38 protein-coding genes and 1 riboswitch are annotated in these 42,824 nt (G+C 46.9%); all 38 genes read right to left on the reverse strand.

Going from position 1 to position 42,824, the window contains the following annotated elements:
• Window positions 1-2: 2 nt before the first annotated feature.
• Window positions 3-1,286: an adenylosuccinate synthase gene (locus VN379_RS24115; protein WP_325538649.1), complete on the reverse strand. Its 1,284-nt coding sequence runs from the start codon at window positions 1,284-1,286 to the stop codon at window positions 3-5.
• A gap of 183 nt (window positions 1,287-1,469) precedes the next feature.
• Entirely contained in the window at window positions 1,470-2,762 is a 1,293-nt protein-coding gene (gene purB / locus VN379_RS24120; protein ID WP_325538651.1) for an adenylosuccinate lyase, read from the reverse strand.
• Between the two features lie 293 nt (window positions 2,763-3,055).
• Entirely contained in the window at window positions 3,056-3,322 is a 267-nt protein-coding gene (locus VN379_RS24125; RefSeq protein ID WP_325538653.1) for an HPr family phosphocarrier protein, read from the reverse strand.
• 59 nt (window positions 3,323-3,381) lie between these two features.
• The gene (gene dhaM / locus VN379_RS24130) at window positions 3,382-3,774 is read right to left on the reverse strand and encodes a dihydroxyacetone kinase phosphoryl donor subunit DhaM (RefSeq protein WP_325538655.1); all 393 of its coding nucleotides are present in this window, start codon (window positions 3,772-3,774) and stop codon (window positions 3,382-3,384) included.
• Between the two features lie 3 nt (window positions 3,775-3,777).
• Window positions 3,778-4,413: a dihydroxyacetone kinase subunit DhaL gene (dhaL, locus tag VN379_RS24135; protein ID WP_325538657.1), complete on the reverse strand. Its 636-nt coding sequence runs from the start codon at window positions 4,411-4,413 to the stop codon at window positions 3,778-3,780.
• Window positions 4,414-4,432: 19 nt separating this feature from the next.
• Complete coding sequence (gene dhaK / locus VN379_RS24140; protein WP_325538659.1) at window positions 4,433-5,431, reverse strand: dihydroxyacetone kinase subunit DhaK; 999 nt, start codon at window positions 5,429-5,431, stop codon at window positions 4,433-4,435.
• 143 nt (window positions 5,432-5,574) lie between these two features.
• On the reverse strand, window positions 5,575-7,686 hold the full coding sequence (locus tag VN379_RS24145) for a sigma 54-interacting transcriptional regulator (protein ID WP_325538661.1): 2,112 nt from the start codon (window positions 7,684-7,686) through the stop codon (window positions 5,575-5,577).
• 705 nt (window positions 7,687-8,391) lie between these two features.
• Complete coding sequence (trhA, locus tag VN379_RS24150) at window positions 8,392-9,021, reverse strand: PAQR family membrane homeostasis protein TrhA (protein WP_325538663.1); 630 nt, start codon at window positions 9,019-9,021, stop codon at window positions 8,392-8,394.
• Window positions 9,022-9,302: 281 nt separating this feature from the next.
• Complete coding sequence (dnaB, locus tag VN379_RS24155; protein ID WP_325538664.1) at window positions 9,303-10,637, reverse strand: replicative DNA helicase; 1,335 nt, start codon at window positions 10,635-10,637, stop codon at window positions 9,303-9,305.
• An 87-nt stretch (window positions 10,638-10,724) separates the two neighbouring features.
• On the reverse strand, window positions 10,725-12,668 hold the full coding sequence (lonC, locus tag VN379_RS24160; protein WP_325538666.1) for a Lon family ATP-dependent protease: 1,944 nt from the start codon (window positions 12,666-12,668) through the stop codon (window positions 10,725-10,727).
• 69 nt (window positions 12,669-12,737) lie between these two features.
• Window positions 12,738-13,184 carry a 50S ribosomal protein L9 gene (gene rplI / locus VN379_RS24165; protein WP_325538668.1) on the reverse strand — a complete coding sequence of 149 codons (447 nt, stop codon included), beginning with the start codon at window positions 13,182-13,184 and terminating at the stop codon, window positions 12,738-12,740.
• On the reverse strand, window positions 13,144-15,147 hold the full coding sequence (locus VN379_RS24170; RefSeq protein ID WP_325538670.1) for a DHH family phosphoesterase: 2,004 nt from the start codon (window positions 15,145-15,147) through the stop codon (window positions 13,144-13,146). The genes rplI and VN379_RS24170 overlap by 41 nt, the downstream gene beginning before the upstream one ends.
• Before the next feature lie 14 nt (window positions 15,148-15,161).
• Window positions 15,162-16,121, reverse strand: coding sequence for a YybS family protein (locus tag VN379_RS24175; protein ID WP_325538672.1), 960 nt, complete (start codon window positions 16,119-16,121; stop codon window positions 15,162-15,164).
• 3 nt (window positions 16,122-16,124) lie between these two features.
• Entirely contained in the window at window positions 16,125-16,433 is a 309-nt protein-coding gene (locus tag VN379_RS24180; protein ID WP_325538674.1) for a MazG-like family protein, read from the reverse strand.
• Between the two features lie 162 nt (window positions 16,434-16,595).
• The gene (locus VN379_RS24185; protein ID WP_325538676.1) at window positions 16,596-18,935 is read right to left on the reverse strand and encodes a PAS domain-containing protein; all 2,340 of its coding nucleotides are present in this window, start codon (window positions 18,933-18,935) and stop codon (window positions 16,596-16,598) included.
• Between the two features lie 131 nt (window positions 18,936-19,066).
• On the reverse strand, window positions 19,067-19,297 hold the full coding sequence (gene rpsR / locus VN379_RS24190) for a 30S ribosomal protein S18 (RefSeq protein ID WP_325525862.1): 231 nt from the start codon (window positions 19,295-19,297) through the stop codon (window positions 19,067-19,069).
• A 21-nt stretch (window positions 19,298-19,318) separates the two neighbouring features.
• A complete protein-coding gene (locus tag VN379_RS24195; protein ID WP_325525836.1) occupies window positions 19,319-19,717 on the reverse strand; it encodes a single-stranded DNA-binding protein in 399 nt (132 codons plus the stop codon).
• 27 nt (window positions 19,718-19,744) lie between these two features.
• The gene (rpsF, locus tag VN379_RS24200) at window positions 19,745-20,029 is read right to left on the reverse strand and encodes a 30S ribosomal protein S6 (protein ID WP_144352373.1); all 285 of its coding nucleotides are present in this window, start codon (window positions 20,027-20,029) and stop codon (window positions 19,745-19,747) included.
• A 148-nt stretch (window positions 20,030-20,177) separates the two neighbouring features.
• Entirely contained in the window at window positions 20,178-21,386 is a 1,209-nt protein-coding gene (locus VN379_RS24205) for an MFS transporter (protein ID WP_325538680.1), read from the reverse strand.
• 45 nt (window positions 21,387-21,431) lie between these two features.
• On the reverse strand, window positions 21,432-22,541 hold the full coding sequence (ychF, locus tag VN379_RS24210) for a redox-regulated ATPase YchF (RefSeq protein WP_325538682.1): 1,110 nt from the start codon (window positions 22,539-22,541) through the stop codon (window positions 21,432-21,434).
• A 124-nt stretch (window positions 22,542-22,665) separates the two neighbouring features.
• On the reverse strand, window positions 22,666-22,875 hold the full coding sequence (locus tag VN379_RS24215) for a DUF951 domain-containing protein (protein WP_325538684.1): 210 nt from the start codon (window positions 22,873-22,875) through the stop codon (window positions 22,666-22,668).
• A 24-nt stretch (window positions 22,876-22,899) separates the two neighbouring features.
• Entirely contained in the window at window positions 22,900-23,727 is an 828-nt protein-coding gene (locus VN379_RS24220) for a mechanosensitive ion channel family protein (protein WP_325538686.1), read from the reverse strand.
• A 1-nt stretch (window position 23,728) separates the two neighbouring features.
• Window positions 23,729-24,013 (reverse strand): DUF3343 domain-containing protein, encoded by a 285-nt coding sequence (locus VN379_RS24225; RefSeq protein ID WP_325538715.1) that lies wholly within the window; start codon window positions 24,011-24,013, stop codon window positions 23,729-23,731.
• Between the two features lie 12 nt (window positions 24,014-24,025).
• On the reverse strand, window positions 24,026-24,634 hold the full coding sequence (gene yedF / locus VN379_RS24230) for a sulfurtransferase-like selenium metabolism protein YedF (protein WP_325538688.1): 609 nt from the start codon (window positions 24,632-24,634) through the stop codon (window positions 24,026-24,028).
• Window positions 24,624-25,652 carry a selenide, water dikinase SelD gene (selD, locus tag VN379_RS24235; protein ID WP_325538690.1) on the reverse strand — a complete coding sequence of 343 codons (1,029 nt, stop codon included), beginning with the start codon at window positions 25,650-25,652 and terminating at the stop codon, window positions 24,624-24,626. Before selD ends, yedF begins: the two co-directional genes overlap by 11 nt.
• A gap of 82 nt (window positions 25,653-25,734) precedes the next feature.
• Window positions 25,735-26,661: a cation diffusion facilitator family transporter gene (locus VN379_RS24240; RefSeq protein ID WP_325538692.1), complete on the reverse strand. Its 927-nt coding sequence runs from the start codon at window positions 26,659-26,661 to the stop codon at window positions 25,735-25,737.
• Window positions 26,662-26,714: 53 nt separating this feature from the next.
• A riboswitch (NiCo riboswitch) is annotated at window positions 26,715-26,794 on the reverse strand.
• A 52-nt stretch (window positions 26,795-26,846) separates the two neighbouring features.
• Window positions 26,847-27,491, reverse strand: coding sequence for a CBS and ACT domain-containing protein (locus tag VN379_RS24245; RefSeq protein ID WP_325538694.1), 645 nt, complete (start codon window positions 27,489-27,491; stop codon window positions 26,847-26,849).
• Window positions 27,492-27,567: 76 nt separating this feature from the next.
• Entirely contained in the window at window positions 27,568-28,272 is a 705-nt protein-coding gene (locus tag VN379_RS24250) for an ABC transporter ATP-binding protein (protein WP_325538716.1), read from the reverse strand.
• Window positions 28,273-28,281: 9 nt separating this feature from the next.
• Window positions 28,282-29,046 carry an ABC transporter ATP-binding protein gene (locus VN379_RS24255; protein ID WP_325538696.1) on the reverse strand — a complete coding sequence of 255 codons (765 nt, stop codon included), beginning with the start codon at window positions 29,044-29,046 and terminating at the stop codon, window positions 28,282-28,284.
• Window positions 29,024-29,992, reverse strand: a complete 969-nt coding sequence (locus VN379_RS24260) for a branched-chain amino acid ABC transporter permease (RefSeq protein ID WP_325538698.1) — start codon at window positions 29,990-29,992, stop codon at window positions 29,024-29,026. The genes VN379_RS24255 and VN379_RS24260 overlap by 23 nt, the downstream gene beginning before the upstream one ends.
• Window positions 29,993-30,002: 10 nt before the next feature.
• The gene (locus tag VN379_RS24265) at window positions 30,003-30,899 is read right to left on the reverse strand and encodes a branched-chain amino acid ABC transporter permease (RefSeq protein ID WP_325538700.1); all 897 of its coding nucleotides are present in this window, start codon (window positions 30,897-30,899) and stop codon (window positions 30,003-30,005) included.
• 108 nt (window positions 30,900-31,007) lie between these two features.
• Window positions 31,008-32,192, reverse strand: a complete 1,185-nt coding sequence (locus tag VN379_RS24270) for an ABC transporter substrate-binding protein (RefSeq protein ID WP_325538702.1) — start codon at window positions 32,190-32,192, stop codon at window positions 31,008-31,010.
• Window positions 32,193-32,539: 347 nt separating this feature from the next.
• Entirely contained in the window at window positions 32,540-33,670 is a 1,131-nt protein-coding gene (locus VN379_RS24275) for an ABC transporter substrate-binding protein (RefSeq protein ID WP_414715037.1), read from the reverse strand.
• A 394-nt stretch (window positions 33,671-34,064) separates the two neighbouring features.
• Window positions 34,065-36,374, reverse strand: coding sequence for an FAD-dependent oxidoreductase (locus VN379_RS24280; protein ID WP_325538706.1), 2,310 nt, complete (start codon window positions 36,372-36,374; stop codon window positions 34,065-34,067).
• A gap of 12 nt (window positions 36,375-36,386) precedes the next feature.
• Window positions 36,387-38,024 carry a glutamate synthase-related protein gene (locus VN379_RS24285; RefSeq protein ID WP_325538708.1) on the reverse strand — a complete coding sequence of 546 codons (1,638 nt, stop codon included), beginning with the start codon at window positions 38,022-38,024 and terminating at the stop codon, window positions 36,387-36,389.
• A complete protein-coding gene (locus VN379_RS24290; RefSeq protein ID WP_325538710.1) occupies window positions 38,012-39,118 on the reverse strand; it encodes a glutamate synthase in 1,107 nt (368 codons plus the stop codon). The genes VN379_RS24285 and VN379_RS24290 overlap by 13 nt, the downstream gene beginning before the upstream one ends.
• A gap of 329 nt (window positions 39,119-39,447) precedes the next feature.
• Window positions 39,448-41,328, reverse strand: a complete 1,881-nt coding sequence (selB, locus tag VN379_RS24295; protein ID WP_325538712.1) for a selenocysteine-specific translation elongation factor — start codon at window positions 41,326-41,328, stop codon at window positions 39,448-39,450.
• 18 nt (window positions 41,329-41,346) lie between these two features.
• On the reverse strand, window positions 41,347-42,732 hold the full coding sequence (gene selA, locus VN379_RS24300) for an L-seryl-tRNA(Sec) selenium transferase (protein WP_325538714.1): 1,386 nt from the start codon (window positions 42,730-42,732) through the stop codon (window positions 41,347-41,349).
• Window positions 42,733-42,824 lie beyond the last annotated feature (92 nt).

A 42,824-nucleotide genomic window follows, 5' to 3' on the forward strand; every position in this document is an offset into this window, starting at 1 on the left:
ATTTAAAACATATTCTCAAGAATGATGGTCTGCTCTCGTCCAGGCCCAACAGAAACAATACCAATGCCAATACCGCTAGTTTCACTTAAGCGTTCAATATAACGCCGGGCGTTAACCGGAAGATCGTCATATTTGCGGATACTACTTGTAGGCTCATCCCAACCTGGTAATTCCTCATAGACCGGTTCCACCTGAGCCAATACTTTGAGACTGGCAGGGAACTCGTTTAAGATCTCTCCCTGATACTTATAGCCAGTACAAATCTTAAGGGTTTTCAAACCGTCAAGAATATCCAGCCTGGTAATTGCCATATAATCAATACCGCTGACATAACCAGCATAACGGACGACACAAGCGTCCATCCAGCCGCAACGGCGTGGACGGCCGGTTGTTGTACCATATTCATGGCCCCGTTCACGGATTGTCTGGCCGACCTCATCATGAAGCTCAGTTGGAAATGGCCCCTCACCCACTCGAGTCGTATATGCCTTAACAACGCCGATTACTTTATTGATTTGCGTTGGCCCTACCCCGGCACCAATGCACGCCCCACCGGCGATAGGATGGGAAGAGGTTACATAGGGGTAAGTTCCATGATCTAAATCAAGCAGGGTAGCCTGCGCACCCTCAAATAGCACTTTTTCGCCTTTTTTGATAGCTGCATGCAGCACTGCCGCAGTATCTGTTACATACGGTTTAAGCTGACGGGCATATTCGAGATACTCTTGTTTCACTTGCTCATAATCAAAGCCCTCAACACCGTATACAGCCTTAAGCAAATGATTTTTAGCCTCTAAGTTATACTCAAGCTTTAAACAAAATTCTTCTTCATCCATCAAGTCTACCATCCGGATGCCTGCACGGGAGTTCTTATCCATATAGCAAGGGCCGATGCCCCGTTTTGTTGTGCCAATTTTACGGTCACCACGGGATTCTTCTTCCACTTCATCAAGCAAGCGGTGATAAGGCATAATTACATGGGCCCGGTTTGACACTTTAAGGCCTGAAGTATCAATCCCCTTATCTTTCATGCCTTGAAGCTCTTTGATCATAACAGCCGGATCAACAACTACGCCGTTGCCAACTACACATCTTTTACCGGAATACAGTATCCCTGAAGGTAATAAATGCAATTTAAACTCAGTGCCGTTAACAACAACCGTGTGCCCGGCATTATTACCACCTTGATAACGGACAACAACATCGGCTTGTTCAGCCAGAAAGTCAACAATTTTACCTTTACCTTCGTCACCCCATTGAGTGCCAATAACAACTACAGAAGACATCTAATCATCCTTTCATACACAACTGGCTATAAGCAGCCATTTATTTCGCTGCTCCCCGGAAATGTGCACATACAAACAGTTTGCGTATTTTCCGGTACACCTTGCATCTGGCCTTTGCTATCCAGTCGTGGCCGTGTTCACTTATATAACTATATTCTTCATTAAAGCTGGTGGAGGCTCTTTCTATAACCCGAAGCGGGCCATAATAGTATCTACATGCCGTAGATAATAGGTATATTCAAAGCACTCTTCGATATCTGCGGCTGTAAGGTATTGCTTAATGTCAGGATCGGCGATAACATTGGTTTTAAAGTCTGCGCCTTCCAGCCATCTAGCCATAGCGTTTCTCTGCACCCAGCGGTAAGCATCCTCACGCACAGCCCCTTTATCAACAAGCTTTAGTAATACACGCTGACTAAAAATCAAACCACCGGTTTTTTCGATATTGGCCTTCATTGCCTCAGGATAAACCAATAGGCGATCAACAACATCAGTAAAAATCCGGAGCATATAATCAACCAGAATGGTACTATCAGGCAAAATAACCCGCTCAACTGAAGAATGGGAAATATCCCGTTCATGCCATAATGGCATATCTTCAAGAGCAGCCATAGCATGACCGCGCACTACCCGGGCTAAGCCTGTCACGCGTTCACACGTGATTGGGTTGCGTTTATGCGGCATTGCCGATGAGCCCTTTTGCCCTGGATGGAAATATTCTTCAGCTTCCCGAATATCGGTGCGCTGCAGATTTCTGATCTCGGTTGCAAATTTGTCCAGCGAACCGGCTACAATAGCCAGCGTAGTCACAAACTCCGCATGACGGTCACGCTGAATAACCTGAGTGGCCAGTTTAGCGGCTTTAATACCCATTTGTTGACACACATGGGTTTCTATATACGGATCGATGTTGGCATAGGTGCCTACAGCCCCGGACAGTTTGCCAATGGCGACAGCATCTTTGGCCCGTTTAACACGTTCAATATTGCGTTCGGTTTCATCCATCCACAAAGCAAACTTTAACCCAAGCGTAAGTGGTTCGGCATGAATACCATGTGTACGGCCAATCATCGCCGTATACTTGTGCTCGGCCGCCCGGCGTTTTAGAATGTCGCGAAATTTAACAAGATCGTCAATGATAATATCGGCAGCCTGTTTCATCATCACGCCTAATGCCGTGTCTTTTACATCACTTGAGGTTAACCCCATGTGAATGTATTTAGCAGGCTCACCCACATTTTCAGCCACTGCGGTCAGAAACGCTAAAATATCGTGGCGGGTTTCCTTTTCAATTTCACGTATGCGCGCTACCGAAAACTTAGCCTTTTCTTTAATAACAGGTACAGCTTCAGCCGGAATTTGCCCCAGCTTAGCCATAGCCTCACACGCCGCGATTTCAATGTCAAGCATTGTTTGGAATTCATTTTCGTCAGTCCAAATACGTCCCATCTCGGGATACGTATAACGTTCAATCATGATACCACTTCGCTTTCCGAACTGTTCTGAGTGTTAACAGGCAGTCCTATATTTTTTTACATAATCAAAATGACAGCTTCTGATTTGCAAGAATAACTCTATCTAGTTTTTCCCCTTTTTTCCCTTGTTTATCATAGCACTAGCAGATAATGGCTGTCAATAAAAATCGAATGATTATATTAATAACAAAATTAATGTTCGGAAAATCAGACAAGCCGGCAGTCCCAATACTGCCGGCTTGTCTGGAAGATTATTGCCGGGAAATAAAATAATATGCTATTATCAGCCAGCTTCTATCTCTCGCCAAAGTTGCTTTCAACCAAGGCTTGTAATGCTGCTATACACTCGCCTTCATCCAGGCCATCAGCAGTCAGCAAAAATTCAGCTCCCGGCCCTAAACCCATACCCATTACAGCCAGAATACTTTTTGCATCAGCCCTTTTGCTGCCAGACTGAATAGTTATTTTGCTTTTAAAGGCTGCTGCTGCCTGGATAAACTGTGCAGCCGGCCTGGCATGCAACCCGGCTGCATTGGTTAACACCAGTTTAATTTCTATCATCTGATCCTCCAACCAATCTAGTATGGTATGCTACCACGTAAAAATCCTGCTACGATCGCTTATCGTTTCCTTAGATCGCGCGCACCTTCGGCAGTTGTTAGTACCGCCGCAAGCGGTTGACCAACAGAGGCTTCCACAGTAGCAGCAACTGCCCCTTCAAGGATAGGTGCATCGGCGATTTTCACTTGATCCTTTAGCTCTTCGCTCAGCATTTCCAGTGCCAATTCGGCACTAAGAACAGCACTGCCCAAATCGACCAGAACCAGAACGCCATCCCCCGTATTAGCTTCTTCGATCGCAGCCTGAATCCGGAATGCATCTGTGCCGATGCTCCCATCGGTCATACCGCCTGCGGCAACCAGCTTCTGTCCAGGCGCCGCCATTTGGCCGGCCAATTCGCAGATTCCCTCGGCGATCTTGGCACTGTGCGAAACCACAACAATACCTACCACCGCTTAATCCCCCTGCCTGTGTTGTTTGGCCAATGCCGTTAGTGCCGCCAGCATAAGATAGCAAGAGGTTGCGCCCGCATCCTGGTGTCCGATACTGCGTTCCCCCAGATAACTGGCCCGCCCTTTAGTGGCAATAATTGTCTTGGTATATTCAATACCGGCGCCAGCAGCCTGGGTCGCCAATTCCAGGCAGGTGCTGAGAGCAGCACCGTCAGCCATCCCCTGCATAAAAGCTTCATAGGCAGGCTCTAAGGCATCAAGCATAGTTTTTTCGCCGCGCACAGCCTTGCCCCGGTCTTTAATACCGCCGATAGCAGCCTTAAGCATTTCAGCAGCAGTATGAGTGTCGATGACTGCTTGACCCTGTACGACTGCTGCTGCCCGCATAAATGCCGTTCCATATAATGGACCTGAGGCACCGCCAACTGTCGATATCAGCGTCATACCCACCAATTTCAGCACCGCGCCGATGTCCATAGGATTAGCTGTCACCAGCTTAACACGCACAGCTTCAAAGCCACGCGCCATATTGATCCCATGGTCGCCATCGCCGATAGCAGCGTCAAGATCAGTTAGTTTCTGCTTATTGGCTATTATAATATCTGCCAGAGCTTCTATGGCCGCAATTACATTTACCATCCTGCTACTTCCCCTCTGCTTAGAATTGCACCAACGCCGGTGTATCTGCCGGAGCAAAGAGCAATTCCTTAAGCTCACTGTCTAATTTCAGAACCGACACTGAAAAACCAGCCATTTCGAGCGACGTCATATAATTGCCGACATACGTTTTGGCGATTTTGATATTCTTCTCAGCAAGCAAGGCTGCTACTTTACGGTTAACAACATATAGCTCCATAAGTGGTGTACCACCTAAACCATTCACCAGGACAGCCACTTCGTCACCAGCGGCCAAAGCCATATCAGCAAAAATTTTATTCAATAAATGCTCAGCTGTTTCGTCGGCAGTGCGAAGGGTTTCACGATGAGTTCCTGGCTCACCATGGATACCCATGCCAATCTCTACCTCATTCTCCGCCAGAGTAAAACTAGGCTTTCCTGCTGCCGGCACAGTGCACGGCGATAATGCCATCCCCATCGATCGCACGTTGGCGATTACTTTTTCGGCAGTTTTCTGTACTTCAGCTAAATCAGCTCCGGTTTCAGCCTTGGCGCCGGCAAGTTTATGTACAAATACAGTACCGGCAATGCCACGTCTCCCGGTAGTCCAGGTACTGTTTTCCACTGCTACATCGTCATTGATAACGACTTTGGACACTTTAATATCGTCGGCCTCAGCCATTTCCGCAGCCATTTCAAAATTCATGATATCGCCTGTATAGTTTTTGATAACCAAAAGAACACCTTTGCCGCCGTCAACAGCCTTAACAGCTTCATATACCTGGTCAGGAGTCGGCGAAGTAAACACCGCCCCGGCTACTGCACCATCAAGCATCCCTTGTCCAACATAACCCCCGTGCGAAGGTTCATGACCACTGCCACCGCCTGATACCAGTGCAACCTTACCTTGTACCGGAGCATTTGCCCGCACCAGGACATCAAATCCCTGCAGCCTCTTTACATATTGGGGATGCGCCAGTACTATCCCTTGCAGCATTTCCTCAACGACTTGCTCGGCATTATTAATGACCTTCTTCATTTAATTACAGCCTCCTCGCTATCAATCAATATACCGGTTATCCGGTAGCTACTCTCTTTCTAATGCAGGAAACGCGCCAGCACAGGAAAGCAGCCTTGATATGGCTCCCAGCTGCTTTCTTGTGTCGCCCTTGTACAAAAGTATCAACCGGGTTCGATCTGCTTGATATTTTTTACCATACTCCTACTATTTTCCCAAGTGACAGCTTTAACGATACCATATTTCTGAGCCTTTGCCGCCACGGTTTTATGTGTTAATCCAAGGGCTTTACCAGCCGCATTGAAACTACCATATTTGGCCAGGGCGAACGCTATGATTTTCTTTTCATATTCTATCCAGGGCAAGATAACCGGGGAACTAGTGCTTGCAGGCAAGACTAGCTCTTGCTGTACAGGGGCCTGATCAGCGCCCTTGCCACCTTCCCGGAGATAAAGCGGTAAGTCGGCAACTGTTAACAATACACTCTCTGCCAGGGTGACCATCCGTTCAATAACATTTTCCAGCTCGCGCACGTTGCCAGGCCAAGCATATCCCAGCAGTCCGGCAAGGGCCGTCTCGGTAATACCGGAAATACATTTTCCCTGTTCAGCAATGACCTTGTGTAAGAAGTAGTCAACAAGTAGTGGTATATCCTCTGCCCGTTCCCGTAGCGGCGGCAGCAGAATAGGGATGACATTCAGCCGGTAATAAAGGTCTTCCCGGAACTGTCCTGCTGCCACCATCTGGGCCAGGTTGCGGTTAGTAGCGGCAATAATCCGGACATCAACCTTAATAACGACCTCGCCGCCCACACGGGTAAATTCTTTCTGTTGTAATACCCGGAGCAGCTTGGCCTGCATGCTTTTATTTAGATCACCGATTTCATCAAGAAACAGCGTGCCCTTGTCAGCCAGACTAAACTTGCCGGGTTTCTGCCGTATAGCCCCGGTAAAAGCCCCTTTTTCATGACCGAACAGCTCACTCTCCAGTAAGCCTTCTGGTAAGGCTGCGCAATTAACCCGGATAAAAGGCCCAGCCGCACGGTGGCTGGCATAATGAATGCCTTCAGCCACAAGTTCTTTGCCTGTGCCACTTTCCCCGCTAATAAGTACAGTTGCCCCACTGCCGGCTGCTTTAATGGCAATGGCCAGTGATTCACGTGCCTTGCCACTATGGCCGATAAACCGGTTAAAGGCCGGCCCTGGCTTCTGGGCCCGCCGTAGTTCTTGCTCCAGGTATTCAGCTTTAGCGGAAACCTGGCTCAGCTTATCAGTTAATTTATGTACTTCGCTAACGTTTTTTACAACAGATACTGCCCCGGTTATTTCACCATCAACCATAATCGGGCTGACATTAGCCACCAGGGTTGCCCCACCCGGCTTGGAGGCGATACTGCCGGCCACAGGGCGCCCGGTTGTAAGTACCTGACTACGCGCACCGCCGGGGGATAACTTGCGTACATTCTGTCCAAGCAACTCAGTGCACGACTGGTTAACAAGCTCACTATAAGCAGGATTAACATAAGTAATTACACCATTTTTATCAACAACACAAATACCATCTTGCACTGATTCAAGCACAAGTTGCATGCGTTCTTTAAGTTCTTTAACCGCTTTAAGCTCACCTGTTACTGTTTCCAGCACTGATATATCTTCAAATATTGCCATAGCTCCACATACTTGCCCATCAGCAATTATCACTGTTCGGTTGGTCAGTATTGTCAACTGGCCGATGACCTGACGGCATCCTAATTCTGGCTGTCTGGTTTTGGCAACAATATGAAGTCGCGAACCTGGAATGATATGTTGGGCCTTGCGGCCAATAGCCTGGTTGGCCTGAATGCCCAGTATCCGCTCAGCGGCTGGATTGAATACTGTAATTATGTCATTTCCGTCAGTAACTATTAACCCGTTGGCCATGCTGGTAAATATCTGACCGGCAGTAAGGGCATTATCCTGCAGCAGTCCGTCAATCTGACTAATGATGGCAGCGTTATCCAGCAGAAAATCACTCTCCAGGAAAGCAGCCATCTCGCTGGCTGCCATCTCGGCCAGCAGACCTGTAGCCTCCACCCCGACTAGTTCACCCTGTTTTATCCGTAGTGACACCAATGGCATAAGACTGACTGCCGGAACAGCCGGGCCACTCTGACGCCGAAAATACAGTTTACTCTGCCATTTACGTTCAAGCTCGTAGGCTTTTTGCACAATCATTGCCGCCACCCGGGCATGCAATCCCTTGTCGTGATTTATAATGGCTTGTTTGCAGGTCTCCACTTGTCATCCCACCTTGACAGGACTTCTATCCTAACGATATCCTTCGAATTAAACTCAGTGCCCCTAAAGAGCACATTTATTGCTTCAAGCATACAATATAATAACTATACTTTTAAAAGGAGGAGTTTTTATGGATAATCAGCAGAGGTTTATCAGCCAGGACTTCTTTTGGGATGGTTGGATTTGGATTATTATTATTATTCTCTGCTTTGTCTTCTTGTGCTGCGGAAATCGATCCGCTCTCTAGCAGCTAAAATGACGTGCCTGCTACCCACCTTTCAAACAGGTACACTTACCTCCTTTTAATATAAGAGTTAGCGCACTATCGTTGCTAACTCTTATTTTTTTACCAGCTCAAATAAGATAACCAGCTATCTTATTTGAGCTACGACCTGACCCGCTTGAATTGTTATGCAGGGTTGTACCGGCTGTAACATGAGAATCAGCTATAGAATAGTATAGAGTAGATTTAACTAAGTTGAGCAAGAAGGAGGAGTTATTATGTTTTGGAATACTAATAGAGAACTTTGGTTTATTATTCTTGTTATCAGCCTATTTGTCTTATTATTCCCGGGATTTTTTGATGATGACACTTGTTCCTAATTCTGTTAGCTCAAACCTTCTAATAAAGGATTACTTAGCCCTCGCCAAGAGGATCCCACCATTGAAGAAACCGCGCTGAAATGAAATGCAGCGCGGCTTCTTTTACGAATTGATAGGAATAGGCAGTATATAGTAGAAAACCGCGATAAAATGGCAAATACTTCCTGACAGAACAAACATATGCCAAACTGCATGATTATAGGGCAATCTGCGCCAAAGATAGACACCTGCACCTAGTGTGTACAAAAGACCGCCCGCCAACAACCAGCCTACTCCCATTGTCGGCAGGATATGTATCAGCGGTTTAATGCAAAATAGCATAAGCCATCCCATAATAATGTAACATATCGTTGATAAAATCTTAAACCGCCCGGCAAAGAAGATTTTATAAAAGACTCCGATTAATGCGAGTCCCCAAATCACGCCAAATACAGTCCACCCCAATGTACCGTGAAGTACTACCAGTGTAAACGGGGTATACGTACCGGCAATGAACAAATAAATTGCAGCATGATCGATAATCTTGAAAATGTACTTGAGTTTTGCATCAGTAAAGCTATGATAAAGCGTTGATGCAAGATATAGCAAGACCAGCGAAGCACCATATATGCTAAAGCTGACCGTATGCCAGATACTCCCATATAACTGAGCGGCAACTACAAGCACAACAAGTCCGCCAACAGCCATCGCAGTTCCTACACCATGTGTTATTGCATTCAATCTCTCTTCCATTCAACCCTCTCCTATCCGAAATTTTTAGCTACAGACTCTTCCTTTATTATACGACCCTGCCGCCATATTGGAAATACATTAATTCTTCCCAGGGTCATTTCATCTTATCATTAGCATTAGCCATACACCGGAGAATATCCATCCGGTCCCATGAGTACTTGTCTGCGGGTTCGCTATATTGAGTGAACAAGCTGAAGCAAGAGCAGTTAACCTATTTTGCCTGGTCAGTAAAAAAGCAGCCATTTTAATGGCTGCTTTAATCTCACTTTAAATATGTTAGATTAACCAGGGATCTTAGACAAATCACTGAACTTAGTAAACTGCTTGTGGAAAAAGAGCTGGATACTATCAACAGGGCCGTTACGGTGCTTGGCCACGATAATATCGGTAATGTTTTTACGCTCGGTCTCAGGTTCATAGTAATCCTCGCGATATATAAAAGCCACAATGTCGGCATCCTGCTCAAGCGAGCCAGATTCCCTGAGGTCACTCAGCATTGGTTTCTTTACCTGACGGGATTCTACGCCCCGGCTGAGCTGGGATAAAGCGATAACCGGCACTTTTAGTTCACGGGCCAGGGCCTTCAGAGAACGGGAGATTTCGGAAATTTCCTGTTGGCGGTTTTCGCTGCGGGAACTGCCGGCGCTTCCCTGCATAAGCTGCAGGTAGTCGATGATAATGAGCTTTAAATCGTGCTCGATCTTAAGCCGCCTAGCCTTGGAGCGCATCTCCATGACTGTGATACCGGCAGTATCATCAATAAAAATAGGGGCCGCGGCCAAGCGGTCAGCAGCGCGGACCAGCTTATCCCAATCGTTGTTTTCCAGTTCACCGATCCTAAGACGCTGGGCATCAATCGGCGCTTCGGCACACAACATCCGCTGCACTAATTGCTCCTTAGACATTTCCAGACTAAAAAAGGCAACCGAATGCTTTTCCTTAATAGCAATATTTTGCGCAATATTGAGTACAAATGCTGTTTTACCCATACTGGGACGGGCTGCAATCAGAATTAGATCTGACGGCTGCAGGCCTGATGTCAACTTGTCCAGATCTTTAAAGCCTGTAGAAAGCCCGGTAATCCCTCCTTTTGAGGAATACAGCTCAGATACTTTGTCAAAAACATCAAAAATGATATTCTTAATTGAAGCAAACTCCTGCCCGGCCTTACGGCTGGATACTTCCAAAATCATTTTCTCAGCCTTATCCATAATTACAGCCACTTCTTCGTTGGCTTCATAGCCCATTCCGGCTACATGGGTGGCTGTATTGATCAGATTGCGCAGCAGCGCTTTCTCTTCTACTATCCGGGCATGGTACATAACATTGGCTGCTGTCGGAACACTGTTCGCCAAGGCAGAGACATAGGCTATGCCACCGGCCGGTTCCAGCTTCTCGTCCCGGCGCAATACCTCTACCACGGTAACCAGGTCAACAGCATCATTTTTATTGAATAACTCCAGCATGGCTTTATAAATGAGGCGATGGGCTTCCCGGTAGAAATCTTCCGGTCTTATAATCTCGGAAACCTTAGAGATAGCCTCGCGTTCAATCATCATGGCGCCAAGTACCGATTGCTCAGCTTCTACGTTTTGGGGGGGAACGCGGTCAATCATGTAATTTCTCCCTCACTTAAATGCCGCGCTCGCCCAGGATATTTTTTATTCTATCCTGACGGGCGAAACGCGGCAATCTATCTTGCTCTACGCGCTAGCTGCCTGACTCTCATCGAAAAGTATCGCCAACGCTTCTTCTACTGTAGTAACCGGACGGATATCCAGACCTAAATGCCCTTCCGGGATATCGCTTTTGTTCTCATGGGGAATAATCATGGTAATAATACCAGCCTGTTTGGCACCATATGCTTTTTCAAATACACCGCCCACGGCCTTTACCCGTCCCTGAATGGAGATTTCTCCAGTAATAGCAACATCCTGACGGATAGGCTTGCCTGTAATCGCTGAAATGATCGCCGATACTATTGCAGTACCCGCTGACGGACCATCAATACGGCCACCACCAATAATGTTGACATGCAAATCATAACTGGCCAAGTCCTGGCCTGTCAACTTCCGGACAACAGCCGCAGCGTTAAACACCGAGTCTTTTGCCATGCTTCCGGCCGTATCGTTAAACCGCATGCTGCCTTTTCCCTTTTCAGCCGGAAAGGCAACTGCCTCAATCTCCAGTACTGAACCAAGGTAACCACTTACGCCAAGACCAAATACCTTGCCGACTTCATGTGTAACCGATGCCTTACGATTAACATAAGGTGATAGGCGGCTGACTTGTGCCACCCGGTACACATCCGCACTGGTAATTATAACATGCTCTTGCTCATTACCAGCATGCAGCAGAGCCATACTATATGCATCAGATAAGATATTCACGGCTTTCCGGCCTTCAATAGTATACTCACTGATGAGATGCGGCACATCAGGCTCAATGGCCACATCCAGCTTGACAGCGGCGTTATAGACTATTTCCTCTATATGCTTAGGGGTCAGCGGTTCGAAGTAAATCTCGGCGCAACGCGAGCGTACCGCCGGCATAATATCCCCCGCATCACGGGTAGTCGCACCGATTAAGACAAAGTCGGCAGGTGCGCCCTCTTCAAAAAGCTTTTTAATATATTTAGGCACACTGGGATCTGATGGGTCATAATATGCGGAGTCAAAAAAGACCCGCTTATCTTCAAGTACTTTTAATAGTTTGTTCTGCAGCATGGGGTCCATCTCACCAATTTCATCAATAAACAAGATGCCGCCTGTGGCATCAGTCGCTAAACCAGGCTTAGGTTCAGGAACACCGCTTTCTGCTAAATCGCGGCGAGCCCCCTGATAAATCGGGTCATGCACTGAGCCTAAGAGCGGATTGGTAACATCACGCGGATCCCACCGGAGGGTCGTGCCATCAACCTCAACAAACGGGGCCTCTTGGGCAAACGGTGTATTTCTTAGTTTTTTGGCTTCCTCCAGCACAAGGCGCGCGGCAGTTGTTTTACCAACTCCAGGCGGTCCATACAAAATCAGGTGCTGAGGATAAGGTGAAGCCAGTTTTGCTCTGAGTGCTTCAACCGCCCGTTCTTGACCAACAATCTCGTCAAGGGTAGCCGGGCGCAGTAACGCCATAGCGGAACGGGTTAGTTTGCGGGTCTCCAGTTTTTCCAGGAGAGCATACTTCTTGAGTGTCTGCGGGTTTTCAGCATTGGCATCACTTTCTTCCTTAATGACCTGCATGCGGATTTCCTGCACATATTCCTGATGGCGTTCTTCCATCTTCTCGGCAATTTTCTTTTCAATCCGTTCTTCCAAGGTGCGACGGGCGCACAAGTCAGCCAATTCTTCCTCAATCTCTCCTAATAGGCCTGGGATATCTTGAGCTGACGGCAACGTATCAATGGTCGGATCTTCAAACACTAGCTTCTGCAACGCCAGTACTCGTTCAGGCAACTCTGTAGAGCGCATAAGTTCCAGTGCTCCAAGTTTGCCGGCTTTGAGTACAACTTTTTCTGCGCCCATGACGCCGGTGTACAAACCGTACAGCGCGGCAACTTGGCGTTTAAGTTGATCTTCCTGAGTGCCGAGACCGCTAGCAGCGCGTTCCCGGCTGCTACTACGTACCAGTTTGTTAAAAAAATCTTTCATTGTGTTAACCTTTCTATTTGTACGGATTTATTGCCGGGACTGGTTAGAATGTTTAATTTTCTCCAGACGTTACTCCGGCTTAACTGTTACTTGAATCTGGGTACCAACTTCCTGATGCAATTTAATGGGTACTGTAAATGTTCCCAGAGACTTGAGTGCATCTTTAAGCTCGATTTTGCGTTTATCAATCTCAAGTTTGTGCTGGGTGGCCAAGGCATCGGCAATGTCCTTGGCCGTTACAGAACCAAAGAGCCGGCCGCCCTCCCCCATTCTTACAGGGATGGCAACAGTGATTTTGGCCATTTGAGCAGCCAACAGTTTGGCCTCATCCAGGATGCGCTCTTTTTTGCGCTCCTCTGCCGCCTTTTGCTGGGTGGCAGTATTTACATTATTTGCAGTGGCCGCAATGGCCAGTTTTTGCGGTAATAGATAGTTTCGGGCATAACCCTCAGATACTTCAAGGATCTCACCCTTTTTACCGAGTTTTTTCACTTCTTGTTGCAGAATTACTTTCATGTATTCCACTCTCCTTTATGTAGCTATCAACTATTTCAATAAGTTTAGCCCTAACTTCATCAGCTGTGGCATTTTTGACTTTAACCCCGGCGACTGACTGATGCCCACCGCCCCCCAACTGTTCCATAATAACCTGGACGTTAATATCTCCATGTGAACGCGCACTGACCCCAATGCCATCCTCAGTTTTAAATAATACAAAACTTACACGAACACCTTCAATATTAAGCAGCATATCGGCAGCTTGCGCCGCTGCTACTTGAGCATTTTTGACATCAGCCGGACATACGGCGATGACTACCCCTTCGTGTGGCATATCAGTATTTTCAATAATAGCAGCCCGATTTTTCATTGTTTCAAAATCTACCCGGAACAAATGCCGGACTAAAGCGGGATCTGCACCTGCCCGGCGCAGATAGGAAGCAGCCTCAAAAGTTCGTACCCCTGTCTGGACAGCAAAGTTCTTGGTGTCTACGACAATACCGGCGTACAGTGCTGACGCCTCTAAACGATTTAATTCCAATTTATCATCAAAGTAGCCCAGGAGTTCGGTAACCAGTTCACTGGCTGACGAAGCCGACGGCTCCAGATATACCAGTAAAGTGTTGGCAATAATAGTCTCAGCCCGGCGATGGTGGTCAATAATTACTGTCCGCTCGGCCCTGGCTAACACATCAGGAGCCGCAGCCAGTTCCGGGCGATGAGTATCTACCACAAAAACCATTGTTTTTGCATTAACCAGCAGTGCCGCCTGCATTGGCGATATAAATATATCGCGGTATTCTTCGTAGTCCAGTAAAAGCTCTGATAATTTATCCACAGCCACTCCCGGCTGACTAACAACGATATGCACCTGTTTCTTCATGTGACGAACCATTTTGGCAACCCCCAAGGCTGCCCCTAGACTATCAAAATCTTCGCCGGTATGACCCATGACAACAATGCTGTCAGCCTGCTCAATAAGCTCCCGGATAGCCTGTGCCACAATCCGGGCCTTAACTCTGGTATTCTTCTCAACAGCTTTAGCTTTGCCGCCAAAAAACTGGACTTTGCCACTAATATTGACAGCTGCCTGGTCTCCGCCGCGGCTTAGGGCCAAATCCAAGCCTGCCTGCGCTCGCTGACCAAGCTCAGCTACCGAGTTTTCTCCGGTAGCGGCACCAAGGCTTAACGTCACAGGAATTTTGTTGCCGGCCTGAATGCCACGAATGCGATCTAATATATCAAATTTATCCCCTGTCATCAAGCGTTCAAGGGAACAGCGATTTAATACGGCTATATACGTATCCTCGCTGTATTTCTTGAGATACCCGTCCAGTTCGGTAATCCAGTCAGCCAGCAACCGGTTGACTTCACCTAGAATCGTCGTTCGTTGACTCTCGCTTAACCCGGTCAACGCATCATCATAATTATCAATTTGGATATATGCCAGCACCGTCTGGACGCGGCAGCTTGCAGCCCGGTCAGACTCAAGTCCGGTAACATCGGAGATATAAAGGACTGTTCGAGCTTTATCAACTGCCCGGTAAATGATATCAAAGTGATGGTCTCCAGCCTCAAACCTGATCTGACCATCTTTATCAGCTATTTTTTCGACAGGCAGCAACGGCCAGATTTTAGCCAGCGATTGGCCCGGTTCGGTCGATTCAGCAACCCATTCTGAGAGTAAATGATTGCGCCACTCAATAACACCCTGCTGATCAATGATCGCGATAGCCAGAGGCAGGTTATTGAACGCCTGAGCCGCCGCCGTATCAACGCAGCGCCCGATTGTATCCAGATAGTCATTAACCGCTTTCTGGCGCGCAGAGTAGCGCTCCCGCCCGTATAGATAGAGTGCATATAATAAGACTACCCCCAGCGCCGCGGCATAGGGATTATAATAACTTATAATAAGCAGGAAAGTTGCTGTTACAGCCAGGTAAATACGGGTATCAAACCAAAATGATGGACCTTGAGGCATTGCAATCCCTCCTGTTACTCCAACCGTGGAGCACGCAGTTGACGATAGTCGAAAATCAGATCGAACGCGCCGCCGATAATAATGGCCTGCATGAAGATCCCGTTAGAAAAGATCAAGAATAGTATAATACCTCGAGCCAATCTTGACAATTTGTATTTATCGGTAAGGAAGTAAAAGACAGCCATTCCCTGAACCGCCAGCAGCATCGTAGCAATTACCTGGAGGTTCATGCCGGCGTTGTATAATAGCTCAAGCTCCCGGGATTTCCCCCAATATAGCGCCACTAACGATACCACCAGACCGTATATTGTAACACGTGGCACTGTCCAATGGCGAAACGGCGGAAACGGCTCAACGCGATGCCCCAGCCTTCCTAATATTGCCTTAGCCACTTGGAAGTTGAGAAAAGTATCCACAACAGCTGCCAATACAAATCCAGCAGGTAAAATAATCTTCATAAGATCAATCATCGGTCGCATGGCTGTTTCCATCTGGGCCAGGTCTTCAGCCTTCATACCCATGCTCCGGTAAAACGCCATCGCTTGCTCCAATCCCTTGACCATAGCCTCAGTTTGGAGATTAAGGGGGTTAAACCCCATCACTGCAGCAGTAATCGCGATAACAGCTGCTTTGGATACCAGCGATGCCGCTGATCCCAACGCAAGCGTTTTAGCAGGAGAAAAGCCCTGCCTTAGCGCATATCCCAGTGCGATACCGATTAAACCGAATCCCACAACCACTGAGACAGCAGTAAGCGGGTGCATCAGCAGTGCAATAATGATCCCTGATGCCACAACGGCCAGAATACTCCATTTATAACCATGACGTACTCCGAGAAGTACAATAGGAACAGGCCAGATTAGATTGACAAAAGCTCCAATAACAGGCACATAGGTGCTGATAAGAGCAAAAATTATAGCAACAGCGGTAAGTATACCGCCCTCAACGATCGGTCTGACTGGAGCTTTTTGCATAATTCACCTCTTCTGGCGGAGATGGCGACGGTATTCACTCATATCTCCAAACCAACGTTCGACTTCCGGTTCCTGGTTTATATTGTGCCCAAGCTTGGTATTTACAATCTCATCCATTTCTGGATAATCAATCCCCAGCCTGCGCCCTAAAACGTAAGCTGAAATAACTACTTGGGCCAGCGCCTCGCCGATAGCCTCCCGCTTATTGCGGGCCATCGCCTGATATAGTTTACCCACTTCGGCCAAAAGATCAGCTTTTAACCCCTCAATTAACCTAAGCTTGCGCAAGATTTCCGATTCTTGGGAGAACACTAAACCCCCTCCTTAGTCCATCTTATTATATTCTAAGGAGGCGGCATTATTTCCTTCTTTCCAGCTAAGGAAAATCAATGAAGCCCCGGCGTAAAAACCGAGGCATAATATAAACGGTATAAATTATCCTATAATTGCTAAACCATACATGCTGTTTTTATTTTAAGCCTGCCCCTTATTAAACTTTACGTATACTGTAGTACCGGTCGCACCTGTAGTAACGTCAATTTTGGCATTATGCCTGCTGGCAATTCCATAACACACAGCTAAACCCAGGCCGGTACCATTGACCTTACTGGTTAAAAACGGTGTGCCCAGCCGGCTGATAATATGATTGGGAATCCCCTCCCCTTCATCTTGTACAACCAGAATAACCTGCTCTTTTTCTTCATAGGTCCTAATTCTGATACTGCCTGTCCCTGGCATAGCTTCCAGTCCATTTCGCACTAAATTAAGTAATAGCTGACGTATCTCCTTTTCGTTTAAGTTCAGATTATCAACAGCCTCCAATTCCAGTACCACATATTTGCTTGAAGCCAAGGCATCGGTTGTTAGCAGTGGTTCAATGGCCCGAATAATGTTGTTTATATTTGTCTCGATGCAATCCGGCTGCCTGGTTTTAGCCACCGACAAAAATTCAGAAATGATTGAGTTCGCACGATCGAGTTCACTGATCATAAGTTCAAAATATTCTTGATACTGTTGACAGCCGTCTTTCTTCATCAACATTTGCAAAAATCCCCGCACCGTAGTCATTGGATTCCGGACTTCGTGGCTGATACCAGCCGCCATTTGGCCTACCAGATTTAACCGGTCAAGATGCTGCATCTCTTTTTCCATAAGCTTAATCTCAGTTACATCGTTAACCAATGTAAGCATATGGGCTTTCCCATCCAATATTATCCTTTCGGCTGAAAACAAACCAGTTCTTATTTGCCCGTTTTTGGTACAGAAATTGACCTCTCTATTTTTTAGGCGACCTTCCTGGCGAAAGCTCTTCCGGACATCATAGATAAATTCTGTTGAACAAAGATTAATTTCAGACATAGTGCGTCCAATGACTGCGACCTTACTCCAGCCGGTACCAGTCTCAAAACTAGCATTAACATCAACTATTTTTCCTTCCCGGTCATGGATTGCCATTAAACTGGGACTGGCATTGAATGCTGTATAAAAACGATCATTGGCACGTAGTAATTCACCAGTTCGCTCCTGTACAAGCTTCTCCAGCTTTCTGCGGTATTCTTCCAACTCGCTTTGCATATTGATATGTTTAGAAACATCAATACCTGTCAGCAATAAGCCAATAGCCACACCATCCACATCGATTCGCTTTAACACCCAGTCGCAAAAACCTTGATTAAAAGCCAGCGTATACGCGTTGACCGCATAAGTCTCGCCTGTAATAAGTATCTCCCTGTAGATCGCAGCGATCTGCTCAGCAGACGCAAGACCCAGCTTCTCGGTGGCTACATCCCCGATCGTACGGCCGATTAGCTCTTCTGGTGTAGTTTTCAGTCTATCGGCAATCCACTGATTTACCTGACTATACCTCATACGGCTATCAAACAGAGCTATTCCAATAGGCGCCTGATCAAGAATTGCCCGTAAAGTGGCTAAATGTCTTCTATCTTCAATCTCCAGCACAACATTAGTTAATAATGGCTCGACAAACTCACTTGCCCGTTTGGCAAACTCAATCTGGGCTTCATTAAAACCTACAGACAGATTGTCAAAAAGTAAACAGCCAATCGAGTTATCGCCCCTTACAAATAACGGCATAATCAGCGTAGAACTGGAGGCACAGATCTCCAGCCCCCCGTTGTCTGCTGACCCGAATATATCTTCACACTCAAAAACTACCGGCTGCCGCCTAAAGATTGCTTCCATTAAATGCGGCAGAATACTATTAGATAATTCTTTCCCAGCTACATCCGAGGGCTGATTGCAACCATACTTTATCAGCCAACTGTTTTGCTCATGCCTGCACCCCACTGCCGAGTGACAGTCAAGCCCTTCTGTTAGGGCAGTAATAATTATCTGGATAAAATGATCAACATTGGTGGTCAGATCTGATGATTTCCTAATACGGTTTAGGGTTTCGGGTAGTTTGCGCAAATACTTTTCTGTGGTGATATCATGGCAAAAAACCAGCAACCCATCTGGATTCGGGACCGCCCTAACCTTTACCCATGTATTGTAGGGGTTGACGAAAGCCTCAAACTCAACTGCCTGCCCGGTTGCTACCGCCTCCTGATACTTGGGCAAAAAAGAAGAACTCCGGCCCTCGCCCAACACAGCATAGATATTCTGTCCAATGAGCTCCTCCCAGGTTTTACGCAACAGTTTTTGAGCTTTTTCATTGATGTACGTAAATCGCCAATCTGTATCTAGAGCAAAATACCCATCGCTGATGTTTTCAATAAGTGTAGCTGAATTGCCATATTGCACAGATTCATCCTCCCCTGGTACGCAGCCTGCCAGACATTCCTGCTGAGCCATGTCCAGCCTGCACCAATAATTAACATGGATATATATTCCATGATACTTAACATATTCCTTTTTTGCCAAACAAAAAAGAGTAAGACACCCTCCTCGAAGGCATCTTACTCTTTGGAACTATTATCGTCTGTTTATTCTGCAGTAAACGGCAGAAGAGCGATATTACGAGCGCGTTTAACAGCTAATGTCATTTGACGTTGATGTTTGGCGCAGTTACCAGAGATGCGGCGTGGCAGAATTTTGCCCCGCTCGGTGGTGTACCGGCGCAATTTGGGAAGATCTTTGTAGTCAATAGAGCTTACTTTATCAACACAAAAGCTGCAAACTTTTTTCTTAGGTTTACGGCCTCTTTCACGTTTCATAGCCATTTGTTTACCCCCCTTTTAAAACGGTATTTCCTCATCAGGGAAGACATCTTTGCCGAACGAATTTACATCTATATTCCCCGCGTCACCACTTGACGCCTGTTTACGTTCCAGGAATTCGATGGACTGCGCCACCACTTCGGCGATGCGACGTTTCTGTCCATCATTGGCTTCATATGAGCGAATCTGCAGACGGCCCTCGACCAATACCCTCTGGCCTTTAGTGAGGTTATTACCACATGTTTCAGCCAGTTTCTCCCAGGCTACAACCGGGATAAAATCAGCATTGTTTTGCCCCTGAGCGCCACCACCAAATCGATTGACAGCCAGCGAAAAGGAAGCAACTGCTTTGCCGCTTTGGGTATATCTCACTTCCGGATCTTGCGCCAAGCGGCCGACAAGGATGACTTTATTCATATATCCTCACACCTCCTGGCTACAAAATTAGTCTTCCAATCTAATAACCATGTGTTTAAGAATTTCATCGGTAATCTTCAGCACACGTTCCAGTTCAAATACAGTAGCTGGCTCAGCAGTGAAGTTAATCAGGGTATAATACCCTTCCATGAAATCTTTTACTTCATAAGCCAGACGCTTTTTGCCCCAACGGTCAACCTTGTCAATTGTGCCGCCAGTGTTCTTAATAATGTTCTCGAACTTGGCAATAGTTGCATTAGTAACCTCTTCGTCATTAGGCTTAACGATAATCACGACTTCGTATTTTCTCACGAAATCACCTCCTCCTTTGGACTATTGGCTCCCCTTACGGGAGCAGGGAAGGTTTTGAAAAACAAAACCATGTCACATATATATCATTGCGACTAAATTATTATAGCACTAGTTGTCTCACAAATGCAAGAAAATTACCAACTAAATATTAAATGTTTAAGATTTGATTACCAGTAGGCCGCTTTGCCGGCTGGGGAATAGCAAACGCCAGTATAAGGGCTAAACCAAGGGAAACCAGCGACCATAGCAGGGCGCTTTCAATGCCTATGTGATCTCCCAGTCCCCCGGTTATCGCCGCACCAACACCCCCCAGCCCAAAAGACAATCCCAGCATCATACCAGATGCCATAGCAGCATTTCCGGGAATAAGCTCCTGGGCCCAAACAACCGAGGTTGGTGCTGTGCTTTGAATCAACGCGCCACTGAGGGCTAACAGGCTGTAACTTACAAACGACGGACTAATATCACACAAAAACAAATAGGTAACAGGCAAACACAATAGTAACGATCCGATAACTCCGGCTTTACGGCCGATCCGGTCACCCAGCCAGCCACCAAACAGGGCGCCACAGGCACCGCTTAATAAAAACACGGTAAGCATGCTGGCAGCAACGGAGGGCGGCTGTCCAGCCCCTGCCAATGCCACAGGCAAAAAGGTAGGCAAGGCAACTTGCATCCAGGATCGCAGAGCATTCACAATGTTCAGGAGAATAAGTCCGCGTGATTTATACCACGGCTCGAACTGTTCATTAACCGCATCTCTTGCGCACGTCTTTGCCGGACTAATATCAAATTTATGCAGACCGGCCAAGTAAGAAGCCCCTGTTACGAGCAGGCCGGGGATGATTAGCCATAACAAACTGGCTGTACCTGTAGTGCTTAATAGATACAGGATCACAGCCGGAGCTACAGCATAACCAATATTGCCGCCAAATATAAAAATGGACATAGCCGTCCCCTTTGTCTCTGCGGTTACCACTCTGCCCATTAGACTGGCAGCCAACGGATGGAAAACAGAGGACCCCAGCCCTGCCAAACCCACCAGCAAAAACAAGGCGAACTTACTGTCCGCTAAACCCGACAAACAGATAAATACAGCACTTACAGGCGTCGTAACAAGAATAAGCCAGGCATAGCCGCGCTTATCAATGATATAACCGCTGACAGGCTGTAGCACACTTGAAATTACCGAATAAACCATAACCAGCATTCCACTCATAGTCAGAGACAGTCCCAGTTTCACCATAACAATCGGTAGTAGTGCCGGCAAGAAATTAGCATAAAAGTCACTAAAAAAATGCCCGGCGCTTAATAAGGATATGTTTAAAAAAACCGGGGTACTTAGGTTCTTACTCACACCAATAACCTCCAAAAAAGGAAAAGAGCGGCAGATATCCGCTCTCTATACGTTAAATCTAAAATAGGTTACATCGCCGTCCTGCATAATATATTCTTTACCCTCAAGACGCACCCAGCCTTTTTCCTTGGCCGCATTGTGAGCGCCTGCTGTCATCAAATCAGTATATGATACAATCTCGGCCCTAATGAAACCACGCTCAATGTCACTGTGGATTTTCCCGGCAGCCTGCGGTGCTTTAGTTCCGCGCACAATCGTCCAGGCCCGTACTTCCTGCTCGCCTGCGGTAAAGAACGTCATCAGCCCCAGCAGCTTAAAGCTTGCCCGAATCAGCTTATCCAGTCCGGATTCATCCAGCCCTAAATCAGCTAAGAACTCACAGGCTTCAGCCTCAGGCAGCTCGGCAATCTCTGACTCGACTTTAGCCGAAACAATAATGACTTCCGCCCCTTCACGCGCCGCATATTCTTGCACTTTAGCCACATGTGGATTAGCACTGGCGTCAGCTGCTTCCTGTTCACTCACATTAGCAACAAACAACGTAGGCTTTAACGTCAGCAAAAACAAGTCACTGAGCAGTTCTGCCATATCCCCGTCATTTACAACACTACGGGCCGGCTGGCCATCAGCCAGTGCCTGGTGAACGGTTTTCAACGCCTCAAGTTCAGCCTGGGCTTTTTTATCGCCGCCTTTAAGCATTTTTTGGACACGATCAATGCGTTTTTCCACCGTTTCCAAGTCAGCCAGACACAACTCGGTATTAATAATATCAATATCGCGTAGCGGGTCCAGATTACCGGCTACATGGGTAATATTATCGTCGGAAAAACATCTGACAACCTGGGCTACAGCATCTACCTGACGGATATGTGACAGAAACTTATTGCCAAGCCCTTCACCCTGGGCTGCTCCCTGTACCAGCCCGGCAATGTCAACAAACCGCATGGCTGCAGGTAAAGTCCGTTGCTTAGGTTTATACATTTCAGTCAACTTTACCAGGCGATCATCAGGCACATCAACAACACCGACATTCGGTTCAATCGTACAGAAGGGATAGTTGGCTGCCTCGGCACCGGCTTTGGTAATGGCATTAAACAGGGTACTTTTACCAACATTAGGCAAACCGACAATACCCACTTCAAGATTAGTGCTCATGAATGTTACTCCACCTTTAAGGCTGATAAATCTCCAGCCAGAATGTTTAAATAGAAACAGTTAACTTTTTATATTGTAAGATATTGCCGGATGAAATACAAGTATACCAATCCTATATCTTGGATTATTTGCCTGCTGGAGGAGCTGCCGGTACAATGGCCTTGACACCTTTTTCAAACTTGGGCCGTGGAATCATGACCTGACGACCACATTGCAGGCATTTTAGGCCGAAATCGATCCCGGTACGGGTAATCTCCCAGCGATCACCACCACAAGGATGATTTTTTTTCATTTTGACAATCTCACCGATTTTATAGTTATATCTCTCGTTCATGTCATCCTCCTGTTTTAAGCGCTGTTATTGAGGCATAGAACCCGTGGTTACAGCTTGAGGCGGGGGAATCTTAGCTGCCGTGAACTGCTCTTTTATCAGGCGTCGCAACGTCGTTTCCACCTTCACCTGCTCTAATGGCACTGTTTTGGCAGTTATACGGATAACCACCTCTCCCGGTCTGAGATCAACCACACCAACGACATTGGGGCCTGCCAGCACCTCTGGCATACTTTTTCCGACAGAAATACACGCCGCCTCCAGAATGGTAAAGATCTCGCCAATATCAGCCTCATAGGGTACAGGCACATTGACGACAGCCTGCATATGACCTCTGGTATAATTGCTCACCTTAAGAATAGAACCATTAGGTATGATGTGGAGAATGCCATTGCCATCCCGCAGCTTGGTAACACGAAAGCCCAATTCCTCTACAGTGCCGGTCATATCGCCAATCACTACATAGTCCCCTACCCCGTACTGGTCTTCCAGAATAATAAAAAAACCTGTGATAAAGTCTTTGATCAGGCTTTGGGCGCCAACGCCTACGGCCAAACCGATAATACCGGCGCCAGCGACAATCGAGGTTGTATCAATCTTAAACTCCTGGAGCATCATTACAACAACTATGAAGTAAATAGCATACCTGATGATACTATGCAACAGACTGCTCAATGTCCTGGCCCGTTTTTCGTCCAAATATATCGTCTTTGCCCCTGGCTTAGGGATAAAAAACTGTTCGATAATCATATTAGTAAACCTCAGCAAAATGAGGCCACCTACTCCAATAGTTACCAGTCGGATTAATGTCACAGCTATCCCCAGCCAAAATGCAGGTGTCAGCAGTTGTTCCACACTAACCTCCATACTCAGTTATTTTTTCAAAAATATACACGGTATCTCCTGCCAATGTCCGGCTAAACAATTTTGACCACCGTACCCTGGCAGCGGCAAACAGGCTAAGAATCAGGTCTTGCTGCCTGGCTGCAAATAGCAGGCATTGGCCGCAGCTGATATCAATCTCCCGTGGTGTCGGCAGGGCATAGGCCGGAATACCGTTTTGTGCCAATAACTTTTCAGCTTTAATGGCCTGATGTATTGACGCAAAAGAAATCAGCCGGTCATAACTTCGATATGTAATAAGATCACCTGCTTATAACGTCACTGTTTTAGCATTTGCGATTGTCTCAATAATAGTATACATATTCGTCACTTCACCAACCGCCAGATCGGCCTTGACCTGATAATAATCAAGGCAGGTACCACATGACAGGACAGTGACCCCTCGCTCAGCCAGAGTTTTTAGTTGCTCCAGCACCGGTGAGCCTTCCACAGTCAGTCTAATACCGCTATTGATAAAGAGGAGCGCCTCTGGTTGTGGTTTTGTCTCAAGCATTGTAGTCATAAACGCCTTCATCAATACGGCTCCCAACTCCGGCGCACCATGACCTAAGGTATTCTGAGTAATTAGATACACCTGCCGGGTTGCATCCGGTCCAATGCTTGCAGTCGTTGCCGCAACCGGCGTTGCCGCTCTTGTACCTTTACCCTTAATGATCGTAATGTAATAATCTCCGCTTTTTTCCTCTACAGCCGCCCCAAGACCATTGGCAGCAGCAAACTTAACGACATTAATTTTAGCAACATCATTGTCAACAATAATAGTAATCCGGCCTGCCTCGGTTGTTTCAATTGTCTTCTTAGTCTGAATTACCGGTTGTGGACAAACCAGGCCTCTGCAATCAACAACTTTATCTGACATAAATATCTCCCCCTCCGTCTGCCGTAACTTGTCCAATCAAGCTGGCTGCTGCCACGCCTGCGGCCTGCAGGGCAGCAATTAATGCTTGCGCCTGATCTCCAGGTACAGCAAATAATAATCCCCCTGAGGTTTGCGGATCAAAGCAGATGTCCCTGATGTTTTCTTTAACAGGCTCAGCAAAAGTCACCGTTTTTAGATAGTTACGGTTAGTATAAGCGCCACCCGGCACCAATCCCATATTGGCCGCCTCGGCAGCCTCCGGCAATAGCGGTAATGCTGTGCTATCAATCGTTATTGATACTTTGCTGCCTGCTGCCATTTCGTAAACATGACCCAATAATCCAAAGCCGGTAATATCTGTGCAAGCATTAATGTTAAAACCTGCCGCAACTTTTGCGGCAACCGCATTTAATGCCGCCATGCTGGCCGTTGCCTCAGCAACACCGTGCGGAAATAAATCAGCTCGTGCTGCAGAAGTCAGAATACCGGTACCTAGCGCTTTCGTCAGCACCAGACAATCCCCGGGCTGCGCCCCGGCATTTGTCCAAATTTTTTCCGGGTGGGCAAGTCCTGTGACAGACAGGCCATATTTAGGCTCATTATCAACAATGCTATGACCGCCGATAATAACGGCTCCAGCCTCAGCAACCTTGTCCTGCCCGCCTTGTAGAATGGCCAAAAGCACTTCTCCGGGAAGCTTACAATTGGGGAAAGCCACTAGATTGAGTGCCGTTAATGGCGTTGCTCCCATTGCATAGATATCACTCAGACTGTTAGCAGCCGCAATCTGCCCAAACAGATATGGATCATCCACAATGGGGGTAAAAAAATCCACCGTTTGCACAAGGGCTGTTGTTGCATTTAGTTTATATACCCCGGCATCATCTGATGTAGTAATGCCAACAAGCACATTAGGATTATGCATTACCGGCAACTGATTCAAAACCCCGGCCAGGTCCCCTGGCCCCAGTTTGGCAGCACAGCCACCACGCTGGCTATACTCTGTAAGTTTTACCACAGGTAATACCCTCCTTGGTTAGTATTTTACGTGATTAGATTTCATATTGATATATTATAACCTGCCTGGGTAAAATCCTGCTTCACTCATGCTTACAGTTTTCGCCGCATTCTGATGGGCAAAAACCGAAGCCATCGTTGTAGTCACACGGCTCTAAGTGGATAATAACATCACAGGGAGCAAACTGAGCTTTTATGGTTATTTCGATCTCATCGCAAACGTCATGCGCTTTATCAAGATACATATCTTTTTTTAGCACTATATGCATGTCAATCAGCCGGAAACTACCTGACCGTCTGGTCCGCAGCTTGTGAAAGGCAATGACCTCCGGATGCTGATGAACAATCGCTCTTATTTCTTCTTCTTCTGACTCAGGCAGAGTAACATCAGTTAGCTCATAGATGCTTTTCATGGTCATACTAAAACCAGCCTTAAACACAATAACTGCAACAGCAATAGCAATCATGGGGTCAAGCCAGTATAGACCTGTCAGCTTAATAATCACCAAACCGATAAATACGCCCGCACTTGTCCAGATATCGGCCTTCAGGTGAAGCGCATCAGCCTCCAGGGCATGAGAACCGGTAAGGCGCGCCACATAATAAAGTTTATTTGATACCCAGTAATTAACAGCCACTGATACAGCCATAACGATCAAACCATACTCCAGATATTCCGGGATATGCGGGTTATTTATCTTATTTATAGACTCATAAACTATCCATAAGGCGGCTAATACAATGAGCACAGCTTCAAATGCCGCTGACAGGTTTTCGATTTTTCCATGACCGTACGCATGTTGGCTATCAGGTGGCTTACTAGCTTTTCTTACCGCAATATAGGCTACGAGTGCAGCAATTAAATCGACTGCAGAATGAGCAGCTTCCGAAACAATACTGACTGCCCCTGTAAATATGCCGACAACAAGTTTAAGCACCACTAACAGGGTATTGGAGATAACCGATAACCGTGCTGTCTGCTGCTTTAGTTGGTTATAATTAGTTTCCAAGCCTTTCCCCCCAAAAAGTAAATTTAAACATAATTAAAAAACCTGCGGGTCCAATAGGTCCCGCAGGTTTTACCTGCTGCTGGCGCTGCCCGGCTGCACCGGCATAGCCGGTCGCCTGTTCCTACGCTTATTATATTAGCACAGCAAACAAAATGTGTAAAATTCTTGGGCAGATTTAGATAAAATTAGCCGATCTGAGCAACATGTTGCACAGGATAACCCAGAGCCGCTAAACGGTCAGTCAATGTTTTTACATCATTAATCTCAGCCCGAATAACTACCTCATACTGACCATCCTCAGCCGGAAAGCTAACAAAACTGCCAATACTAACACCTTGCTCCTTAAATACACCGGAAATATCGTTAATAACTCCTAACCGGTCCGGAACAATCAAGCTCAGACGGGTTTTGCCCTGGGGCAATCCCATCGCATCAACAAAAGCCTTAAATATATCGGTTTCTGTCAGTATGCCGACAACAGCCTGATTGGCATCAACAGCGATTAACCCACCGATTTTATTGTTGTACATTAAGAGCGCCGCTTCTTCCACAGTGGCATCCGCGCTTATTGTCAGAACCTTCCTGGTCATAATGTCTTTTACCTGCATCTTAGCCAAGAGATAGTTTAGTTCAAACACGGATAGCGACGTCGCTGGCGAAGCCGACACTTCTCTGAGGTCTCGATCAGTAACAATACCAACCAGCTTGCCATTATCTACCACCGGCAAGCGGCGGAATTTGTTGCTGCGCATAATCTGCAGCGCATCCACAATAGTCATGGCTGACGTAATAGTAGTGGGGTTGGCTGTCATTCGTTTGGATACGATCATAGCATAACACTTCCCCTACACATTTATTGTTTAAGAACATCGCAAATGGGCATTCTTCTTGAGCACTCGCCTGTTATTATCCGCCCAGATATGCTTTTCTGATCTCTTCACTTGCAGCCAGTTCTTTAGCATCACCTGACAAGATAATACGCCCGGTCTCCAGCACATAGGCTTTATTGGCAATAGACAATGCCATATGAGCATTCTGCTCAACCAAAAGAATAGTAGTACCTGTCTGATTGATGTCTTTAATAATCGAAAATATCTCTTTTACCAGGAGCGGAGCCAAGCCCATAGAGGGTTCATCCAAAAGCAGAATCCGCGGACGGCTCATCAGTGCACGGCCCATCGCCAGCATCTGCTGTTCACCGCCTGACAGCGTACCGGAGAGCTGGCTACGCCGTTCACCCAGACGAGGGAAACGGGCAAATACGTTATCCATATCTGCTTTAATCTCTTTGGTGTCAGAACGAAGGTATGCGCCTAATTCCAGGTTCTCAAGTACCGACATATGTGCAAATACGCGGCGCCCTTCAGGTACTTGCGATATACCTAGTTTAACAATATTCTGCGCAGGCACGCCGGCAATATTTTGTCCCTCAAAAGCAATCTGCCCTGTTTTAGGTTTTAGGAGACCGGAGATAGTCCGGAGTGTAGTACTTTTGCCTGCACCGTTAGCGCCAATCAGTGTAACGATCTCGCCCTGGTTTACCTCAACACTGATCCCTTTTAGAGCATGAATGGCACCATAATATACATTAATGTTATCAACTTTTAACATAACCATGATCTAAACCTCCTCACCGAGGTAGGCCTCGATAACCCGTGGATTATTTTTAATTTCGTGTGGCGTTCCTTGGGCGATTATGCTGCCATAATCAAGTACATAGATCCGCTCACAAACCCCCATAACCAGGCTCATATCGTGTTCAATCAACAGGATCGTCAGTTTAAACTCATTTTTGATCCAGCGAATCATTTCCATAAGCTGCTGCGTCTCCTGCGGATTCATCCCGGCTGCCGGTTCATCTAGGAGCAACAGTTTAGGCTGGGCTGCCAGCGCCCGTGCAATCTCCAGACGGCGCTGCTCACCATAGGGCAGGTTTTTAGCAATTTCATCTTTTTTATCAGCTAATTGAAAGATTTCTAAAAACCGAATGGCCTTCTCTTCAATCTCAGCTTCTTCAGCATGATAGCCGCCAATACGGAAGAAAGACGCCAGCAAGCCGTACTTTACGTGAAAATGATATGCAATCTTAACATTGTCAAGTACGGTAAGGTCAGCAAACAACCTGATATTTTGGAAAGTACGGGCAATACCCTTCTGAGTAATCTGGTATGGTTTGAGACCGACAACACTTTTGCCGTCAAACTCAATTTGGCCTTCGGTAGGTTCATATACCCCGGTTAAAAGGTTAAACGCCGTTGTCTTGCCGGCACCGTTCGGGCCGATAAGACCAACCAACTCGCCAGGAGCAATTTCAATGTCGAAATTAGAAACCGCCCGAAGGCCGCCGAAAACTTTCGATAGCTTAGTTGCCTTGAGTAGAGCCATGTTTCTTACCTCCTGTCAAGCGGCCTAACATCTTCAGGCTTAATTCTTTATTGCCAAACAAGCCCTGTGGCCGGTACAGCATCAAAATAATAAGCATTAGCGAGTATATGATCATCCGCCACTCGGGATAGCTAGCAAGCGCAGCTGACACAAAGGTCAGTAGAACAGCTGCGGTAATGCTGCCGGAGATGCTGCCAAGCCCCCCCAATACCACCATTGTCAAGATATCAAACGATTTCATAAAAGTAAAAGATGCCGGATGGGCAATATAAAAGTAATGTGCAAACAGGGAACCGGCCACACCGGCGAAAGCCGCTCCGATAGTAAAGGCCAGAACCTTGTATTTAGTTGTATCAACCCCCATGGCTTCGGCAGCAATTTCGTTTTCACGGATGGAAATACATGCCCGCCCATGGGTTGAGTCAATAAAGTTTTTAATGACAAACACGGTAAACACCGTAATCGCAAACACCCAGGTAAAGTCGGTATAACGGGGAATACCCATAAATCCTGACGCACCACCAACATACGGAATGTTTAGAATACAAATCCGGATGATTTCGCCAAGTCCCAAGGTCGCAATGGCCAGATAATCGCCATTTAAGCGTAATGTCGGAAGTCCTATCGCAAAACCCAAAGATCCGGCGGCAATTGCGCCACCGAGAATAGCAGCAATAAACGGTAACTGCAGCTTTACTGTGAGTACTGCGCTTAAATATGCGCCAACAGCCATAAAGCCCGCATGCCCAATAGAGAATTGGCCGGTAAATCCGTTAATAAGGTTCAGGCTTACTGCCAGAATAATATTAATGCCAATTAAAATAATATTAAGCTGCCAGAATGGACCAATCACCTCAGCTAATATCAGACCTTGAATAACGGCGTAAGCCACTATACAGGCCACTAACCCCATAATATCTGTCTTAGTTTTTCCTCGTAAATTCATGGCCTGTCACCTACACTTTCTCCCGGATATTTTTACCCAAGAGACCAGTCGGTCTCCATAGCAGGATAATAATCAGAATCCCAAACGCCACTGCATCCCGGAAGGTTGAAGACCAGAATCCGCTGACCAAAGCTTCAATGACTCCAAGAATGGTACCACCAAGCATAGCACCAGGAATGCTGCCGATACCGCCTAGTACTGCAGCAACGAAGGCTTTAAGGCCAGGCATAATTCCCATCAATGGGTCAATTGAGTTGTAGTAAACACCAACAAGCACACCGGCTGCAGCAGCCAGCGCTGAGCCAATACCAAAGGTAAAGGAGATTACCCGGTCAACGTCAATACCCATAAGCCGGGCAGCATCGGTGTCAAAAGACACAGCCCGCATTGCTTTACCCATTTTGGTTTGGTGTACGACATAGGTCAGAATGACCATTAATAGCAGGGATACCACTAAAATAATAACTTGCTGACTGTTAATCACCAGACCCCAGACATTATATATCTCAGCATTAAAAACCGCCGGGAAGGTCCGCGGCTGAGGTGACACCAGCAGCATTCCGCCATACTCTAAGAATAGCGATACGCCAATAGCCGCGATGAGGATCGCAATCTTGGGCGCACTCCTTAGAGGTCTGTAAGCTATTTTTTCAATTGCCATACCGATAACAGCAGCAGCGGCCATTGAAAAAATCAGCGCCGGAACAAATGAAAACTTCAATACAGATGTGGCAAAAAAACCCGCATAGGCGCCCACCATGTATATGTCTCCATGGGCGAAATTGATCAGCCTGATTATACCGTAAACCATGGTATAACCCAGCGCAATGAGCGCATAAATGCTGCCCAGGGAAATACCATTTATTAATTGCTGGCCAAATTGTACGATTAAGCTTGAGGAATCCAATGCGCTCTCCCCTCTCCATTTCAAAAAATATTATTATATGTTGAAGGGCCAAATTGGTCCAGATAGCCGGGATAATTATCCCGGCTACAGGGAACAACGCACCCTTAATTAGGGATTTACCTTCTCTTTAAAGGTTTGCTTGCCGTCTTTCATTTCAATGATGACAGCACTCTTAACCGGATCATGGGTAGCATTAAAGGTAATTAAACCTGATACTGCCTGATAATCTTTAGTTTTAGCCAATTCATCTTTAATCTTCACAGGATCTGCACTATTGGCCCGTTTCATAGCCTCGATCACCATCATGGTGGCGTCATAGGATAATGCGGCAAAAGCGTCAGGCGTCTGATTGTATTCTTTCTTATAGGCTTCAACAAAAGTTTTTACTGCAGGACTATTATCATCAGGCGAATAGTGATTGCTAAAGAAGCTGTTGTTTAAAGCCTGAGCGCCGCCGATTTCCGGCAACTTAGCGGAGTCCCAGCCATCGCCGCCCAGGAATGGAACCGTAAGACCAAGCTCACGGGCTTGTTTAATAATCATACCTACTTCCTGATAATAACCAGGCACAAACACAACATCAGGGTTTTTGGCCTTGATCTTGGTCAGGGTGGATTTGAAATCAGTGTCTTTCGCCAAATAGGCTTCACTTGACACAATTGTGCCGCCATTTTTCTCAAAAGTTTCTTTAAAGAACTGGCCTAAGCCTTTAGCATAGTCACTGGAGTTATCAATGTATATAGCCGCGGTTTTGGCTTTAAGCGACTTTTGGGCAAATGAGGCCATTACCGAGCCCTGGAACGGATCAATAAAGGCAGCCCGGAAATTAAAGTCGCGCACCTTGCCGCTGTTAGGATCAACAGTCACTTTAGGGTTCGATGCAGTCGGGCTGATAGCCAGCACCTTGTTATCGGCATTAACCTGAGCTGCTGCAATAACGCTGGAAGAAGCAATAGGGGCGATAACAGCCACTACTTTATCCTGAGTTACAAGCTTTTGCATGGCATTGGCCGCCTCAGCTGCTTCACTCTTATTATCTGCTACAACTAAAGCAAGCTGTTTACCGAGAACACCGCCTTTGGCATTCACTTCTTTTATAGCTAATTTAGCAGCATTGGTCGCCGACTGGCCAAAAGTGGCATTGCCGCCGGTCATCTCCAGGTTAGCGCCGAGCTTGATTACGTCTGACTGCTGGCCACCACTACCGCTGCCGCCGCAGCCTGCAATGAGTCCAGCCACCATAAGTACACTTACTGTTACACTTACTAACTTCGTAAATCTTGTTTTTGACATGGTTTCCCCTCCCAATTATCAAAACTGGATACCGTGGTGCAAACATCGCATGTACAGTATCGCCCCCTTACATTGAGATCCAAATACCCGCAAAGGTTACAGACCTCAACTGTTGTTAGTACTTTCGTGTCCACCAACAACAACTACTTGTTTCGCATACAGTGTAATTATAGGGGCCTTGTCCATCTCTGTCAATACTTCCAGCACAGTACATCTAACTGTTTGTCCACGCAGGGGAGACTTTGGTTGTCTTATTCTTATTAAAAAGGGATAAGGCCTTGGCCTTACCCCTTGCACTGCATTGTACACTGGTAGAGTTCATTACCACTTATTTACTTATTGAAGGGTTAGGGATTAATCTTTTCTTTAAAGGATTGCTTACCATCTTTCATCTCGATTACTACAGCACTCTTTACCGGATTATGGTTAGCATCAAGGGTCAGGATACCTGTGCTTACTTGCAGGTTTTTGGTTTGTTCCAGTGCATCGCGAATTTTAGCCGGATCAGCGCTGCCTGCGCGTTTGATTGCATCGATAATCACTAGCCCGGAGTCATAGCCAAGGGCAGCCAAAGCGCTAGGCTCTTGGCCATATTCTTTTTTGTAGGCTTCTACAAATTTTACAATGTTAGGATCTTTATCTTGTGAGGAGTAGTGATTGCTGAAGAAACCGTTGTTGAGCGGAGCAGCGCCGGCAATATCTACCAGCTTGCTGTCATCCCAGCCGTCAGTACCTAACAAAGGAATAGTAATACCAAGTTCACGGGCCTGTTTAACAATCTTGCCTACTTCTTCATAATAAGCCGGGATAAAGATTACGTCAGGATTAGTGGCCTTAATCTTAGTCAGAGTAGCTTTAAAGTCAGTATCTTTCTGTAAGAAGCCTTCTTTAGCTACAATCTTGCCGCCGCCTTGAGTAAAAGCAGCCTCGAAAACGTCAGCAAGTCCTTTAGAATAATCGGAGCTGTTATCAATATAAATTGCGGCAGTTTTTGCTTTTACCGATTTGCTGGCAAAGTCAGACATTACTTTGCCTTGGAAGGGATCAATAAAGCAGGCGCGGAAAGCATAAGGCCGTACATTGCCATTATCAACGGTTACTTTAGGATTGGTTGCGGTAGCAGTAAGTACCGGAACTTTATTATCTTGTGCAATTTGCAGGGTAGCCAGCACATTAGAGCTGGATACAGGGCCTAGCACAGCTACAACTTTATCTTGAGTTATTAGTTTAGTAATCGCATTAGCAGCCTCTGCTGGTTCTGATTTATTGTCAGCGACTACAAAAGTAAGCTGTTTTCCCAATACACCACCAGCTGCATTGGCTTCTTTGAATGCCAGTTTAATGCCATTGGCTGTTTGATTGCCAAAATTGGCAATCCCGCCAGTCATTTCAAAATTACCACCAATTTTAATATCTTTGGCATCAGCAGGTTTTGATGACGACGAACCGCCGCAGCCTGCCACCAGACCAGCCAGCATGGTAAGCGCTACTGCTAAACCGACAAACGTTAACCACTTTTTACTCACTGTAAATTCCCTCTTTTCTCCTCGATATTCACCTTTTTTATGCACCAAAAACACTGGGTCTAACAGCTGCCTGGGCTACAATTAAAAAAAAGTACATATTACTAAATATCGTCCCAAATCAGCTCCCTCCGGTTTACAGTTGTTGTGAAACTATGCAAACCACATGTTCCCCAGTCGCAGATATTTGTGCGCATATGTCTGTAAATATTATTATATTGGTAAGTCCTCCGACCTGTCAATACGTTTTTTTTGATACGTGTAATTTTACTGTTTTTGCAGAATGGATCTAAGTCCACAAAATAAAAAACATCTCTGCCAATTGTCCTGCTGGCAGAGATGTTTTCGTTTATCTGTAAAACTGAATTGGTTCGGCGTTAGTGTCCATATTCCAGACGCCGCAGGGGCAAATGCCACTGCAGATGCCGCAGCCGATACATTTATTCGAGTCGGACACATATTCAGCTCCTGTTGTGCCGACTATGCGGGTAATGGCATTCTCCGGACAAGACTTCAGACACATATGACAATCGCGGCAAGTACCACAGCTGATACAGCGGTTGTAATCACCAGTAGCCTCCGGCACATCACAACTATGACATTTTTTAAAATAGGCGGTACTCATCCGGTCTGGTGAAATTTTCTCCTTTTGCGTTACAGCATAGCTACTGTTGTTCAGATACGCATTGGCAGCCAATGCAGCCTGGCGCCCAGCCCCAATGGCGTCTACCAATCGTCCCGGGCGAATTGTGTCACCCGCAGTAAAGATACCAGGGGCCACACTATAATCGGCAGCCGGTTTCAGGCAACCGCGGTCAAATTCAATACCTGCAGGCACAAAACCAAGATCTGGTGACTCGCCAATTGAGATAATAACCGTATCCCCTTTAATTAGCTGACCGTCTTGGGTGACAATTCCTTCAGCCGTAACCTCTTTAGTAAACACCGGCCAGAGGATCTCACCACCCAGTGCTTTTACATGTGCAATCTCGTGTTCAAAAGCTGCCGGGCGTTGAACGTCGATACAGGTTACCTGCTCGGCTCCCAGGCCATAGGCACCGACAGCGACATCCATGCCGGAGTTACCACAGCCGATAACAATGACCTTCTTTCCAATACCAGGGTGCTCGCCCCGGTTAATGGCTTTGAGAAAATCCAGGCCTTTGACAACACGTTCCTGACCAGGCCAGGATATTACCTTAGTTATATGGGCACCAGTGGTAACTACCACTGCATCATGACTGTCTTTTATTGAGGAGAACTTTTCTTTATCAACAGTTACGCCGGTTTTAATGGTAACACCCATTTTTTCAATCCGGGCGATTTCGCTCGCCAGTGTGGACTGAGGCAGGCGTGAGCGGGGAATGACCTGCTCCATTTTGCCGCCAACCTTAGCATCTGCTTCAAATACTGTTACCTCATGGCCCAGCCGCGCTAGCTGCCAAGCCGCGGTAAGACCAGCCGCACCGCCGCCAATAACGGCCACATGCTTGCCTGTTTTAGCTTCGGCTTGGGGCAGTTCTGCGTCAGCCGAGTAACTGCCCAGTTTGCCGATTTGCGCTGAGATATCAACCGTTTTCCTGGTACACTCATCCATACAGAGGTTCGGACATACCGCACCGCACACCGAACCAGGGAATGGCGTATATTCAAGCACCAACCGGTAAGCCTCATCGATCTTGCCGTCCCGCAGCAGGTTAAAACGCTGTTGGGAAGGTATTGAGGCCGTACAGTTAAATTCACAGGGCGCACTATATTTGGCATTCTCCCAGACAGGTACACGCCGCCGGTATACACCAGTGGCAATCGCACCGATGACCGCAAAATCATCATCGCATACATCGCCGAAGATACTGCCAGGTACCCAGGTACCGGTCCGGAAAGCATTAAGATTGGTGTTGGCTTTTTTGGGGCGCTCATCATAGGAAAGCGGTACTACTTTCTGCCAGTCACTCCAGTCAGTTAACCGGCTGCGTATCTCCGGCCGCCCGATCGCAGTTAGAAAATCATCCATATTGCCATCAAGATAGGCAATATCGTCCGCATTTAACGCAAGTATCTTGGTATCTTTAGCCGATATTCCGTTGGCCCTGCCCCGGAAGTAGACAATACCGCCAACCATACCGGTACAGGCACGGTCACCCAAGACAGACTCGAACTGTTCGCTGTCATAGCCGCACACTACCGCAATACCGCCCCCCATGAATTCGAAGGCAAAACTACCGACATTCTTCAGCACCCAAAACTCAGGCGCCTCATACAAGGGGTCATGCTTCATGAGCGAGCCTGAGCGGGTTCCCGCCCGGCCGCCAACATAAATGCTGCCTGCAGCAGCACAGTGAGCCGTAGTATCACCACCATCGCCCTTAACAATAATCCGGCCGCCGGCATTAAGCCAGCCGACATCAGCGGAGGCCGAGCCTTCAACAATAATTTCTGTTCCTGGCAGACACATGGAACCAACGCGCTGGCCGGCATTTTTTACGTAAAATTTGAGTGGCTTACCTTCAGGGTGCCATAGCGGCCCACCAATATCATGCTGGCCTGCAGCTTCAATATAAAACTCAGTTTCCCCTTGAGCCAACGCGGCATTTACACTCTCTAAGAGGTCTTGCGTTGACATCCGGTTGTTGCCGTCAATCGTATTTATTTTAAACATGCGCATTCCCTCCTAGCATACATATTGAATTGCCAGCTTGTCAGCAATAGCTCTGTCGGTAGTAACCAGAGCGTCAGAACGTCCGACAGGCAGTGAGCTGTTACCGACAGGCGCCATGAGCTTTTTGAGTTCGCTGTCTAATGCCAGCATGTAGTCAACAATGTTTTGCGCCGCTTTATCAATATCCAAACGCTTTACTAAACGCGGGTTTTGCGTACAGATTCCTGCCGGACAGTTTCCGGTATTGCATGCATTGCAGCGCCCAAGCTCGTTACCGACACAGCCACACAATTGAATGAGTATTTTACCCAGGAATATACCATTAGCACCCAGACAGATCATTTTGAACGCATCAGCCGCCGCATTACCGGTCAAGCCAAGGCCGCCGCCGGCCCACAGCGGGATTTGCCCCTGCCGGCCTTGTTTAACAGCAGCCAGGTAGCATTCGCGGGTTTTTGATACCACCGGATGTCCGGTGTGGTCAAGTGAAACCTCATTTGCAGCACCGGTCCCGCCCTGAATACCATCCAGGAAAAAGCCGCCGCAAATTTTATAAGGATCTCTCAGGAGGTTATTGTATACAGATACCGACGTAGCCGATGCCGCGCATTTAATGGCAACAGGGACGCGGAATTTAAACGCAGCGTTCATGGACATGAACATTTTTTGTACCGACTCTTCAATAGAGTACAAACCCTGATGGTTTGGCGGTGATAAAAGGTCAGCCTTAGGCACGCCCCTGATGGCCTGAACCGGCTTGGACACTTTAGCTGCCGGCAACAGTCCGCCGTCACCCGGCTTGGCGCCTTGGCCAATTTTAATCAGAATACCGGCCGGATCAGCTTTCATGTGCGGCATGGCCTGAACAATACGGTTCCAGCCAAAATGACCTGAGGCAATTTGCAAAATCATATATTTTAGATATTCGGACCGCAAGAGTTTAATCGGCATTCCACCCTCGCCGGAAGACATCCGGACAGGCATCTTATGTTTCTCATTCAGATAGGCGGTAGCCAGGGCCACCGCTTCCCAGGCCCGGGTAGAAAGAGCACCGATAGACATATCACTGAATATAACTGGATAAATCCAGTTAACAGGCGGGGTGTGTCCAGTCAACTTAAGCTCATTACCGTCAGAGGTAAGTGGTAGTTCATGGGGGAGCAATACGCGGCCAAATGGTGCCAGGATGTCAAAAGTATGGCGCTCTGAGTCTAGTGCAGGGTCAGTCATCTGCGAAATACGGCCAACAACAATTTTATCCAGGGTCCGGTCGCTGCTGCCGAGGTTATTACGCCCACCGCGTTTTACTGTGGCACCGCCACTGCGATTGAGATAATTTATCCGGGAGTCAGGATTGCGTACCGGCTTAATCGCATTATTAGGGCAAACCTTCTCACACATTCCACAGCCAACACAGGCATTAGCAACAACTGCCCTTTGTTTAATTACCGGTATTGCCAGATGACGCTGGTTGGGATCGGGTTGGTGTCCTGTTGAAACAGTCACTGACCGCCGTTCCATCACGGCCTCAATAGCATGAAAGGTACAGGCAGCCACACAGCTGCCACACATGGTACAGCGCTCACTGCTATACTGCAATTTCCACGGCAGATCATTTACACTAACGTCTTGTACTCTTACTGCTTCCATCGTTCTACCTCCAATTCCGGGGTAATAACCACAACTTCCCGTTCGTTCGGATAAATATCAAGCTCCTGATTGCGATGCGGCATAATTTGATTAAGACCACAAACCTCGGACGAAATGGCAATCATTGTCCCGTCACTGCCAACTACAACTGGTCGCAATTTCTTGGAGTCACAGCAGGTCACCATACGGCTGTCAGGCAACATAGCGATAATTGTATTGGGTCCATTAATCTCCAGATGGCCTAGCGACTGGCGGATAGCAGTCAATTCACGGTTATCCGGCCGTTTGGCAATTTCATCAAAAGGCAGTGGCGTAATAACATGCTTATAATATTTAATCGGCCACTTCAGCACGTTAAGAACATAATGCAAGGTATATAAGAAATTCTGGGAATCTGATTCAAACCCAATATACCCGCGATGCAGCGGTTTTTGGTATTCTTTATTCTTGGTATAGAAGGTATTTTCGCCATTTGCACACAGTGTATAACCCTGCAGAAAAAATGGATGGGCTGCATAGCGCACAATTTCATAGTTTGTATTCTGACGGCACTGAACAACCACATTTTTAGCCATTAGTTCGCCAGTATTGTCCCACAGTTTAAAGTAAACAGCAATATCGCGAGGATCGCCAATTTCTTTCAGGGTCAAAACATCAGGCCAGAAAGAATAGACATAGCCCTGATCCTCATTCTCCAGTAACACCCGCAAGGCTAACCGGGTATCTAGCAGCAGTTCTTCTTTGGCTTCCTGAGTAGCGGTACGATAATATTCAGGATAATCATATGCCCGGAAAATATAATAGGGCATAGCTTTAATATCTAATCCCGGTTGACGGACACCACGGGGAATCCATTCATATACCGGTGTAAAGTTGTTTGTTTCCATGAAGTGCTCCACCAGCGACGCACCTTTCTGTGTACAGGCCATGGATAATAGCGGTTTATCCTTATAGTTGGCAAAAACCCCTTCGAGATCTTGCATGACCATTGCGAAACCAGAGTTATCATGCCCCTCCTGCTGAGGCAGCATCAAATGCAGTGCCAGCGACGGATGAAATGCTACTTTGCTTTTTATAGCCCCTATTCTACACATCCTACTCTCCCACCCTCTTCTATCGGCTGCTGCTAACGCCCATTTGAACATTCTAGTCAGCCTTATATTTAATAAGAAACCAAAAAAAGGCCCAGCGCGAAGATACCCTTCCCTTGGGACCTTCCGCCGGGTCTTTTATACCCACGGTGTAGTGCGTGCTACGCTGCACCTGTGCCGCTTGGTCCAGACCGCTATAATTGCGCGGAACCCTAGGCACACTCCCTCAAAACATATGTACATCTCCAAAATACCACAATGTACATTATCTGTTTTGAGTTTAATTATAGAAACGAATTGTTTTGCTGTCAATATGCAAATTTAAAGTAAGTTTATTCTGATAAATCCAGTGTTTTACGGCCAGGACGGCGTACATCACCATCTCTAACTGTATATTTATGCATATCAAGGTATTCCATTATCGGTAAAGCAATCTTACGTGAGGTGTTCAATATATCCCGTAACTCTGCCACTGTAAGCGTATCCTGCTCCTTAAAATGTGTGTGAATAAGCTGTACAATGTACTGAATTGTTTTGCTGTATACAAAAATATCATTAGCCTTTACCAACACACCTGCCCGTATAAGTACGTCATGGGCTGCCTTGGATTTATCTGCTGGCAATAATAATTTTTGCGCCAATAACGCTGGATTGATGTTTTCTAATCCAGTATTATCCAAAACAATAACTGCTTTATCAATAAGATCCCGCTGCCAGCCGCCATGTTTATCAGCATGGCTTTTAAGCGCAAGATCACCACCGCTAATGACCAGCATGCCATTGCCCAGCCACTCGGGTAATAATGTATCAAAACTCTTTTCATCAAGCATCAGTTTTTGCCGAATTACTTCTTTGGATAAACCGCTCCGGTCAGGCTGTGTTTTATGATACTCTTTCAAAATACCGGTAATGACTTTGGTAATTTGTTCAAACATCCCTGCCGCTATATATACCCCATCCAGGCAGTATAGCCTTTTGGCAACAACCAGTTTATCGACCATTTTATCTACTGCCTTATCGGGAAGATACCCGCTCTGTCTTCGGATTTCTTCCTTTGTCAGCACCAGGCGGCTTTCAGCCACGCGGTGATAGATAGCTGCTGATTGATCTGTCTTATCCACGGCCTCTGCTAGCGCAGCCCGACCGCTTGCCAACCTTCTGGTAGCCCTTCCTGGGGCAATTAGAGTAACACCACCCAGCAGTTGTTGCGGCGAATACAGCCTGATAATACCCCTGTCACCGCTACCGGCCGCCAGCGGTTGTTCCAGGATAAGCCGCATCGTGCGATGTGACACCTCTTTAAAGGCATAAACTCTGCCTAAAAACTCACCTGTACCTAAATGCAGCCTGACGCGTACCCCGCTCGTCACTTCCTGCTGCCAATCGGCCACAACATCCCAGCTTAGGCTGACCTCACCCCGTTCAACTGCGCTTAATAACATACCCCGGGAAATCTGCTCCAGCTCAATCCCGGCTAAATTAATGGCTGCCCGCTGCCCAGCGATAATCTCATTAACCTTATTGCCATGCCACTCCAAACCACGCACACGGACAATATTGCCTGACGGATATACTCTTATATTATTGCCAACCTTAGCCTGTCCACTTAATACTGAACCGGTCACCACAACACCATAACCTTTAATAGTAAAAATCCTATCAATCCAAAGCCGAAAAGGCGCGTTACGATCCCGGACCGTCAGTCTGCCTGTCATTTCTGCCAATTTTTCTCTAAGTTCCCCGATACCTTCGCCGGTAAGCGCTGATACCCTGCAAAATGGGGCATCCCTCAAAAAAGTAGATTTTATAAACTCTCGTATTTCTCCCTCAACAAGCTCCAGCCATTCAGCATCTACCTTATCAACTTTATTAACAACTACAATCCCATGTTTGATTCCAAATAACTCAAGCATGGCTAAATGCTCTCTGGTTTGAGGCATAACGCCTTCATCGGCGGCTATAACCAGCATGGCCAGATCAATACCGCCTGTGCCTGCCAGCATATTTTTCAGAAATCGCTCATGACCGGGCACATCGACAACCCCGGCAACAAGATCAGCGGCAAGCGGCAGGGAGGCAAACCCCAAATCAATTGAGATACCCCGTAATTTCTCCTCTTTTAACCGATCGGTATCAGTTCCAGTCAGGGCTTTGATCACGGCAGACTTGCCGTGATCCACATGACCGGCGGTGCCAATAATAACAAACTTCAAGATGCCCTTTCCCCCTGACTAAAACATTGTCTCAAGAGCCGCAGTAATCTCTGTTAGATCCTGCTCGGTTAAGCAGCGTACATCAAAAATCACCTTATTGTCTTGTACCCGGACAACAATTGGAATCTCCCGTTGCCTGAGGTTTCGTTCCAGATGTCCGGCACTTATGCCCGACAGGCTTACGGCCACCCCATAGCCGGGTAATGCTGCCGCAGGTAGTGCCCCACCTCCTGCCGGTGAGTTTAGAGCTATTACCTTGCAATCAAGACTACGTTCGGTCTGGTGTGTAATTAAACTATACAGCCGGTCAGCCCGCTCTTTTAGTTCCGCTGCCGGTATAGTCAGCATGGCCAGAACTGGAATATCCCGGCAAGAATCACCTAACATATAGTCCTGCAGAGTCCCCTCAATTGCCGCTAAAGACAATTTATCGATACGAATAGCCCTAAGCAGCGGATGTTTCTTCATTAGCCCAATATACTCTGCTTTACCGGCAATAATGCCACCTTGCCCTGCCCCCAGCAGTTTATCACCGCTAAAAGTTACTATATCAAATCCAAGAACCAGCCGTTCAGTAACTGACGGCTCTGTTTGCCCCCCTATAGTTAATGGCATAAGCGTTCCACTGCCCAAATCCTCGATTACCGGCAGGTTATGCTTGTGGGCTAATGCTGCCAGCTCGGCTCCGTCCGGTTGTGATGTAAACCCGACAATGCAATAGTTGCTGGTGTGGACTTTTAGAATAGCCGCCGTATTCGGACCAATTGCCTGTTCATAATCACGCAGATGTGTTTTATTTGTTGCCCCAACCTCAACAAGGGTGGCACCGCTTTGTTTTAGAACATCAGGAATACGAAATGAACCACCGATTTCTACAAGCTCACCGCGGCTGACAATAACCTCCCGTCCCTTCGCTAAAGCTGATAAAATAAGCAAGACTGCAGCTGCATTATTGTTAACCACAAGGACATCCTCTGCCCCAGTCAGTTGACGTAATTTTTCAGAGACATGATCATACCGGCTACCACGGTTGCCTGAGTCAATATTGTACTCAAGGTTACTATACCCGCCCATAATCTGAGAGATATTAGCAACCGCGCGCCTGCTGAGCGGAGCCCGCCCCAGGTTGGTGTGTAACACAACGCCGGTAGCATTAATTACCCGTCGTAAGCTAGAACGGGTCTGGTGTTCAAGTAGCTGTCTGGCTCTCGCAACAAGTGCCTCGGGGCTGACATCTACAGCAGTTCCCGTGATTAGTGCCTCCCGCACATAGTCTGTGGCCTTACGTAAGCACGCAATAACTAAATTGCGAGGATATCCACTCATCTCAGACTCAACTGCAGCAATAGCCACCAGACGGTCAATAGCGGGTATGAACCGCAGCTTCTTATTATCGATACCCATCCAGTTTAATTCCTCCCAACCGATACCCTTTTAATAAAGCCTGTTACGTCAGGGTTACTGCATCTTTGTTTACGGAATATAGAGTATATTAT

Source organism: Sporomusa sp. (genome assembly GCF_035561255.1).
In the GTDB taxonomy this organism is placed as follows: domain Bacteria; phylum Bacillota; class Negativicutes; order Sporomusales; family Sporomusaceae; genus Sporomusa.

Excerpts from the sequence above, each read along its gene's own strand:
- VN379_RS24115 (WP_325538649.1), bottom strand. The coding sequence starts at position 1,286 with ATGTCTTCTGTAGTTGTTATTGGCACTCAATGGGGTGACGAAGGTAAA.
- purB (WP_325538651.1), bottom strand. The coding sequence starts at position 2,762 with ATGATTGAACGTTATACGTATCCCGAGATGGGACGTATTTGGACTGAC.
- VN379_RS24125 (WP_325538653.1), bottom strand. The coding sequence starts at position 3,322 with ATGATAGAAATTAAACTGGTGTTAACCAATGCAGCCGGGTTGCATGCC.
- dhaL (WP_325538657.1), bottom strand. The coding sequence starts at position 4,413 with ATGGTAAATGTAATTGCGGCCATAGAAGCTCTGGCAGATATTATAATA.
- dhaK (WP_325538659.1), bottom strand. The coding sequence starts at position 5,431 with ATGAAGAAGGTCATTAATAATGCCGAGCAAGTCGTTGAGGAAATGCTG.
- trhA (WP_325538663.1), bottom strand. The coding sequence starts at position 9,021 with ATGGAAGAGAGATTGAATGCAATAACACATGGTGTAGGAACTGCGATG.
- dnaB (WP_325538664.1), bottom strand. The coding sequence starts at position 10,637 with ATGATTGACCGCGTTCCCCCCCAAAACGTAGAAGCTGAGCAATCGGTA.
- lonC (WP_325538666.1), bottom strand. The coding sequence starts at position 12,668 with ATGAAAGATTTTTTTAACAAACTGGTACGTAGTAGCAGCCGGGAACGC.
- rplI (WP_325538668.1), bottom strand. The coding sequence starts at position 13,184 with ATGAAAGTAATTCTGCAACAAGAAGTGAAAAAACTCGGTAAAAAGGGT.
- VN379_RS24170 (WP_325538670.1), bottom strand. The coding sequence starts at position 15,147 with ATGCCTCAAGGTCCATCATTTTGGTTTGATACCCGTATTTACCTGGCT.
- VN379_RS24175 (WP_325538672.1), bottom strand. The coding sequence starts at position 16,121 with ATGCAAAAAGCTCCAGTCAGACCGATCGTTGAGGGCGGTATACTTACC.
- VN379_RS24185 (WP_325538676.1), bottom strand. The coding sequence starts at position 18,935 with ATGGCTCAGCAGGAATGTCTGGCAGGCTGCGTACCAGGGGAGGATGAA.
- rpsR (WP_325525862.1), bottom strand. The coding sequence starts at position 19,297 with ATGAAACGTGAAAGAGGCCGTAAACCTAAGAAAAAAGTTTGCAGCTTT.
- VN379_RS24195 (WP_325525836.1), bottom strand. The coding sequence starts at position 19,717 with ATGAATAAAGTCATCCTTGTCGGCCGCTTGGCGCAAGATCCGGAAGTG.
- ychF (WP_325538682.1), bottom strand. The coding sequence starts at position 22,541 with ATGAGCACTAATCTTGAAGTGGGTATTGTCGGTTTGCCTAATGTTGGT.
- VN379_RS24215 (WP_325538684.1), bottom strand. The coding sequence starts at position 22,875 with ATGAACGAGAGATATAACTATAAAATCGGTGAGATTGTCAAAATGAAA.
- yedF (WP_325538688.1), bottom strand. The coding sequence starts at position 24,634 with ATGTCAGATAAAGTTGTTGATTGCAGAGGCCTGGTTTGTCCACAACCG.
- VN379_RS24245 (WP_325538694.1), bottom strand. The coding sequence starts at position 27,491 with ATGATCGTATCCAAACGAATGACAGCCAACCCCACTACTATTACGTCA.
- VN379_RS24250 (WP_325538716.1), bottom strand. The coding sequence starts at position 28,272 with ATGTTAAAAGTTGATAACATTAATGTATATTATGGTGCCATTCATGCT.
- VN379_RS24255 (WP_325538696.1), bottom strand. The coding sequence starts at position 29,046 with ATGGCTCTACTCAAGGCAACTAAGCTATCGAAAGTTTTCGGCGGCCTT.
- VN379_RS24260 (WP_325538698.1), bottom strand. The coding sequence starts at position 29,992 with ATGAATTTACGAGGAAAAACTAAGACAGATATTATGGGGTTAGTGGCC.
- VN379_RS24270 (WP_325538702.1), bottom strand. The coding sequence starts at position 32,192 with ATGTCAAAAACAAGATTTACGAAGTTAGTAAGTGTAACAGTAAGTGTA.
- VN379_RS24275 (WP_414715037.1), bottom strand. The coding sequence starts at position 33,670 with ATGCTGGCTGGTCTGGTGGCAGGCTGCGGCGGTTCGTCGTCATCAAAA.
- VN379_RS24280 (WP_325538706.1), bottom strand. The coding sequence starts at position 36,374 with ATGTTTAAAATAAATACGATTGACGGCAACAACCGGATGTCAACGCAA.
- VN379_RS24285 (WP_325538708.1), bottom strand. The coding sequence starts at position 38,024 with ATGGAAGCAGTAAGAGTACAAGACGTTAGTGTAAATGATCTGCCGTGG.
- VN379_RS24290 (WP_325538710.1), bottom strand. The coding sequence starts at position 39,118 with ATGTGTAGAATAGGGGCTATAAAAAGCAAAGTAGCATTTCATCCGTCG.
- selA (WP_325538714.1), bottom strand. The coding sequence starts at position 42,732 with ATGGGTATCGATAATAAGAAGCTGCGGTTCATACCCGCTATTGACCGT.